The following is a 47,280-nucleotide window of genomic DNA, read 5'->3' as shown; positions in this document are numbered from 1 at the left end:
GAGAACCCCATCGTGGCACTTTGATGCCGTTACCCGCAACGGGCGCTTGATTCGGGACGGGGAAGTCCCTTTCATTCGTAAATGCCGCGGCGTGGAATGCCGCCCCACGCCACGAACGCATGATGGTGAGCGTCGAACAGCATCTCGTGAGTCTGCAGCAGGTAGGCTCTCAGGAAGAACGCTCGGCTGTGGCTGAGCTTGAGTTGCGCGACCTGCAGCTTGGTACGCTCGCCATTGATGACGGCCCAGTCCTCGCTCCAGTCGAACTGGAACGCTTCGCCTGCAGCAAACCGCAGGGGAACGAACGTCCCGCGCCCGGTCGTCTTCGCCTGCTCGTGCTGCTCCTGTCGCCAGCGCCGGGCAAATGCCGCGACCCGGTCATAGGAGCCGGTGAATCCCAGTGCACAGAGGTCCGCGTGGATCTGCTTGAGGGTTCTGCGCTGTTTGCGGGGTCGCGTCGCCTCGGTCTTCAACCAGCCAGCAAGCTTCGCAGCGAACCCGTCGAGTTTGCTGGGGCTGTGACGTTCGGGATAGGCGGGCAGGACCGTGCCGGCCCGTATGTAACGCCTGACCGTGTTTCTGGACACGCCCAGCCGTTTGGCAATCTCGCGCAACGAGACATGATCGCGAAAGTGCCAGCGTCGGATGATGCTCAATATAGCCACGTCGATCACTCCGTTCCCCTGCCCGTTGCCGAGCAGGTCAGTGTTCTACGTGGGTCAATATTCGATGCAAATTACTGCGCAGGGTGGGTCAGGATTCCGTGCAAATCAACAGGCTCACGTTAAAAACCGGTTTGCAGTGGCAACGGGTCGAAGTGCTACAACATAGCGACGTGACCGGTCCTGCGAAGGACGGCCGCATGCATGCTCTATGCATTCAGGCCATGTGCGATGTCGCGGGAGACGCTAGCGTCCGGCTTGCGCGCGGCACAGATCGCGCATCTCGGGTAGTTGCGCCATATATAACTGGAATAACTGGAGACGTCGGGCCCGCTCCGCATCATGTGGCGCAAGCACGAGCGCCCTGGCCTGACCGTCAGGCCAGGTATGGAGCGGGCACTGCTCGACGCAACTTGCCGCCAACGGCTAATCTTTTTGCTGGTCCTGCGGCGTGACCGTTGCCTCCCAAGACCGTCCGTCGGAGCCCTGTCATGCGTGTACTCGACGCATCCGGAGTCGTCCGTCTGGCTGCCGAAAGCGCCCTCGAAGAGTAACGACGACACTGCAAGCGTCGACGCATGACGGACGGCCAGATGCAGTAGCCGGCGGACTCAACGCGGCTCAGGACCGCCTCGCACTGCGCACCGAACCAGCTTCCGATGTCGCCATCCTTGATCAACTGCGCTTTCGGCCGATGTAGCCTGGGAGGCTCCGGGCAGCCCCGCTTTGTGCAACGCGGATAGACTCGAGCAACGCCAGAGAAAAAGCTCCCGGCGCTTCGCCCGCGATTGCTACACGTGTCCTGAGAAGGTCGGACCTGACAAAGCTGCCATGAGCGCTGTCCGGCTTCCGATAGGCACCTGCCCTGCGCGCGAAGGCAGCAAGGCTGTGACGTCGCAACGCCTGCCATTTTCATCAAACGGATGCAGCCAGCCCTTTGCTTCCATTTTTCCCCAGAACTTCGAATGCCCCAGACGTCTCCGGTCCGCGACAATCGTCACTGGTGCGTCAAGGTGTCCGAGATCATGAGCCAGGCGCGTGCCCAGTGATGATGATCGACGATATACGCATCATTAACGGAGCCCATGACAACGTGGATCGCGTGTGCGCTCATGAAACGCTCCCGTCCTGAGCCCGTGTGGCGTGCAGTAATCAACGCTTTTGCCTTGACATAGTCGAGTCCGACAGTGATCTGCGGCGGCCTCAGAATTGACAACGCGAGGTAGTTTATCTCTCACCCCGATCACAGCAACTGGTTGGTCAGCTACTTCGTTGACGGCTACCGATTTTCGGTCAGCAGCACGTTGCCGATTTCGGATACAGGCACCTCACGCTCATCGATCAACTGCTTGGCCCAGACGAGTGCCTGGCATATAGCTGCCTCCCTGGTCAGTTGCACCTGGCCCTGTCGCTCGCGGCTCAGCCTGATACGTCTTCCGCGCAGAGTTACCGTAACGCAGGGCACCCACTGGCCACTCTCACTTGTCAGCGCCGTTGATGAAATGACGTATCCGCGATATTCGGCCTGCCGCGACGTCAGTTCTGTGCTTTCGAAGTCTTCCATGATGCCTCCGTAGCCGGTCCTATGTACGGGTCGGTACATTCGGAAAGCGAGCAAGCTGCGTACCGCGCGGCATGTGGTGTCCGCAGGCCTCCGCTTGCGTTTAAAGCACCCTCGCGCACCGGTTCCTGTCGGGGCGAGCAACGGTGGGTCCCCGTCCGGGCGCATCTCGCAGCCGGTGGCACTGCATGGCGCGCACTCAAGCGATGGCGCGTACGATTCACCGGTCGAAGTCACGTGGAAGTCGATATCCCCTGAGGAATACGCTGGCGGGTACTGCCATATTGCGTGCGCTCGTTGAAATAGACGACCGCCAGTCAGGAGGCGTCTTAAGACGCCGATCGCGGCACAAACCGAGAACGTCTTGGGCAGTGAGCCGTCCCTCCCGCAGGCGCAACCGGGACCCGCTTCATATCCGGGCGGTAGCCATGACCTCTCCAAGTCAGGGCAGCCGTCACATCGCAAGGGCATGCTGACGCGCCTGACAGGTGGCTCGAGAAAGGGATTTAGCAGCCGATGAGTGCGGGCGGAGATTGTCCGCTAGCGGCAGTGAAAAAGGCATGATGCGCGGCGGCCGTTATGCGAGCAGGACGCCAACGCGCCCGGCATGTATGCAGTCGTGTGGCTAACCAAGGTACTCGTCTTCTTTGCCGCCGATTAGCTTGTGCTGACGACGAGGTACTAGGCGCTTGCCCGCTCACCTCGCCGAGGTGGCGAAAACCAGTCCGGCGCATGGGAGCGTCCCTTCGCGGGCACGCGTCATGCACGGTCCGTCAGACCTTGCACTGCTGCGGGAAAACCGTTGTGGAAAATCGCCCTTTGAGTCTCACGGATTGGCACCACTTCCTGTTCGGAAACACATTATCGCTGTTCCTGCTCGAAGTACTTCTGCGCTCCGGCGTGACGTACGTATTGCTCGTCGTCGCGATGCGCCTGCTTGGGCGCCGGGTGCCGGCCCGGTTAAGGTCGAAGTAGTGGGCATGGTCTGCCGCAGCCTCGGCGAGCTTTTCGTCGATTGCAATGAGGGACAAACCGGCCTCTTCGCGCCGGGCATTCACGTAATCGAGCGCTGTGGGTTTACCAACCCGGATGGTGTTCGAGGGGCCGAGCGCCTACCGCAACCGCACGACGGGTCCTTGATAGGGCGGCTCCGGTTTTCGACCCCGGCCACTTTGGTTGCGCGCCCCGCGAGCGTGGTGATCGCAATCTGTATGCGGCGATTATTGTTCTCCGCGTCTGATTCTGCCGATATTTCACGTACAAACCGCATTTATCGGCGGCGCATCGCGAAAGTTGAGACCACCGCTCTAAAGTTAGCCGGTCGCGTGCCGTAATCGATAAAAGTGAGCCTGTCCTGTTGGATTGGATGGGCAGAAAAAAATGAGCGTCCACGCAGGCGCATAGAAAAACGAATCTCCGAGGGGTATTCATTGAGAGCACGGGGCAAGGCGAGACCAATATGGCTCGCCACGATCACCATTTTTGCCGTTACAGGGTGCGCAAATCCTGGCGGCGTTCAGCAAGCCGACGCGACCAGAAGCGCTTCGACGGAACAGGGCGGCGACCTTAATATCTTCGAGAGCACGTTCGCCAATCCCGATCCCTGCGCAAACAGCAATCGCAACATCGGCATTGCCGTGGGCGTGGGCGTGGGTGCCATTCTTGGCGCAGTGATCGGTAACAAGAACAAGGTTGCAGCGGCCGCAATCGGCGGGGCCGCTGGCGCCTTGGCTGGCGGGCTGATTGGCCATGCCGTCGACAGTCGACGTTGTGCGCTGTCTAAAATCGCCGCCAGGCACGATCTGACATACACGTCGGCTCCACTCGAAATCAGGGCGGCGGATACAGGAAAAACCGAGCAGGTCGGAAGCGCGTTCACAGTTGTCGACACGGCGCGCCATACCCAGTTCGAAACAGGCTCAGCGGAGCTTACGCCAGACGCACAGATCTACTTCGGCGAGATTGCTGAACAGTACCGGACATCGGCTCGCGTCGCCGGGGCCTCCACGGATGCGGAGAAAGCGGCCGCGGCACAGACAAAAATCCTGCTGATTGGCCATACCGACGATACGGGCAACTCTGAACTGAATGCCGATCTGTCGGAGCGCCGCGCCCGCACAGTGGCACGGCTGTTCGCGGAACACGGCATCGCACCGCAAAACGTCTTCTATCAGGGAGCCGGCGAGACCCTGCCGATCGCCGACAACCGGACCGAAGACGGACGCGCGAAGAATCGTCGGGTTGAAATCGTCGATCTCACAAATATGAGGCCCGACATCCTGCAAAGCTATGTGGGCAGCCGGGTTCCGAGATATCAATACTATCGGGACACGACACCGCAACCGGACGCCCAGTCGATGCGAACGGCGAGCGCAAAGCCAGTCCAGAAACAGGCAAAAGCGCGTGTGGCGGATTCGCCGCGCGTGAATAGCCATGTTCCGGCAATGGCGTCTGCAAGCCCGGCTCCAACGGCGGCTTCTGCCGCAGCACGCACGCCGCCGACGATCGCGGCCCGTGGTATGTCCGACAGCATCGATTTCGGCTGGCGTGAAGCTTCGGCTGCGGGCATTGGTCTTCAGTTTGCGGCCGCTGCTGCGCCGTCGTCGTCATTCTCGTTCCTGTCCTCGGCGGTCGCAGACGAGGCGCCGGTCTCGAAGAGTTGCGTGAATGACCGTCCGCGCATTTCGCACGCGATGAAGTCGGTCGCAGATGACCGCGCCGTACCTGTGCGCGATCATGTGCAGAACCTCTATGGAAGCAGCTGGGGCGGGACGCTCAATGGACAGTATCTCGCACTGAAGGACGTCTCCGTCCTTCGGAATGGCTCAACAGCAGGTACGAAGCCAACCCTGCTCGTGTGGAAAGACTACGAACAGAACGGCGGGCTGAGCGGTCCTGCGCAGGTGCGACTGTCTCCGGACGTCAACGCCTATGCCGTGAAGGGCGGTGTGCTGTACCGGGTGTTCGTCAACAATGCCGGCTTATTCGACTGCGCCGACATCATTTTCGCAAATGGCAAGGCGACCGCCGGCGAACTCGTACGCCACAAGAGCAATCAGTATTTCACCGTTGATTACGTGCCCGTCATCGCACGAACATAAGAACAGGAAAGACGATCATGATGGACTTCATTCAGGGTAATCTGGGCACCGTCATCTGGTGGGTGGTAGCCGCGCTCCTCGCCATCGGCGCTTTTTCGTATCGTTCGACGCTCGAGTTCTGGCTGAATCACTGGAAATACACCTTCCCGGTGCTCGGCAAGACTGCGCGTCTCTCGCGTCACGGCATCCACGGTCAGGGCGGATGGACCGACTCGGAACGCACGCTCTGCGGTGACTACAACAAGTTCATTTCTTATCTCTCGAAGGCAGAGTTCAGCAAGCGAAACGAGTATCTCGCCAAGGCTGACGACAGCGGCCGTTCGCCCACGCCGCTGTGGCTGATGGTGCTGCTGACGGTACTCGTCATTGCGGAAGGCCTCGGCTTTTCGTATCTTCTCGGCAGCTGGATGGCACGCGACGGCAGCGCGAACACGCATACGTTGCTGATGGTGGCGATCGTGCTAGTGATTTGCGTGATCATGGTGTTCCTGACGCACGTGGCCGGGCATCAACTGTATCGCTCGAATCTCGTTGCGCGCTGCCGCAAGCAATGGCGGCAGGACAAGACGCAGGAGCGCTTCTCAAGCCGCAAGGTCAAGCTCGACGAAGATCAGTCGGTGGATGACGGGGAGCCTGACTATACGCAGGTAGCGAATCGCGTGGGTACGAGCCACAGCTATTTCATGGTTGGCCTGGCGGTCGTCGTCATTCTTGCGATCGCTGTGACGTCGACGTGCATGCGATGGAGCAATCTGAATGCAGAACAAACGCGGGAAGCGATGGGCGTGAACCAGAGCGCGGGCGCAGGCAATCCGTTTGCAAATGGCAACGCGGTGCCGACTGAACTGGTGTCCAGCCAGAAGGCGGCAGATGAGCGCGCGCGGGCAGAGGAATCGTCGTCCACGCGCAGCGAAGGTGCCGCTGCATTCATTACGCTTGCGATTATCTTCGTTGTGACTCAGATCGTCGGCATTTTTGGCGGGTTTGCATGGGGCTTTGGTGGCCGGGAAAGTCGTGCGGCATGGAAGACTACCAAGGGCTTCACAACGTTCGAGGACTACAACAACTACTTCGCGCCGCTGCGGTCCATCGCGCAGTCGCAACTGGAAAATCTGCAGAAGCGGATGGCCGAAAACGCTGACATTTCGGGCAAGACGTTTTCGAAGACCTTCCGTGACTACGTGCTAGAGCAACGTGCACTGTCCGACCTGGAATCCGATCCGGTTCGCGTGCAGTCGAAGCAGGCATCGGCGGGCGTGGCATCTGAGACGCCTGAGAAGAAGGAAGTTCTGGCAGAGGCTTCGCCAATCGTTGCAAACCCCGCTGCAGCGCCCGCCGTGGCGGAAGAGGTAGCGAACGCCAGCATCGACAGCATCGTGTTGGAGATTGAGGGAACATCCGATGTCGCGCGCAAGAAGGAATTGATCTACGGTCTCGCGGAGCCCATGCGAACGCAGGTGATCAATGAGATCAAGGCACATAAGGAACGGGCCGAGCAGGCGAAAAATGCGCTCGAGTCGCAGCTCGATGATCTCTTCAAGGTTTGAAGGCTGACCATGATCCGACATCCCCGGTATTTATTAGTCGCTGCCGCGTTGAGTTTGGACGCGGGTAGCGTACTGGCGGGAATCAGTAACGACGTGCCGAGCTGTTACGCAGCGAACCACATCAAGCCGGTTGCTGGTGGAGTCGATCGCGAACTCTTCATTGCAGTCGATCAGACGACCGTGTTCGATGAAAAGCTGCAGGCGCAGATTGCAGCGACGGCGTCCGCCGCCATCAAGCCGGGAAGTGCCTATACGTTGCTCGACTTCTCGGCGTTCTCGCAAGGCCGTTATACGGAAGTCGTGACACGCGGGGTGCTCGAATCGCCAATACCAGAGAAACTGCGCGACGACATCAGCGAACGTGCGCTGCGCACCTTCGATGCATGCATGACCGGCCAGTCCGCGTTTGCTCGAAAATCGTTGCTGACTGCAGTCGCGCAGGTCCAATCGGCGGCGACCAACGATCTTGCGAGGTCAGACATACTCGCCGCGTTGAAGGATATCGGTGACAAGGTGCGTGCGTCCTCTGCTTCTGACCGCGTTGTGTTCCTGGCGTCGGATATGCTCGAGAACAGTACGGTTTCGAGCTTCTATGCCCGCAACACGGTCCGGCACATCGATCCTGCAGTGGAAATAAAGAAAGCAAATGCGGCTGGTTTGATCGGCGATTTTGGTGGTGCCAGGGTGTATGTTCTCGGGGCTGGTTTGCTCGCCGGTGACGCAAAGGTAAAGAACGCCTATCGCGATCCGCAGACGCTAACCGCATTGAAGCAGTTCTGGACACTGTATTTCCGGCAGTCGAATGCAAAGCTGCAGGAATTTGGTGCGCCCGCTCTGCTGAGTCCGGTTGCGTACTGAACAAACGGAAAGGGCTCGGTGGACCGCCGATTCGGCAAGTCGTCGTTGGGGATTCAACGGATGCATCGCGGGAAACATGAACAGCAAGTATTCGGTCATTGCCGAGACTGGGGCAAGTTGCGTTCTTGCCTCTGAGGCAGGGCGGCGTCATAGCTATGAGATGCGGACTGTAAGTGAGCAGGCCTGGTCCGAGGGGCTTCTGTTGCTCCTGACGTACAATCGCGTTCGGCGGTACAGGGGCCGCGCCGTTTCTGGCTGGGTCGGCAATGGCGGCTGGCTAACGTACCCTGCGGGTTCGCCGTTCGCGGGTCCGACCATTCAACGCCAGGCAGCGCAGTGAAGAAGGGGAGCGACATGCCCGCTCACATCACGCCCAACCAACTCGTCCAGCTGATCATCCCAGGTATTACGACCGTCTTTTCGCTCGGTTTTGCCTGTGCGTGGGTCTATGACAAGCGGCTGGCCTATTTGCGCCTTCTCGCTGCGTCATTTGGTGCTTTTGCACTCGGCTCAGCAGTGCAGATCTGTCACCTGCCGGATGAATGGAAATCGAATGCGCTCTTATCAGCAACGTTTTATGTGCTCAGCATTCAACTGCTGGCGGAAGGCGTCTTGCGCAGGGCAGGGCTTCATTTCCGGCTCGCGACGCATGCGTTGATGTTCACGCTCGTGCTTGGCGGCATGTATTACTTCTCCTGTGTGGCGTCGAATCTGCTGGTGCGCATCTACATTCTTAATCTCAGCGCCGGGCTGTTGATGCTGTTCACCGCGGCCCGTTTCCGGGAACGCTGCAATGGCCGCACCATCAATCACGTTTTGCTTTGGGTGCTGCTGATCTTCGGTGCCAGCTTTCTCATCAGGACGCCGCTCACGCTCATCCAGCCACTACCTCATAGTACCGTCCCGTTCGCACAGACCATTTTCTGGGTGTTACTGCAGATATCGCTCGCGTTGATGGGCGCCGTGCTGGGGCTGGTTCTGCTGGCCGCGGCGATGTCGGACGTGATCGACCGGCTCGTTATCGAGCGGGATCTGGACTCGCTCACGGAAACCTTGAACCGGCGCGCGTTTGAACGCCTGGCGGGCCGCCGCATCGCGGATAAAAAAAGGTATCCGCTCGCTCTCGTCGCTTTCGATATCGACAACTTCAAATCCATCAACGATCGTTACGGGCATGCGGCTGGCGATGCGGTGCTGCGCCAGTTCGGCGCGATTCTGCGCGCCGCGGTGCGCGAGACAGACATAGTGGGGCGAATCGGCGGCGAGGAGTTCGTGCTCCTGCTGCCGGCCACCGACGGGAAATCCGCGTACCGGATCGCCGAGCGATCTCGCATTGTGCTGGAGTCCTCGCGTTTCGATGAGATCGACGCCATGCTGCGTGTCACAACGAGTGCTGGCATAGCCGCGTCTCGACCCGGCGAGGGCGTCGCAACGTTGCTGGCGCGCGCCGATCATCTGCTTTACGCGGCGAAGCGCGCCGGACGAAACCGCGTGCTCACGGAGTCGTCAGGCACGACGCAGGAGGCCTCGGAGCTCGGTTTTGGGTGAGCCGCCCAAAGGCCGGACGCATTCGGACAGTATTGTCGCGTGGAAATTGACATAGTTTAATTTGTCCCCATTTCACTAGGCGCCCGCTTTAGCAAGACCCGAGCAGGATCGCGCACTTGCGAAAGCGGCGGAGAGGCATAAAATGTAGCACAGTTGTGACACTTCACGAGGTCGATATGTCTACTACTACGCTTCGCCTGCCGGCAGACCTCCGCGATCGGGTATCAAGACTCGCGGAAGAGTCCGGGACAACGGCGCACAGTTTCATGTTGGAAGCGATCGCGGACAGAGTTGCCAATGAAGAATTGCGGCGTGGCTTCCTCAACGACGGCAATGCTCGATTGGCGAACATGCTGGAAACAGGCATCGGAATCGAGTGGACCGACATGCGCGAATACCTTCGGGGGCGGGCTGCGGGACATGGGCCGGTACCGCCGAAGGTCAAGAAATGGCGCGACTGATTCTGGCGCCAGAGATCCGCGAGGATTTCGATCGCATTTTTGACTTTCTCTTCGAGCACACACCGGAGCACGCTGCCAAACGCATTGACGATATCGTGTGCGCGCTCGACATACTGCAGTCGAGTCCGTTGATCGGACGGCCAGCTGAGAACCTAGGCGGCATGCGTGAGCTCGTCATATCGAACGGTGCACACGGTTACCTGGCACTTTATCGGTTCGTGCCCGAGTTGGACACGGCGTTTGTTACCGCCATTCGCAGCCAGCGTGAGCTACGCTATCGGCGTACCGATGACGACGACTCATAGGCGTTGGTTTGCGTGAAGTTGTTCGCGTCCGCCAGCGGGCAGTCGGGAGCCATGGGTCAGCAGGGAACAATTTGTACAAATCGCAGTTGCATAATATTGTTCCCGCAGCCAACGAAGCCGTGACCATGGCCGAAGCGCGGACAGGGCAGGCCATTGGCCGACACGCCAGGAACAAATTTCTGCAACAGACGGAAACAGGTTTAGGGGGATGAACAAGATACGCGCATATTCCTATCATAAGCGTATAGGTTATATAAACCGAAAAGATCATGCCGTTTCAGGGCGGTTCAGCTGGAACCCTGTCTTTCCGCGAAGGCGTTCCGGATCTGCTGGGCGCGCTTGACTTCATCGCTGTGCAGGTAGATCGACGTCGTCGCGATCAACGCATGGCGCAGGTTATCCCGCACCGTGGTCAGTTCGGCGCCGCGAGCCAGGGCGTGGGTTGCATGCGTGTGCCGAGTCCAGTGCGGACTCGCGCGACGCAGCTTTTCCGCGAGCACCGGGTTGTCCGCCTCGATGAGGTGGACGATGCGCTCGAGATGGCCGAGCAAACGGAGGTTGACAGACCATGACGGGCGAGCGGGCGCTTGCCGGCCAGTGAGAGACGTTCGCTAGCAGTTAGTCGACGACGTCCCAACGTCAGCTTCGACGTCGCGACCGGCCATTCGGCCGTTTCCCGACCGGCCACCACAAACAACAGGCGTCTGACTCACTTATAGAATCCGCAGCGGCCCTGGCGCGTTCCGGCCTGAGTTGTGCCCGGCCAGTCACGACACTCCCGCGGGAATGTGCCGCAGGAGGCGAATCCGGCCGATGCATTATTCAATGCTGAGATTGGGGATCGTAGCGGCCGACTCGATCGCCAGGCGTCTGACCGTCTCAATCGCGATCTCCAAAGGAGCTATCTCGGCGAGCAACGCTGATGCGTCGGCGCTGTGTGTCGTCTCCGCCAGAGAAAGTTGCTCCTGCGCAAGAAGCAGCTTTTCCTCCAGGCGTCGAACCGCTGACCACAGCGCATTCTCGGCACCTGAGCGTTGCTCCGCCTCCAGCGACATCGCGGAAAATGCGTGGCCTGTATGACACCGATACCTGAGCGGGTAACCCTCTCCGATGCGCCAGATGACGCCGCCACAGTCCGGGCAGGTCATGCTCGTTCGGCGTCCGAGCCGTTCCAGCTCAGCTGGTGATGAGTGGCCGGTGGCGGCAATTTTCAGCTCAAGCGCGGCGCGCTTTCTCTCGTTCATGTCAAAGCCCCTGGACGAATGTTCTGTCAACGCTTTGAGGATGGCCGGGCCTATGTCCTCGATCGGAGCGACCACGTCCGCGGGAACAGCTTTGAGAGCAGCTTGGGGCATGTCGGGAGCAACGCACGTCGACGGGTCTTGAATGATCGTATAGCCGCCGCAGGCATGGATGGCCTTCAACCCAGCTGCGCCGTCATCCAGTTTTCCGGTGAGTACAACGCCGACTGCGCGGTTCCCATAATTGACCGCTGCCGAACGAAAGAGCGGATCAGCGGCGGGACGCGTGAAGTTTTCCTTCGGCGCGGTCGACAGGACAATGCTGCCGTCAGCAAGGAGCATATGCCTGTCAGGCGGTGCGATATAAACCGTCCCTGCCGTGATGACTGCACCGTGGGAGCCATGGACGACCGGCAGGCTGGTTTCTGCGGCGAGCAGCTCGGGTAGCTGGCTTGGCCACGTGCCAATATGCATGACGATGAACATACTCGCCGGGAAATCGGCCGGCAGTGTGGAGACGATCGCTTGCAGCGCCTGCAGCCCGCCCAGCGACGCCGCCACTACCACGACATGCCCTGCGTTGCGTCTTTGATCCATGTGTTGTCGCCCTCCTTGGCAGATAGCAGCAAACGGCGAGCCTGTTGCTTGCCCGCACACGACTAGGCGCCGCGGGCGGGGAGGGCATTTTGGATATTCTCGGGCGCCGGTCCTGGAAGAACCCAGTGCGTGCTCCCTTGCTGCCACAGATCAGATTAAACTTGTCGATACTTACTCAAGGTTGTCTTGTCAGATGGAAAAATCAGATCGTGCTGCGGGCGACCAGACGGCAGCGCTTCGCAAAGCTTCTGCGCTCGACTTTCCGATCGTCGGCATCGGTGCATCGGCCGGCGGCGTTCAGGCCCTCATCCGATTCTTTGAACACATGCCGCGGGACCCAGGCATGGCGTTCGTGGTTGTTCTTCATCTTTCACCTTCTCACGAAAGCCAGGCCGACAACGTTCTGCGGCGCGTCACACGGCTGCCGGTCCAGCAGGTGACCGAGGCCACACCGATCGAGAAAAACCACGTCTATCTGATTTCTCCGGCGACTGCGCTCTCGATGACCGATGGCTATCTGTCCGTCACACCATCCGGGCGGGGGCGAAGCGGGCCTGTCGCGATCGACCTGTTTTTTCGCAGCCTCGCAGAAGCACACGGCGAGCGTGCGATCAGCGTCGTCCTGTCAGGCACTGGCAGCGACGGCGCAGTCGGCATCGGCCGTATCAAGGAATGCGGTGGGATTACGCTGGCCCAGTCGCCGGAGGACGCCGAGTACGCAGAGATGCCGGCCAACGCCATGGCAACCGGGCAGGTCGACATTGTGCTGCCGGTGGTCGACATCCCGCAGAAGCTGATCGAATTGAGCGGGAACGCCCGTTCGATAACGCTGCCCGACGCCGACGCCGACATGAGCGGGACGGCGGCGCGAAAGGCCGAAGGCGGCACGGTTTCGGCAGAACACGCGCTGCAACACATACTCAAGGCGCTGCGCGTCCGGACTGGTCATGACTTCCAGCACTACAAGCGCGCGACCGTATTGAGGCGGATCGAGCGCCGATTGCAAGTCAACAGCCTGCCGGACCTGCCTGCCTATCAGCGCTTTGTCGAAACCCATCCAGACGAAACAGGCGCGCTGCTTCGCGACATGCTGATCGGCGTGACGAACTTTTTCCGTGACCGTGAGGCGTTCGAGGCGGTCGAGCGCGAAGTGGTTCCGGCCATCATCGGCACGAAGGCGGAGGGTGAGTCCGTTCGCGCATGGGTGGCTGGCTGTTCTACGGGCGAAGAAGCTTACTCGCTCGCCATGCTGTTCAGCGAGGGCAAGACAGAGGGCACCGAGTTACCGAAGCTGCAGATCTTTGCAACGGACCTCGATCAGCAGGCGATAGAAGTCGCGCGCACCGGCAGCTACCCTGAATCCATTCTGACCGACGTTGCGCCCGCGCGCCTGCGGCGTTTCTTTGCGCTGGAGCGCGGCCGATTTGTGATCAACAAGGCGCTGCGGGAAAGCGTTCTGTTCGCGCCTCACAACGTGCTGCGCGATCCGCCGTTTTCTCACCTCGATCTCGTATCGTGCCGCAACCTGTTGATCTATCTCGACCGGAGCGTACAACGGCAGGTGTTCGAAACCTTCCACTTCGCGCTCCAGCCGGGTGGCTTCTTGTTCCTGGGAACCTCCGAGTCGGTTGACATCGCGGACGATCTTTTCAGCACGGTCGACAAGAAAAACCGCATTTATCGGGCAAGAGCATTAGCCACGAAGGTCCCGTCGATCTCGTCGCCGGCTGTGACCGGCAATCAGGCCCCCGCGCCGCGCCCGTTCGCGCCGGCACCTATGCGCGACCCCGCAAGCCTGACTTTTGCGACTCTTCATCAGCAGGCGATCGAACGGTACGCACCGCCCAGCGTGTTGATCGACCGTAACGCGGAGATCCTGCACATGTCCGACGACGTCGGGCGTTTCCTGCGCTATGTCGGTGGTGAGCCCTCGCACAATCTGCTCACACTCATTAACCCGGATCTGGGGCTTGAATTGCGCACTGCGCTTTTTCAGGCACTGCAAAACGGCAGGAGCGTCGATGCCGAGCGGGTGCGGTTCTCGCACGGCGCCACTCATTCCTACGTGAACATGACGGTTCGTCCGTTCAACGACGCGACGAACTCGGCGGTGTACTGTACGGTTTTCTTCGATGAAGTCGAGGAGACGACCCGCCCCGACGAAGCAAAGCAGACAAACGCCGATCAGAATCCGCTCGTCGCACATCTTGAGAGCGAATTACATCGCACCAAGGAACTCCTGCGACTGAGCATTGAGCAATCCAATGCGTCGAACGAGGAATTAAAGGCTTCGAACGAAGAACTTCAGGCCATCAACGAAGAGATGCGTTCCGCGACCGAGGAACTTGAAACGAGCAAGGAAGAGCTGCAGTCGGTCAACGAGGAACTTGTCACCGTCAACGGTACGCTTCAGGCAAAGGTTGAAGAAACCGCGAAGGCCAACGACGACTTGCAAAACCTCATAGCGTCGACGGGCATCGCCACGATTTTCGTCGACAGCGAGATGCGCATCACGCGATATACCGCGCCCGCCGTCGGATTGTTCAACCTGATCGAAACGGACATTGGCCGTTCGCTGTTCGACCTGACGCATCGCCTGATCTATCCGGAGCTGGCCGCCGACGCGAGCGCTACTTTCCAAAGCCTGCAGATCACGCAACGCGAGGTCAGCACGACAAGCGGTGAATGGTACCTGGTTCGGCTGCTGCCATACCGGACCGGCGAAGACCGCATCGACGGCGCGGTGCTGACGCTGATCGATATCACCGAGCGGCGCGTTGCCCAGCAGGAGGTTCGTCAGGGAGAGGAGCGCCTCAAGCTTGCCGCACTCGCTACCGACGACTATGCGATCATCGTCCAGGATCTGGACGGCAGGATCGTGACCTGGAACAGGGGCGCGCAGCGCGTGTTCGGTTATGACGAACGGGAAGTACTGGGCAAGCCCATCGATCTAATCTTCACGCCGGAGGATCGCGCTCAAAATGTCGCAGTTCGGGAACGCGAGACCGCAAAGACGATCGGTCGGGCGGAAGACGAACGATGGCATCAACGCAAAGATGGCCGAAGGATCTACTGCAGTGGGGTGATGACCACAGTCACCAGCGAGGGCTTCACCGGATTGGCCAAGATCGTCCGCGACATGACCGACAGGAAGAGCGTGGAGAGTCAGCAGCAGATGCAACTCGAGCTGGAGCGGGCGACGCGTGCGCAGGCCGAATCCGTCAATCGCCAGAAGGACGAGTTCTTCGCCGTACTCTCGCACGAACTCAAGAATCCGCTGAACCTCATCCATGTGAAGGCGGAACTGCTCAGTCGTGCGCCCGATGCAAGGAATATCCCTCTGGTCCAGGATGCGGCTCAGGCCATCCAGCGCTCTGTAATCAGTCAGGCAAAGATTATCGACGATCTTCTTGACCTCTCCCGCGTGCGCACCGGGAAACTCGCCCTGAATTTCGCCGATGTGGACCTGGCGGCCGTAGTTCGCTCTGTAACGGAAGCCTGCACCACGGATGCGGAAAATGGCGGCATCGCGTTGAGTACCTCCCGGACCGACACTGCACTGGTCATTCAGGCTGATTCCGTACGTGTCGAACAGATGCTATGGAATCTCGTTCGCAACGCGCTCAAGTTCACACCTCGTGGGGGCAGTGTCAGGGTTGCTCTGTCCGAAGATAATCGTTTCGCCTGCATTGAAGTGAAAGACACGGGCAAAGGCATTGCGCCAGAGTTCCTGTCCAAGGTCTTCGACATGTTCAGTCAGGCAGAGGGAAGCGTCAAGCGCGATAGCAGCGGACTCGGGATTGGGCTGTCGCTTACAAAGCAACTGGCGGAAATGCATGGCGGAAGGATCGAAGCGGAATCTGCCGGGATCGGTCGGGGAGCGTGTTTTCGTTTGCGGTTACCAAAGCGTTCGCCTCTTGCGATGCGCTCGAACTCGCCTGCTGTTGCCGACGCCGGCATCCTTAAGGGACTCAGGGTGCTGCTGGTCGACGATTCGATCGAAGGCCTTGAGGCGCTTGGCGCGCTGCTCGAAATCGAAGGCGCGCAGGTCACCGTCGAGTCCAGCGCGCAAAAGGCACTGGCCCTGGCCGTGGACCGCCAATTCGATCTGATCCTCTCGGACATCGCCATGCCAGGCATGAGCGGGTATGACCTGATCGAGGCGCTGCGCAAGCAATCGAATATGGCCAAGGTTCCTGCCATCGCGTTGACAGGCTTCGGACGTGAGCAGGATGCTGCGCGAGCGCTGCGCGCCGGGTTCGATGCGCATCTCGGCAAACCGGTAACCTTGAATGCGTTACTGCATGTTATCGGCGCGATCATGTAACTGCTATGGCAGGTGGGTACCTCGACAGAGTGCTGTTTGAACTGTATCTATCTCAGATACCGTTTAACTGGCGTGCCCGCCGAATGACCGTTCGGCCGAACTGAAGGGACATCCGGGCCGCCGGGCGGGGAACCGCAGTAACGGGTCGGATTGTGTCAGCCCGCTCTTAGAATTTACCGCGGGAAAGCGGCCAGTGGAATTCCGCTTCCCGGAAGCGGCCAGTCGACAGTGCGTACTCCCGACCGATCTCGGCCGTTCTCAATCATTGGCATGCGGCGTCCGCAACCGCGATAAGAGCTGACGTTCACGCCATGCTGCTGGGTAGCCGCGCGCCGACCAAGTAAAAGCAGACGTCGCAGGGATATGAAATGTCTCGCCAGCGGCCTGCCGCGATGGGCGCGTCATAGCCCAGTGGCCCGCCGCCATTAGCTAAATGCAAGAATATTGCTAAATTGGTCGCGCAGTCGCGAACAATCGTGCTTGTCGAAGACGATGACGGCTTGCGAAGCGCGCTACAGCGCCTGCTGAAGCTCGCCGTGTTCAACCCGCTTGTTTATAACAGCGCCGAAGCACTGAAGGCTGCAAACGTCATCGATCAAGCGTGGTGTCTAGTTCTGGATGTTCAGTTGCCTGGCGTTTCCGGGCCGACAATGTATGAGCAACTTCCGGAACCACGTCCTCCGGTCGTCTTTATCACTTCGCACGACAACCTGATCACCCGGCGAGCGGTCGAGATTGCTGGCGGAGAACTTCTCGTTAAAGCCTTTGCGGGAACCCGCCTACTCGACGTTACAGCTATGGCATGTAAGAACTAGCGCGTTGGAAGCCACTACCGGCGCAGCGGTTAAATCACGAGTGCCTTGCCATCTTCATTTGTCGAAAATTCAAGGCTTCGCTGACGACAGCGAACGGCCGCTTGTGAGGGGCGGATTCAACCGGTGGATGCAATAGTTTGCTGGAATCGCTCGGCTGGCGTCTCGTAGTCCAGTGTCTTTCGCGGGCGCTCATTCAATCGTCGTGCCACAGCGTTAAGTTTCGCCTGTGAATACACTGACAGGTCGGTGCCCTTCGGGAAATACTGTCTTAACAGTCCATTCGTATTTTCGTTCGAGCCACGCTGCCATGGATGCTGGGGGTCGCAGAAGTAGACAGCGATGTCAGTGGCGACGGTGAAGCGTTTGTGCCCAGCCATCTCCGTTTTCCGATCCCATGTCAGCGATTTGTAGAGTTCCTGCGGCAATTTGCTGGCATGTTTGATGAGCGCATTGATGACCGTTTCGCTGTCCTTGCTGGCTATCTTCACCAGCATAACGTAACGTGTCTGGCGCTCGACGAGCGTCGAAAATCTGGCTGCTCCCGCTCCCGCACAGAAGATCGCCTTCCCAGTGTCCCGGTACCGCGCGGTCTTCAACTGTGGCTGGACGTTCGCTGATTGACACCGTGTCGCGAATCCTGCCGTGGTCGTCCGTCTTCTGCGTGGGATGGCGCGAACGGCGCATGGCCCGGGTGCGCCGCAAATGTTCCAGCAGCTCCTTCTTCAAGGCGCCACGGGCCTGGATGAAGAGACTGCGATAGATGGTCTCGTGGGACACGTGGTAGTCCTCGTTGTCTGGGTACGCACGCTTGAGCCATCCGGCAATCTGCTGCGGTGACCACTGCAACTGGAGCTTGCCTGCCACAATGTGCGCCAGTGTTCGGTGCTCAACCAGTTTACAGGCTTTGGGACGCTGTGCCCGATCCCAGGCAAGCTGGTCGGCGTGGCTTGCCCGGTAGCCATCTGGTCCGCTGTTACGCTTGATTTCCCGGCATATCGTGGAGGGAGCCCGATCCAGTCGCAGGGCGATCGACTGGATCGAGTCGTCAGCCGCAAGCGCCCGCGATATCTCTTCGCGCTCAGCCAGCGTCAACGCCAATCTCGATCGATGCCTCTGCGGTGGTTGGATCCCGCCTGTCTCAGCCAGAATCCCTTGTACTGACGAGTGGTTCCGGTCAAAAAGCTGGGCGATACGCTGAAGAGATTCTCCTTTCCGCCAACGTTCCCACATCAGCGCTTTCTGCTTCTCGCTGTAATAAATCCGGCGTCGCTGTTTCATCTGCAACACTCCCACTGCTTGCGCAGTCTTCAGTGTGTTGCATTCACCGGTTGAACCCGCCAGGCCATCGCCGTCGTTTCGCATCCGGACATGAAGTCAGTCCGCACAAAAAGGCCCGCAAAAGCGGGCCCTGAAAGCCGCGAGTCACGGTTGCAAAGACGGAGTGATCCGTGAGCGGTCGACGCGCGTCAGCCACGCATTCGCGTCAACTGTCAGTATAGGTCGCGTTTCCCGCACGTGCGGAAAACTCCGTCCCCGATCGCGAGACAGGTAAACGCATTACCGTCGCCTTCGCGCGCCGGGAAGCCGCCGAGCAGGGCGGCCAAGTGTGCAATGCGACACCGAAGTGTCCCCTGCTAGTAGCTCCTGAAGTCCGATCGCGAAGCTGCAAGCGCCCGGAGCACAGGTTCGAGATCGACCGGCCGAACAGCGCAAGGGGGCGTGGCGGAAAAAACTTGTAGCGGCGACCATTCGGCGGTTGGGAGACCCGACAGGTCTCGCTTAAGTCCTCGCATTGCGAACACGAACAACGTCATGATGTGCGGAGCGGCAATGTACGATCGACGCCGAGGTATTCACTCGGACAAAGAAGGCGGCTGTCGATCACTATCTGAATCATGATTGCTGTGCTGCCGAAACCTTGAGCAGTTCTGGATATCCGGGGCGTGGAACGCTTGTAGCGTGGGTTGCAGAACTCCGCCCAGGAACCGTGAAGCGCATTGTGGCAAAGCTTGGAGAAACAGGCCGACCTCATTTCGCTGCATTGTCCTTTCACACCGACGACACACCACGTCACCATTTCGTGAACGCTCGCACGCGCGAAGCGGGGCGTAATACTTATCAACTCGATCCGAGTGGGCTTGCACGACATCAAGGCTGCGATCCACGCGGCGGGCTTGGAACAGAACTGTACGAACGGAAGGGCAACCTCTTCCTTCGCGCCCTCTCAAGGGAGATCATCACGATGACCTTTTTCAGCGCCTGGTGTCGTTCGTCAACGAAATTGTGACCGGGCATCAGGCGTAACTGCCGCACGGGGCACTGACGACGACGTGCGAGACGACGCTGGGAAGCGTCTCGGTGTTCAAACAATCGAACTTCACACAACGAGGCGAAGATCCAGTTTCCGGGTACCGGCAGTTTCGAATACCAGTTTTCACAGCCGGCATGGCGAGCGTAGGACCAAGGTCCTATTGGCCGGATGCATCGGCTGGCTAAGCTTGCAGAAAGCGAGCGGAAGAAGCGATGAGCTGCTAGCGACTCGCACGTTGTATTTGCGTCGGAGTCATAATCATTGAAACGGCTTCGCGATGACCACTGCGTTGCGTCCTAGCGTGACTAACCTCCGCGGCTTTCGAACATTGCCGCGCGGCGTTTCGGCTGGCAGACGCGTAGCCAATCCGCAGTCGAAACGAGCCAGCCATTCGCATCGGGAAGGGCGACATGTGAGCCTGCAACGTTATCAAACGGAGTGATCCCGTGGAATTTGTCGTCTTACTTGCAATCTTTTTGACATCGAGCGGGTTTCTTATAGCGGCTCCGCGTACGTCGGGACCGCCTGCCGCCATGGCGGTGCTAACGCCGCCTGTCGTCGGCTCTATCGAGGGTAGCCGGGTCGCCTTGCCACCGCCCTCTGACTTGGCCGCGGCGGTGACTCTACCCGGCACCGGTGGTCCGGAGCCGGCCAGTGCGCGGTGACTCAAGGATTCAGGGGAATGCCTGCAGCCTCGCTACACTGCGAGGCCCCAGCTGGTGGCGCACGCGGAGATGCAAAGCTGGGCTAATGAGATTGCTACGATAAACCTGTAGGAAACTTTGTTGAGGAAACACCTGGCGAAAGCAGGTAGTTTGCTGAATTGATTGCCGGCCCACACGGCATCGGACCAAGGTCCTATACCTGTCGGCATGCGCCAGGCCTATCCTTAACCACAGGTACGTTTGTTATGGGGTTGCCTGGACAACGTCGAAGGACATATTGCCGCTGCCGTCCTTTCGGCCGGTTCGCCGTTACCTTCGATATTGAGCCCGCTTGGTCACATCTCTCAAAGCCGACACGGTTTCCGCCGCCACTTACGGTTCGACGCGCTGTCGGTTGGCAGAGCGAAATCAACCCGAGGTTAACAATGAAACTGTTATCGCTTCTTGTCGTGACTGTCGCTGTGTCAGCCTGTGCAAGTCAACCTATACCGCCGGGCGCCCAATCGGTGGGAGAAAGCCAACGGTCAGTCGCTGCAGTTGCGCAATGCATCGCTAAGAAATGGGCCGACCGGTCGCAACAGCAAGTCATATCGCAGGTGATTGTGGCGAACGACCAGGCGATGGACGTCTATGTGCCAGGTCAGCAGCCTCCGAGCGGTGCAGCCGCCGTGGTGCGGCCATCGTGGACGGGTAATAGCAAAACATCCGTCGGCTTCCGTACAGGTAGCGGGGGAGGCAGCAATGCCATTGGAGATATAGGAGGCTGCCTTTAGGCGGCGCGTCACTCCGATGCCGGGTGGGTATGCATCGCAATCTCAGGTGTGTCAGGCGCAAGTCTGGCGTACTTCAATGAGGGACCTCTCATGAACCGTCGCACCTTCGTTTCGGTCAGTGCGATCGCACTGGCCAGCCCGCTCGCTGCTTGCAGCACGACCTCCACTCCGACGGAAGCTGCCAACAAGCGTTATGAAATCGACGACGGCGTCGATGGAGCCCTCAAGAAGCTATATAGTTCGACGCCGGGCGCTCAAGCGCAGGCCGGCAAGGCCAAGGGCATTCTTGTCTTTCCGTCAGTGCTCGCGGCAGGCCTGGTGGTCGGTGGCGAGTATGGCGAAGGCGCGCTTCGCCAGGGTGGAACGTCCGTCGGCTATTACAAGACCAGTACCGCCTCGTTTGGCTTGCAGATCGGAGCCCAGTCCAAGGCGGTGATCCTGATGTTCATGACCCAGGGCGCGCTCGACACATTCCGGACCAGCGACAAGGGCTGGACAGCCGGCGTGGATGGTTCGGTAGCGGTGGCGAAGACCGGCGCTAACGGTGTACTCGACACCGCGACGACCAATTCTCCGATCGTCGGTTTTGTGCTGACAAACTCCGGCCTGATGGCCAACCTCAGCTTCGAAGGCACGAAGGTCAGCAAGCTGGGCATCTGAAACTGGCAGGGTAGAGCGTGAGTAACGAGGCGTCCCTTCCAGAACCCGCGCACTCACTAAGATGACCAGGAGCTGTAATGCGCTTGCCCAAACAAGCACTTATACGAATTCGGTAACGGGAACGCCGCCCCGGGTCGCGGCAAACGGGTGACGCGATGATGGACCGCATCGTGAATCGACTGCTGACTACAGTTGTCAGCGCCTTCATGCTGTGCGGTTGCGCTATTACGCTGCCGGGCGCCGAACAACTCAGCTATCAAAGCCGCGCCGTCACGCGTACCGAGGGCGGGCTCCATGTTTCCGCTTCGGTGCTTTCGGCCGAAGAGAGCGAGAGCGTTTATGGCGTGCCGCTCGCGAAAAAGGGCATTCAGCCGGTGTGGATCGAGGTGCGAAACGACGACACGTCCAGCTATTTTTTGATGTCGCCGGGCCTCGATCCCAACTTTTTCCCCGCATCGGAAGCGGCCGAAGCGTTCGCCAGCGGCGAATCGTTGGTGACAGGCGATGAAATCGAGCGCCGCTTTCGCGGACTGGCCTTCCGCAATCCGGTGCTGCCGGCCCACACCGCGTACGGTTATATCCTAACCAATCTCTCCGAGGGCGCCAAGCTCATTCAGCTTGATCTTGTCGCGAGCGGTCGGGCACAGACCTTCTCATTCCTGATCGTGGTGCCCGGCTTCTACGCCGATTACCACGTTAGCGCGGTGTTCCGCCGGGAAATCTATCCGCCCGGGAAGATCGTCGACTACACCGGCGATAGCGCATTGCGCGCCGCGCTCGAATCGCTTCCCTGCTGCGCGACCAGCGAAGACGGCGCGACGAACGGCGATCCGCTCAATCTCGTCATCGTGGGCGGTCTTGACGACGCATTTCCCGCGCTCGTTAGACGTGGCTGGAGTCCCACCGAACAGAAATGGTCCGGCTCGATCATGAAGACCGTCACGTCCGCGTTTTCCGGCGAGCGCTACGTCAATGCACCTGTGAGCGATCTCTATCTGTTCGGGCGGGCGCAGGACCTGGCATTGCAGAAAGCCCGCGACACCATCCACCAGCGCAATCACTTGCGGCTCTGGCTTTCCCCGATGCGCTACCGTGGCAAGCCCGTGTGGGTCGGTCAGATCAGCCGGGATATCGGCGTGCGTCTGACATTTCACTCGCCCACGCTGACCACGCATAAGATCGACCCCGACGTGGACGAGGCGCGTACCGCGCTGACCGAGGACATGGCCTATTCGCAGAACTTGCAGAAGATCGGCTTCGTGAAAGGGGTCGGCGCCGCCCGGCAAACCGCACCTGGCCAGAATCTGACCACTGACCCTTACTACACCGACGGCTATCGCCAGGTCCTCGTGTTTGACCGGCAGCCCACCTCGCTCTCGGGCATCGAATTTTTTCCATGGGAGTCTATTGCAAAGTTCAATGCCGTGCCTGAAGGGGCAGATCAATGAACGAATTGCCGCCGCTTCAGTACGCGTTGAAGCGCGTTGCCGCCAGCGTGTTCCTCCTGCTCACCTTCCTCGGCTGCGCGACTTGGACCGCGCCCGTCAGCACCGACGATGCGCCACTCCGTCAGCGGGCGGTGAGTGATACCCAGCACGGCGTTCGCGTAAGCGTGGCGGTGCTAGGCGCCGACGACAGCAGGCGCGTGATTGGCGCCGACATCGGCAGGAACAACATTCAGCCGCTCTGGATCGAAGTCGAGAATCATACGCCGCAAGCGTTATGGTTGCTGCATTCCGGAACCGACCCGGACTACTTTTCGCCACTGGAAGTCGCATGGTCCATGCACACGCTCCTCGGAGGTGCGACGAACGCAGACATCGACAGCCATCTGAACAAGCTCGGATTCAGAAACCCCGTCCCGTCTGGGGAAACGCGCAGCGGCTTTCTTTTCGCCAACCCTGACCGGCAGATCAAGCTCGTCAACATCGATCTTTTCGCAAGTAGAACACTGATTCCTTTCTCACTGTTTCTACCTGTACCGGACGACGCCGCCGACCCGCGTTTCGCGCTCACTCCATTCCAGTATCAGCAGGCGGCTTTCACCGACTATCACGACCTCGCGTCGTTGCGGGACGCGCTCGAACGGATGCCGCGCTGCGCGACGAGCGAGCACGGCGAGACGGCAGCCGATCCTCTGAACGTGATCGTAATCGGCAAACTCGGAGACATCGGCGCCGCTATGGTGCGCCGTGGCTATCGTCGGGAGATGCGGAAAAGCGACTATTCGCAGTGGCTCTTCGGACGCACGCCCGACGTCGTCCTGCGCAAGCAGGCGCAAGCCGGTGCGTTGTCGACTTCATTGCGCGCATGGCTCGCGCCCGTTCGCTTCAATGGCGACCCTGTGTATGTAGCGCAAGCCGGACGTCCTCTCGGGGGCCGCTTCGCGCATCACGGTATGGCGGATGACACGCTTCATGATGACGTCGACGAGGCGAGGAACTTCCTCGTCCAGGACATGATGTATTCGGGCGGTCTGGACAAGCTCGGTTTTGTGTATGGCGTCGGTCAATCGCCACAGGCACACCCGCGGACAACGTTGAACGGCGCGCCGTATTACACCGACGGACTACGCGCCGTGATGTTCTTTGCCACCCGCCCGCTTAGTTTTGCGAACGTGGAAATGCTCAAGTGGGTACCATACCTGGAGGAGCGCGAGTCCTCCACGAACCGGGAGGGTGGCGATGCTGGCAAGTAAGGCGGTCTGCCAGAAACGAAGCGGCGCCGTGCTCCAGCGCGTTGCGCACCGGCGTGCATGGATCAACCGCCGCATCCACGGCGCGGCGTTCGCGGCCATCCTTGTGCTGGCGGCATGCTCAACGAAGCCGCTGATTCCCTACTCGGCAGATACGCCGCCGCTCGCTCTCGTCGAGGTATCGCAGGCCGGCGTTCAGGACAAGCGGGCGCGCTTTCGCGAGATCTACTGTGCGGTGCTCGAAGCGCGCGGTCCAGCGCTGCCTGACTACCGTCCTTGCGAAGACGCTCTCACACGGGTGGGGGCCGAACCTGCCGGCACCGGTGCGCCTGTCGATCTTGCACAATCGGGACGCCACCTCATCGCGGCAGTGGTTCCCGGCATCGGATATGACTGCTTCAAGCCGTGGCTGAATCACCCGAACACCGTCGCTCAACACCTTCGGCGATACGGTTACGACGCGATCATGCTCGACGTGGACGGGCTGTCGGGATCGGCGAACAACGCACGCCAGATCCGCGACGCCGTGATGGCGATGCAGGAGCCCATGGGCGCAGCACGACTGGTGCTGATCGGCTACTCGAAGGGCGCAGCCGATATTCTCGAGGCCGTCGTCGCGTATCCGGAGATCCGCAGCCGCGTGGCGGCCGTCGTCAGTGCGGCGGGAGCGGTTGGAGGATCGCCGCTTGCCAACGACGCGGAGCAATATGAGGCGGACATGCTGCGGCACTTTCCGGGTGCGGCTTGCCACTCGGGAGACGGTGGCGCTGTGGAAAGCCTGCGACCGACGACACGCAGGGCGTGGATGGCGAAAAATCCGCTTCCGCGTGACCTGAAGTACTACTCGCTTGTGACCTTTCCGCAGCCGGAGCGCATCTCGAGTATCCTCAAATCCAGCTATGAGAAACTCTCACGAATCGACGCACGAAACGACAGCCAGGTGATCTTCTACGATCAGGTTGTGCCCGACAGCGTTTTAATGGGTTACGTCAATGCAGATCACTGGGCACTGGCCGTGCCTGTCGCTCGAACACACACGACGATCGCATCGTTGTTCGTCACGCAAAATGCCTACCCCCGCGAGGCACTGACAGAGGCGATTCTGCGTTTCGTGGAAGAAGATATTGCAAGCCCCGAAATGTAAGGGCAGTACGCTTTATGCAATACCGCCATCAACGTACTTGTTGTGATGCGACAGTTTTTCAGGGGCGCGGTATCCGGCGCAATCGCTGACGATCTGAACGGCCTGGCCCGCCGCGGCACCCGATATCGCGCAGGTAATAGCGATGCGCGGCCCGCGTGCAAGCGCGGAACGATGTCGCGCATGAGCAGGCCGTCTCGGCGAAGCCGACACGACGCAAGCTTTCCACTTTCACCACGTCAAGATTTAGTTTGCTTTTCGACGGTCTTGAGCGCATGGTGAAGAGGTCTGGATGTACCTGACCGTTCTTTTCGCATCCGGACAGGTGTCGGTTCATGACGGTCAGTATCGCTTAAGGAGCGCGCCATCATGACCATCCCGACTATCGAATATAAAGAATACGAGCTACGTGCGTACTCTCACCAGATATTCCCCCTGCATCGTGATCCGTATGCCAAAGGACCCAGGCAGTTCTCATCGTTCGTACGGACAGACACCATTCCGTCCAACGAAGTCAAGGCCCGGCGCTATGCAACGTTGTTCGATGCGGTGAGTCCCGCCACCGTGGGCACCGCCATCGACCACGCGATGCAATACGGCAAAGACATCGTCGATGGCAAGATTAAGGTGACCGAACTATGACATTCCGAATGCGAATCAGTCCGCAAATAAAGGGGGGCAGGTCATGCAATATCCGCTTTATGTGCACCGTGATGGATTTGCCGGCTTTCACGCCAGTTTTCCCGATCTTCCCCGAGCAGTTGCGCGCGGCCATTCGTTCGATGAACTCAAACGCAACGCGCAAGAGGTTGTCGAACTGATGTATGACCGCAGCGAGCAACTCATACCCGCTCCCACCTGCAGTACATCGGAATTGCAATCGCTCGACATGGACGATGGGCAAGGGCTCTGGATCTTCATCGAGATCAATCTGACGCGGGTTACCTCGAAAGCCGTGAGCGTTCAATTCAGTCTGCCTGAGAGTCTGATGCAGAGAGTAGATGCTGCAACAAAAGAGCGACACTCGACGCGCTCTACGTTCTTTACCATGGCTGCTATACACGAACTCGGAACCGGGGGCGAAGGGCAATCCTCCTAGACGCTGGTTTCTTCCCCTGGCTGTCGCGGACGGCTTACATGCCACGAGCGCGTCGGCATTCAAAACCCGACCTTACGATGTGTCGCGTCGTCCCGCCTATCGGGGGCGACGCCAACCGCTTATTGTTCAACCAGTTTTGCATAGCAGGAGTGCATCATGATTGATGACCAGGTAAATGCCGAAGAACTGGCAGAAAGCAGGAAGCAGAGAGAAGCTGCGGCGAATGCGACGGATGATGGCATGCCGGCGGCCCCCGAAAATGAAAAGCGGGTCGTCGACGGGACTCCGTACAGACGGCCGCGGCAATGGGTGAGGCACGCAAGAAAATTGCTGGGTGCTGGAAGCGGCTTTATGCGACCCTGAACGTCGGTAACTCGTTAGGCAGCTAGTGTTCCGCCCTCAGCGGCGGATGTGGAAGAATCGGCGCGAAGCGTCAGTTTTTTTCCGGTGGTGCGTGAGGCCGCGCGCGTAAAGCTACCAATGGCTTGTGTGACAAGTTTGGGTCGCCCCACAGCCTGAACGATAGTGCGCAGACATGCCAGCCCGGCCGATACAGAGCTGATCGGTGACACCGAATCACCTTTTCAAGGATCCTGATGTCGCGCTACCAATTCGAAGGAGACCTTACGCATCTCGAGCGGATCGTTCCGTTACTATTGCACGGAAGTCCCTTCGCGCTAGCGTACTGGCGGCGTCGCGTTTCATCGCTGTCGCCGCAGCATGGTCTGGTTCCCGACGGAACCAGGCGCGTAACCCGACTGCTTGAGATATTCGATGAAGTCGAGCGCGCATTGATATCGGGCAAGGCCACCGCCCGACGGTCAGCGCGACGAACCGCAACGCGTTGACGTCCCCCCGCTCACGGCGTCTTCAAATCCGGCAACAGGAGCTCGACTTCCCGCTTCATCACAGTGCAGCACTCGCAGAGATGCCTGAGGTAGCGGGAGGCTGCCGTGACGCCTCTCAAAACCGCGTAGACGCGTTGCGTCGAATGGTGCAAGAGTGGCGGGATGGGCTGCTCCCGATGGCGGTCGAAGTGAATTTCCGCCCGCATCGCATCGACGAGGCTCTATCACTCTTTCCCCCCACCGTTGAATTGCGGCGAACTCTCCGAGCGGGGAAAGCAGTGCGCCGCGTCGGCCTCCGTCCCTTCTATCGCCATTTCGCCGCCGGCCTGGTCCTGCGCCTTCTGCTTCTGCCTGTGCCGCGCTGCCACGGCTTCATCGTGCGACCTGCCTGCGTAATTCATGATCATTTCGCCGCTCCTCCAAACAGTAGTCTTTGCAACGTGCCATTTGCCCAGCGCGTGTCAATTCTGGAGCGACAACCCTAATTGCTTCCGTAATCTGTCCAATACATGGTTCTCGCCCATCCAACGGATCTCGCGCTTGCGCAGAAGGCTGCACCTGTACCGCTGCAGCGACACGCCGAACATCAGCGCCAGCCCGATCGCTATTCCCCACATTGCGTACGTCATATCGTCCTTTGCATCTTTTCTCGCTTACATCAGGCGAAGACCGCACGATAGACAAAGAGCACGCGCGGCCCCGGGTTTCGAAATAATCATGTTGAACCACTCAGTGCTCATGCGCAGCCACTCCGTGGTCCGATGCGCGTCTAGCCGACGGATAACCGCTCGTCCTTGCGTTCTCGCCTGTCCCGGGCCGCGGTAAATATCGCGACCCGCAGCAGTACCACGATCCCCGCTACAAGACCGATCATGGACTGGTTCATGGCACCCTCTTTGGAGGTACACACATGCTTATATTTTTAGGTGACCAGAGAAATCGCAGGAGCCATTTTCATGCAACGCTCCCGGTTTCGTGCGACCGAGCAGCTTCATTGTGCGAGACAGGCTTTCCGACCGTTCGCCGTCAGGCGAACATCGCTGGCCTCTCTGGTGGCGGCCGCTGGCGCGACATTCGCTACCTTGCCCTTGAACGCAGCACAGGCGGTGGTGGCACCCCTGATCGCCGCCAGAAGCCAACCGGCGTCGCCCCCTTTAAAGGTGTATAGGTGCTCCACGAAGCCGGGAACTGACAGATCAGGAAGCATTGTGCCGACAGAGCTGTAGCTCATGAGATCGAATAACGATTCTGTGGCCCGGCGACATACTGCCTCTTTGCGATTTCCAGAACCTTTTCACGGAACTCGTCGTAGGCGCCAAGCACCGAGCGCTCGTCGGATCCAAGACCTGGCTTCAGATTTCTGAGCATCGCGTGGCCAACCATGAAGGTGATTTCACGCGAACTGTCGTTCCCCCAGAAACACACGCAGCGCCGGGAGGCATCGTAGCTACGGCTGGGGTTGGGAAAGTTAAGCACCGCGATCAGCTTTTCTCGTACACGCCCGAGTAGCGCCACTTAGTGGCGTTGGAGTCAATCTTGGCGTAACTGGCGCGCCTCTTTTCCGCTCTCGCAGCGTCAGCAGCGTCGAGTAAGTGGGCACGTGCCCTGCGTTCTGCGGCGTCCGGACTCTCGCTGCGAATTGCACCCGACGTACGCTTAATTTGCGATTGCATGATGGCTTCCTGAAGCTGTAGGCCACGAATGAGCACCCAGTCTCCCCACTGTATACCCTTTAGCTCGCAATGACGTCTTTATCTACCTGGACTAGCTGACGCTGAGTTTTGGGTGCATGAAGCGATGACTTGATGCATGCTTACGGAGCGGTTGGATGATTCCGCTCAACAGTTAGCGCATCGCTCACAACGAGCATGCGTACCGGTTGCCCAAGCGATTCCTGGGCTGACCTATCGGTGGGAAAAACGGGACAGCACGTGCGGTACGTCCAAACTCAGTACGCATCTGTTAGTCCATCACTTACTGTTCGGCGAACTGACGCCGAATTGCAAATACGGAAAGCAGAAATTCTTTTCTGCCCCAACTTGGTTGACGCGACATGATAGGCCTTAGACTGACGGCCCCGCAGCCTCCGGCGGCGCCGTGAATAATTTCACTGACCGTTCCACTGCGCCGGGTTCGACAGTGCCGCCCCGAATTGTCGCCATTGGTGCGTCGGCAGGTGCGCTTCACGCGCTGAGCGCATTTTTCAAGGCGGCTTGCGCAATTCCGGGCGACGTCACGTTTGTGATCGTCGTCCATCTGGCACCAGGCTTCGAGAGCCACCTGCCGGAGTTGCTGGCCACCGACACACCTTTGCCGGTGACGGCCATCGAGGACGGCGTTACCCTGCGTGCAGGGCATGTTTATGTGATCCCGCCGAAGGTGTCTGCCTTCATCGAGCAGGGCGCATTTCGGCTGCGGCCAGCGGTTGATCGCCCGGCGATCCCCATGCCGATCGATCAGTTCTTCGTCTCGCTGGCCGCCGACCAGCACGAGCGCGCCATCGGGATTGTGCTCACGGGGGCGAACGCGGACGGCTCTGCTGGCGTGAGGGCGATCAAAGCCGGAGGCGGCATGGTAATGGCCCAAGCGCCTGCAACGGCCGAACACGGTGCAATGCCCGCCCATGCGATCGCAACGGGGCTGGTGGATTACGTGCTTCCGGTCGAAAACTTGGCCGCCGCGCTGTTCGATTACATCGCACGATCCACGGACGGGATACCAGAGGCCAGCGTTGATACGGTGCGGCCGGTCGATCTCGAGCCGGTGCTCCGGGCACTTGCAGCTTCGGGATCGGACTTCAGGGGCTACAAGCAGGGGACACTTCGGCGTCGCATTGCACGCCGTATGGCAGTCAACCGGATTGATAGCCTGGACGAGTACTGCGACATCCTGAAAGGCTCAGTCGAGGAGGCGCAGGCACTTAGCCTTGACATGATGATCGGCGTCACCGAGTTCTTTCGTGATCCTGACGCATGGAGAGCCCTAACCGAACGCGTTTTGTTGACTCTCGTCGAGGAGCCGGACAGCGAGCAGCCCATTCGGGTATGGGTGCCCGGATGCGCGACGGGCGAAGAGGCCTATTCGGTGGCGATGCTGCTGACGGAGGAGATTGAGAAGCGCGGGGCGGCGCGACCATTCATGATCTTTGCCTCAGACGTCAATCGCTTGGCGCTGCGTCGGGCGCGGCAGGGCGTGTATCCAGCCAGTGCTGGCTCAGCGGTTGGCGAAGCGCGGCTTGCGCGATTCTTCCAGGCGCACAATGATGGATACCAGATCAGGCAGGAACTTCGCGAAACCATACTGTTCACGCCGCAAAATCTGATCGCTGATCCCCCTTTCTCACGTGTCGATCTGATCAGTTGCCGGAACCTGCTGATCTATCTGGAGCCTGACGCCCAGCAGCGGGTGTTTGAATTATTTCACTTCGCGCTTAATCCGAAGCGCTTCCTTTTTCTTGGCCGCTCGGAGAGTACCGATCCAGACTCTACGCAGTTCGAGCAGGTTTCGCGAGCCTGGCGCATCTATCAGCGCACCCCGGTTCTAACCCGGGCACCCGCTGGCTACCGGTTTTCCACAAAAGCTACACGCGAGGAGTCGCCGCCCGCGAGCCGCGTCGGCACCCGTAACAAAGGCTACGCCGAGCTCGTGAACGCCACGCTACTCGAAGTGCATCATGCCGCATCGGTACTGATCAATTCTGCGCACCAGGTACTCTACCTGAGCGGCGCGACGGATGAATATTTGACGCAACCGGCAGGTGAGCCAACCAGCAACATTCTCGATATGGCGCGCGAAGGGCTGCGCCTTAAACTGCGCATCGCATTGCGCCGGGCAACCCAGCATCAGCCCGGCTCGCCGGTCAGCGAGGTCGTTGCGGACTGGGCAGCGGGCGCTGTGAAAATCACGGTGACGCAGCCGTTCAACACGACGCATGCCGGCAAAGCATTGCTTGTTCTTTTTGCCCGGCTGCCGACAGTTGAGCGGCCTGTGGCCCAGGTTCCTTCCGGTGCGGACTCCGACCTCTGGCACCTCGAGAACGAGCTTCGTACAACGCAGATGGAACTCGGTAGCACGATTGCGGAGCTGGAAGAGAGCAATAGCGAATTGCGGGTGTCAAACGAAGAAATCCTCTCGATGAATGAAGAATTGCGTTCCGCGAACGAAGAACTCGAAACGTCGAAAGAGGAGCTGCAGGCCGTCAATGAGCAGCTCAATAACGCCAATTCCCAGCTTGAGCAAAAGGTCCGTCAGACCGAGGCGCTCAACGCAGACCTCACAAATCTGTTTGCTTGCATCGAGATCGCGACGCTGCTTCTCGACAGCGACGGTCTTGTCAGGCGGTTTACGCCTAGCGCGGCGAGGCTTCTAGGTCTTGCGCCGTCTGACATCGGACGCAGGATAGTGGAGATTGTTGGGAACCTGCTCGGCGAAAATTTGCCAGCAGAGGTCGACCGGATACTTGCAGGCGTGCAACAGCAGTCAGAGAATGAAATCGAAACCGCGACCGCCGAATGGTATGTGCGCCGCGTTACGCCCTATATTGCGATTCGCGGAACGACAACCGCAGGCGTCGTGGTGACGTGGACCAATATCACCCACGTCAAAGTGCCTGACGAACGCGCCCGACGGCTGGCCGCGGTGGTTCAGGATTCGAACGACGCGGTGACGGTATTCGACCGCAAAGGCCGCTTTCTTGCCTGGAACAGGGCCGCAAGCGGAATGTATGGCTACAGCGAAGCGGAAGCCTTACGCATGACGGTCTCCGATCTGGTACCAGCTGGCGCGAGGCAGGATCACCTCGACTTTATCCGGCATGCCGAACACGATGAGGCGGCGCATTCCTATGAGACGCAACGCGTTACGAAAGATGGACGGGTCCTCGATATCTGGTTGACGCTGTCTGTCCTGTCTGACGACAGGGGCAAGGCCTTTGCGGTCGCATCGACTGAGCGCGACCTCGTCAATCGCAGTGTGAGCAATGCCCATCTTCGCGAGCACGCCGAACAGGTTGCGGTCGCTGAGCGGCGAAAGAACGAGTTTCTGGCCACGCTCGGCCATGAGTTGCGCAATCCCCTTGTGGAGCTGGTCTCCGCCGGCAATCTGCTCGTCTCGGAGACGGTCGCACCTTCCCAGAAGGAGTGGGCCGCCGCGGTCGTAAAGCGGCAGAGTCGCGCGATGATGCGTCTTGTGAACGACATGCTCGATATTTCGCGGATAACAAACGGAACCCTCGAGTTGGAGCGGCAGAGGGTTCCAATCGAAACGATTATCCGCCATGTCGTCGAACTTTCCGCGCCCGTCGTCGATGAACACGGTCATACGTTTTCCGTATCCTTGCCGGCACAATCCCTCTGGCTGGATGCGGACCCGGCGCGCCTGTCGCAGGTTATCGAACATATGGTAACAAACGCCGCGAAGTCCACGGCCCCGGGCGGGGCCATACACCTGGTAGCAACCAGGATGGCCCAGCGGCTCCTGCTCAGCGTCACTGCCCATGGGACAGGTATTCGATCTTCAACGCACCCGAATCTTTTTGACATGCTGGTCCAGACAACTGCGGCCGACCGTCCGTGCGAAAGTGGCCTGGCTGTCGGGTTGTCCGTCGTTCAGAGACTGGTCGAACTCCACGGTGGCTCAATCCGAGCCACCAACGACGGCAGTGAACTGATTGTGGATCTGCCACTCGGCCCCGGACCCAGCGTCGGGCAGCAAGGTGAGTGACGGGTCGGTGAACTTCCGCAGCGGGCGAACGGCAGTTCCTGGCCGTTCCCTGAAATCCGGCCGTCACCTGGTTCCACGGCGGGGAGGGCTCACAGCTTCGCTCAGTTCGACGTCTTCGGCGTTAGCGGTTCGAGCCCGGTCCCCTCAATGGCGGGGGCCGCGTCCGACGATGACAGAAAACGGATCAGGGCCGCTGCGCCAGCTGGATTTTTGGCATTGGCAGAGATGCCTCCGGAAAACGCGGTGTACCTTTGGACCTCCGCGGGCAAATTGCCGACCACCGTCACCCCGTCCACCGGTAACAGTTCGACGATCTGCTGAAATCCGATCTCCGCCTCGCCGTTCGCGACGACATTGGCGACCCGCTCCGACGGGATCATGCGGCTCTTGCTCGCCACCTGCTCCTGGATACCGAGACGCCGGAATAGTTCGCTGCCGATATAGACGCCATTGGCGTCGTCCGGATAGACGATCGACTTCGCGGCGAGCAGCGCGCGCCGCAGTGCGTCAACCGAGCTGATATCCGGCTTCGGCGCCCCCTCGCGAGCCGCGATGCCAATTGCCGAGCGTGCGAAGTCCACCTTGCTGCCAGACACGACCTTGCCAGCGTTGACCTGATCGTCGAGTGCATAGCCGACCACGATCAGCACGTCTGCCCATTCGCCGCGCGCGAGTCGCACAGGGATGGCATTCGCGGCCGTGCCCACCGCAGGCGCCCAGACAGTGACCAGCGTCTCGCCGGCCGCCTGCTCGAATTGTGGACCCAGTGCGCGATAGGCTGACGCAAACGCGCCCGAAATCAACACCTTAACTTCATCTGCCGAGGGCGCGACGCTGCCGAACAATGCGCCCGTGACGCAGAGTACGAGTACATGAATCTATGGTCGCCCCCGTTTTTGCAACGCTGATTTTTGACGTAGTAGTTGGCTTGCTCGAATCTATACGGCGTCGTTGTGGGGAATCTTCCCCGCGCCACGATGAGAGTCGCGCCCGATAATCCTAAAAACTACCGCGGCTTTAAAAAGCCGGTTCATGTATCAGGTTCTTTATCAGGCCGTTATGCCGTTCACGTCATCAAATTTCAGCGATCGCAAAACCAGTTGGGTGAATTCGGTGAAGCACGAAGTGTAGTGACCAGATCAGGCTGACATAGTTGTCGAGCCGGGTTCAAACACCGTGTGATGGGCTGCCAGTGCCCAGGCTGTGCGGGCAAACTTGTTGGCCAGCGCGCATGCGACAACGCTGGAATGTCGTCGCGTGAGCATCGATTTTACCCACTCTGCCAGCCGACCGGTCTGCCGGTCGAGGCGTTGCATATAGGCCCTTGCGCATTGAACTAGCAGACGTCGAATAGTTTTGTTTCCACGCTTGCTTATACCAAGCAGGTTGGCCCGACCACCGGTGCTGTACTGACGAGGGACGAGTCCGATTGATGCGGCAAAGTCCCGACTGCCACCGTATTGCTTGCCGTCGCCCATCTCGGCGGACAGCAGGCTGGCAGTGATGGGGCCAACTCCCGGGATTGTCATCAGGCGGGTGCCGAGGTCGTCCTCGGCAAGCTGGCGCCCCATTTCTTTGTCCAACTCGGCGATTTGCTCGCTAAGGTACTTGAAGTGGGCATGTAAGCGTTCAATGATGCTTACCATTCTTGGTGGCAACGAATGCTCTGACAGAACGACAGGCAAACGTGCAATGACAGCTTTGCCCACTGGCAGGCTGACACCAAACTCAAGTAGGAAACCGTGGATTTGATTTACCGTTTTTACCCGATCTTGAACGAAAGACTCACGAACGCGGTGTAACGCGGAAAGCGTCTGTTGTGCTTCAGTCTTCGGCGTGACGAATCGCATGGCGGGCCGCGCTGCTGCTTCGCAGATAGCCTCGGCGTCAACGAAGTCGTTCTTGTTACTCTTCACAAATGGTTTGACGAACTGCGGTGAAATGAGTTTAACCGTGTGCCCTAGCGCCCCGAGCGTGCGTGCCATATGATGCGATCCCGCACACGCTTCCATCACCACAGTGCAAGCTTTGGCTGTCGCGAAGAATTCGAGTAATTGCTTGCGCGTTACTTTTTTCCGAAGCGTCTGTGTGCCAGTGCGGCTCTGGCCGTGCAGATGAAAGGAATGCTTCCCTAGGTCGATTCCGACCAGCGTCGTATCGTGCATGATGGCCTCTTCGGTAGAAAGACCCCATAAGCGTAACCGTTCAGGGTGGGGGCGACCATCTCATTACTACCTCCAGGTAGTCCAAGTTTTCGTCCGCACCTCCAGTGGGTCAGTTTTATGCGCGTATCAACATCTCATGGGGCTGCGGAATAAAATCCGGGCCTTGACCAGGCGTAACCGGGGTGACTCGATCGCGGACACCATTGCCTCGATCAATCCACTCCTGCGTGGCTGGTTCGGCTATTTCCAGCATGCCCATCGATACACCTTCTCGTCCGTCGATGGCTTTGTTCGTCGCTGTCTGCGAGCGATCCTGCGCCGACAGCTTCATCGGCCGAGTCAGGGTCGCTGTCTTCGCGATCACATGCGCTGGCCAAATGCCTTCTTCGCTAATCTTGGGCTGTTCACGATGTCCGAAGCCCTTGGACTGGCGCGCCAATCCCGAAGTCGAAACAACTGACTGGAGAGCCCGTCGCGGGAAAACTGCACACCGCGTTCGGAGGGAGGGGACGGCGATCGCCGTTTCCTACCCCTATCCGTTGGCCGGTTGCCGAAGATCGCTCGTGACGCGCACGCATCGCCGGCGACGTCGGCTCTAACTTTCGGACGTGACTCCTATCCAGAGAAGAGAAGGAAGAAGAGGAGGAAAGGAGGAGAAGGGCGATTCTACGCCCGACGGCCGCGTCACTTGATAGAAGAGAAGCGGTCGTCGGTCGGCCGCTGCGTCCTGGCACGCGGCTCGTCCAGCGTACCTACGCACCAGTAGCCGACCCGATCCCCTCAGCGGCTGCCCGTCGCAGTGGCCGCCCGCTCGATCACCCCGACGACGTCTGCCGGATGCGACAGATACGCGACATGGCTCGACGGAACCTCCACGACCGTGCTCTTCGCGCGGCTCGCCATCCAACGTTCGAGATCGGGATTGACGGTTCGGTCCTGAGTCGCCACGACGGCCCAGCTCGGCTTCGTTTTCCATGCCGGCTGGCTCACCGGCGCGGTGAACGACTCATGCGCCGGCATGACCTGCGAACTCGCCATGAATGCGGCCTCCGCGGCGGGTACATCAGCAGCGAAGTCGGCTCTGAAGTGCTCTGCGTCGAAGTAGAGGTGGCCATCGTCGGTTGCCTTGATGGCTTTTGTCGCGGCCGGCATTTTGGTCGTCAGGTCCTTGAGGCTTTCGCCAGCGTCCGGTTCGAACGCGGCGATGTAGACGAGGGCCGCCACGCGCGCATTGTTGCCCGCCTCGGTAATCACCGCTCCACCATAACTATGGCCGACGAGGATTGTCGGGCCGTCCTGCGCATCGACGATACGCGTAGTCGCGGCGACGTCTTCCTTGAACGACGTCTCCGGCTCCTGAACCACCGAGACTTTATAGCCGTCCCGCGTGAGGATCTTCGACACGGCTTGCCAGCCCGAGCCGTCGGCGAAATAGCCGTGAACCAGGACGATGTTCTTGACAGGTGCGGCTTCAGCGAACTGCGTGGCGAATGCGCTGGCGCCAATGGCCAAGGCTGCGGCAAAACGGCGAATGTTGTTGATGGTTTTCATTTTCGACTCCAAAAGCTAACGATGATTGGACAATTGGTTGCAATGGTTCAGCTTGCAGGCTGCCGCTGATGACCCGTTGGACTACGGGTCATGCGAAAGCCGGCAGGAATGTCTTGGATGCCTTAACGATACGCGAGGTGATCGGGCGAACCGGGGAACGTCGGATCAATCGACGGTCTTGGCCCACACCGCCTGAGCGTTGGTGAACTCGCGCAGACCGAAGTGCGACAGTTCACGGCCGTATCCGCTCTTCTTGACCCCGCCCACCGGAATGCGCGGATTTGAAGCGGAGAAGCCGTTGATAAAGACGCCGCCCGTTTCGAGCCGGCGCGCGATTCGCTGCGCACGGGCGACGTCGCTCGTCCACAGGCTGCCGCCGAGACCGTAGTCGCTCGTGTTGGCAAGTTCGATAGCGTGCTCGGGGTCGTCGGCAACGGTGATTGCGGCGACCGGGCCAAAGGTTTCTTCGTCGAAAGCAGCCATGCCGGGGGCGACATCCGCGAGCACGGTCGGCTCGTAGTAATTCCCGGCGCCTTCCACCTTGCTACCGCCGAGCAGCAGCGCCGCGCCTGCTTCGATGGTGCGTTGCACTTGGCCGTGCAGCTCGTCGCGCAAGTCGGCGCGCGCCATCGGCCCGATGGTGCTTGCCGGATCGTGCGGATCGCCCGCCACGACCTGACGCGCGGCGGCCACGAACTTGCGCGTGAACTCTTGCGCAACGGGCCGCTCGACAATGAACCGCTTGGCCGCGAGACAGACCTGGCCGGCGTTTTGAAAGCGAGCCTCGATGGCCGCTTTCACGGCCAGTTCGACGTTCGCATCGGCCAATACGATGAAGGCGTCGGCGCCGCCGAGTTCCAGCAGCGTCTTCTTCAACGCGCGGCCCGCCGTGGATGCGACGGCGGACCCGGCCCGCATGCTGCCGGTTAGCGTAACGGCGGCAACGCGCGGATCTTCGATCACGTGGGCCACGGTCTCATTATCGGAATTGAGGTTGGCGAAGAGTCCGACTGGAAAGCCGGCGGCTTCATAAGCGTCCTGCAACGCGTACGCCGAGCCCATCACATTGGCTGCATGCTTGAGGATGAAGCCGTTGCCCGAGAGCATGATCGGACCCGATGCCCGAATCACCTGCCACAATGGGAAATTCCATGGCATCACGGCAAGAATGGAGCCAATCGGCAGATAAGAGACATGCACCTGATCGTCGCCTTCGACGGGCGCCGGTTCGTCGGCGAGGAAAGCGGGACCATGCTCTGCGATCCAGTCTATCGCGCTGGCGCACTTGGCAATTTCGGCTCGCGAGGCGGCGAGCGTCTTGCCCATCTCCTGAGTAATCAGCGCGGCCAACGCTTCCGAGCGCTCGCGCAACGTCGCCGACAAGCGGCGGTAAGTTGCCACGCGCACAGCCATGGGCGTCGCGCGCCACAGCCGGTAGGCCGCGGCATTGTCCTCCAGCATGCGCTCGACTTCGCCGGCGGTCTGAAATGGATAGTGTGCGATGAACTCGCCGGTTGCGGGATTGCGCGACGTTGCGCCGATGGCGGTGGGGAGGTTCAGGTTCGACATGTTTGCCTGGATTGAGTGAAGTGACGAGCAGCGGGAAAGTTGCTGCAGTGGTGCCACTCTATGCAAACCGGGGCAGGTCAAGAAGGCGTCTTGTGATCCTATGAGTCGGACTCACTGGCAGAGTGCCGGGGAATGTAAGTCACGAGCGACAGGTCCGGTCTGCCGGTGGGCGTCAACGCAACGTAAGTGAATTCGATGTGGCCGCCAGCTGGATGACGAAGCCGTTTGTCGCCTTCATCAAAACCTTTGACCTCGGTGTCCTGCCACCAGTCGCTGAACTCGGGGCTCAGTTCCGTGAGCTCGTCGATGAGGCTATCGAACTGCGTCTTGTCCGGCGCCTGCGCGCGTGCGGCGCGAAATGCGGAGATCATGCCGCGCGTCATCTGCTCCCAGTCGAGAATCAGCGTGCGATAGGGCTTGTAAAGAAACAGCAGGCGCAAGGTATTGCGCTCGTGCGGCTCCAGCGATCCATAGTCGACGAACAGGTCGGCAATGGCATCGTTCCACGCGAGAATGTCGAGCCGCGTGTTGCGGACATACGCCGGAACGTTGATCGAGCGAACCAGTCGTTCGAGGCCTTCGGTGACGCCGCTGCCGGTTGCTACCTGCGAAAGCTCGCGCGATGAAAGCGCGAACAGATGTGCCGACTCCACGGTGTCGAGCTTGAGCACGCGCGAGATTCGGCGCAGCGCATCAGCGGACGGTTGAATGTCGCGGCCCTGTTCCAGCCAGGTGTACCAGCTGACGCTGACGCCCGCGAGGACGGCGACCTCTTCGCGGCGCAGGCCGGGCGTACGGCGGGGGCCGTCGGGCAGGCCGAATTCGGCAGGTTGCAGGCGGCCGCGGCGGCTTGAAAGAAACGCGCCAAGTTCGCGTCGCTGCTCGGCAGAGGGTCTTCTGGACATAGTGTCTCGGTTAACGGCGAATGGGCAGCGGGAGGACGTGCCGGGCATCGTCGCGAGGCAGCTTACGACCAGCCAACTGACAGCCCGAGCATGCCTGGCTCGACCGGGAATGCGAACACTATCACGGCAAAATGTCCAGGTTGTGCCACGACGACTAGCGGCGCTTCATACGAACGCGTCGTAACCGCTCTCGTATGAAGCGCCGCATTTGCGTGATGGCCACGCACAATGTCTTGCGCGTGGTCCTGTCGCTGGAAAGTGTGAGTCAGCGTTCGCTCAGAAATCCTGGCTCGTGCGACGAAGCACGATCTCGTTGATGTCGACGTCGTCGGGCCGCTCGATCGCATAGGCGATGGCCCGCGCGCACGCTTTGGCGGCGCCGCCCTCGGCTACGATTACCGCGACGACCTCGTCGAGCTTATCTTTGCGACGCGCCGCACGGCCACTTTTGCACCGCTGGCCACGAGGCGTCGAGCCACTGCGGCGCCAATGCCCGTGCTGCCACCCGTGACCAGGACGACCTTCCCTTCGATTCCCTTGCTCATGCGATCACCTCGTCTGCTTGAACGGATAACGATTCCGTGTATGCCGGATAGTCCGTGAGTCCTTCGTCCCCGCCGCCATACAGCGTGGCGGGATTCACGGCATTGAGTGGCCAGCCGTTGGCGATGCGCTCAGGCAGATCTGGATTCGCGATGTACGGGCGGCCGAATGCAATCAGGTCCGCAAGGTTCGCTTCGATCAGGCGCGCGCCGCGCTCGGCCGTGTAGCGACCCGCATAGATGATGCGGCCGCTGAACACCCGGCGGACTTCCTCGCGAAACGCCGCTGGCAGATCCGGTGCGTTATCCCAGTCGGCCTCCGCTATTGACACATAGGCCGCACCGGCAGCTTCCAGCACCTTGATTGCCTCGATATACGTGTGATGAGGATCGTCTTCGACGAGGCCGATGTACACGCGATCCTGATCGGTGCTCGTGAACAACGGCGTGAAGCGCACGCCTAGCCGTTCAGGCCCGACCACCGCGGCGACCGCCCCGACGATCTCGCGCAGAAAGCGCAAGCGGTTGTGCAGCGAGCCGCCGTACTCGTCCTCACGCTTGTTTGAGTGTGCGGAGATGAACTGATTCACGAGGTAGCCATTGGCCGCGTGAATCTCGACGCCATCGAAGCCCGCGCGCAGCGCGTTCTGCGCTGCCTTTGCGTAGAGGCCGACCAACTCGCGGATCTCAGCGACGCTTAGCTCGCGTGGCACCGATGGTTCGACCAGCGTGCCGGTGCCAGAGCCCGTCTCGATGAACGCCTTCACCTTCTGTGCCGCGATCGACGAGGGCGCAACCGGCGCTGCGCCGCGCGGCTGCAACGCGGTATGCGAGACGCGGCCCACATGCCACAGCTGCGCGAAGATCACGCCGCCTTCACCGTGTATTGCGTCGGTCACGCGAGCCCAGCCTTCGACCTGTTCGTCGCTGTAGATGCCGGGTGTCCACGCGTAGCCCTGACCGCGCGGTTCTATCTGTGCTCCCTCGCTGATCATGAAGCCCGCGCCGGCGCGCTGGCGGTAATAGAGCGCGCTCAATGCGGTCGGTATGTCGCCGGGCTGGGCGGCTCTCTGGCGCGTCAGCGGCGGCAGCACGATACGGTTGCGCAAGATGTGCTGTCCGAGCTGGAGCGGAATGAAGAGTGAAGGGTATTTCATGTCTTTTTCGCTCGCGAATGAACCCAGGTCGCGCTTTGCGACGGGCTGGGCAGAGCCGGCTGCGCGCGATCCTGCGCGATCAGCAAACTGGCTCTCTGGTGAAAACGCCGCGCGCTTGCTCAAAAGCAACGGGCGTCGGCAGACAGGCGGCTTTTATTGCGCGGCGAGCGACGGGTGCTTCATCAGAATGGCAGCAGCGGAGGACGACGAAGCTGGGTTTTGTCCGGTAATGAGCAGCCCGTCGGTGACTACATACGGAGCCCAGTCGACGGTCTTCGAATAAATGCCGCCGTTGGCCTTGAGTTCGTCTTCAACGAGGAACGGCACGATCCCGGTGAGGCCCACCGCGCCTTCTTCCGAATTCGTGAAGCCGGTGACTTGTTTGCCCTCGACGAGCGGCTTGCCATCCGCCGTGGTGACGTGGCGCAGTACGCCCGGTGCATGACACACGAGTGCAACGGGTTTGCCGGCGGCGATGAACGACTGAATCAGCGCGATCGAATGCGGGTCTTCGGCCAGGTCCCACAACGGGCCATGGCCGCCGGGATAGAACACCGTGTCGAAGTCCGCCTGGGAGACGCTGTCGAGGCGCATGGTTGCCGCGAGTTGCGCTTTGGCCGCCGCGTCGTTTTCAAAGCGGTGTGTCTGGTCGGTCTGATTGGCCGGCTCGTTGCTTTTCGGATCGAGCGGCGGCTGGCCCCCCTGCGGCGAGGCCAGCACGATCTCGGCGCCCGCGTCCTTGAACGTGTAGTAAGGCGCAGCGAGTTCTTCCAGCCAGAAGCCGGTCTTGCGGCCTGTGTTGCCCAATTGATCGTGCGAGGTCAAAACCATCAGTACTTTCATGTCGTTCTCCAATGCGTGATAGGTGAGTTGTGAATTGCCAGCAACGCTGTCATGACGACACGGCTATGTAGTCAGTGCTTCGCCTCTGCAATCGGTTAGGGCGCAGCAAGGTCCGTTCATTTCGCCGTGACATCGTTCGCGGCGTTGAATCAACGGCCGGAATACGGAGACCGGACGCCGTTGATCGCCGGTGCGCCACTGGCGGAGGAACCGCTACTTACACCGCCGAAGCCGCGCGCGGACTTTTCCTCCGCAGCCACACGTGCAGTGGCGGCCTCGATTTGAGCCGGATAAAACGCTTGATCGCCTTGGCCAGCAAGGTATCCAGCCTTCTGGAGTTGCACCAGTTCATGGCGAACCTGCGCACGGGTGACCTGATCATGCGACTGAGCGAACGATGCTGCGGGGATGGCAAGGGCGGCGGCGACTGCAACAGCATTGATGAGCGATTTCATGACTTCTTCCAAAGGTTGTCGTTGAGTAAAGTGGCGAAGTAACTGTGCTTGCAGCAGCGGGACAGAAGGAAAGCTGCTGCAGTGGTGTCACTTTAAGCAAACGAAACCGAGGGAAGAAGGCGTCTTGTGATCCTATGAGTGAGGGTCACAGGCAGAAGCATCGTGGAGTTAGAACGCAAGCCACGAGCAGCAGGATCGGCTCGCCGCAAGCGTTCCTTTCAAGTGCTCGTGTAGTTGTAGCTGACGACCGCGTGGTCCACGCTATCCCAGTCGTGCGTCCGTGCCAATCGTGCGAATGTTGATCGATTGGGCGGTCCGCCTATCGTCGCCGTGTCTGTAATGATAGGTCGATACCTTTCACCACCGACCGAAGGAGCCACTCGGGATGTCCGTTATTGAACCCATCGTTCAACGTGTGTTACTCGCCAACGACGACTGCATCGACGCGCCTGGCCTCGCCGCGCTCGAAGCCGTCGCCGCAGACATTGCGCACGAAGTCTGGATCGTCGCACCCGTACACGACCAGAGCGGAACGTCGCATTCCATAAGCCTGCATTCGCCGCTGCGCATTTCGCGTCAGGGGCAGTGGCGCTTCGACGTGCAATGCAAGCCCGGCGATTGCGTCGTAATCGCGGCGCGTCATCTGATGAAGGCCGCGCCACCCACGCTCGTTTTGTCGGGCATCAATTGTTGATGTTCGTTAATTCTGGGAGCGGACGAAAAGTGGGGGAGTGTTCGTTCAACGTCGAACCGCCTCGGGAGATCTGAAGTGCGGATACCGGTCTCGAAAGCAGCTTTCCAATCTTCCATCAAGCAGCTTGACGCGGGTCTGTAGCAGATAGTGAGCTCTCCCTTCATGGACCAGCGCATTTGATGCCGCTTTGAGAGACGACGATTGATCAAATGATTCATGATGGACTCTGCTGACGCCGACGACACCCGGCGTCCTTCCATTCTGGCGCGCTGATAGTCGACAAGATCCTTTCTGTTATGCTCAAGGAATGTGCGCAGACGGACGGGACGGTTGCGCGATACGCTGTACCGGAAGCATGCTGATAGAAGAAAGTCAGTTCTTCCGCAGCGATTGCCAAAGAGGTGGCCAGTGTGCGGAGCATCTCGATTGCCGTGTCGGCCCAACCGCGCCAAAGTGCGTCGCGCACCCTGGCGAGAGGCGCTCTGATCGCCGCATGATCTCAGGTCGCCCGGATAAATAGGGCGTTGTCAACTTGCCGAGCGTGAGACGGCACGACGACGGGCGTGACGACTATCAGAAAGAGGTCGACGGATTTTGGGCGTGTTCGGCAAATTCACGCCATGCCACGAACTGAACTGCGAGTTGCTTGCGATAGAGTGAAGCGCGCAACAGATGCCGCTTGAGCGCGAAATGTTGCCGTATCGGCCCGAAGCACGAGAGAAATTTCTGTGTGCGTTTGAGGTCACGAAAGCCGCGCATGCGACGCTCGCGTTCGCGCGTCGGCTGGTGGCTATTCTCCGCGCGGTTGTTCAGTCGGGCCGCCGCTTTGACGAACACGTGCTTCACGTTCGCAAGTTTCGGGATCTCAGCTTTTGCTGCCGGATTGCTGCGTAACTGATCGGTGACGATCTTGCGCGACACCGGGTTCGATCGCATCACACGCTTGAAGAAACGTTTGGCCGCATCTTTATCGCCCCGCTTTTGCAGCAAGATGTCGAGTTCGGCGTCATGCTCGTCGACCGCACGCCACAGCAGGAACGGTTCGCCCCGCAGCGTGACGAACATCTCGTCAAGATGCCATGTGCTACCCGGCTTGCGGCGCGCCGCTTTCACCCGGTGAGCAAAGGCCTCGCCGAATTTGTCGCACCAGCATCGGACGGTCTCGTAGGTCACAACCACGCCGCGCTCGAAATGCAGGTCCTCGATGTCGCGCAGGCTCAACTGAAAGCGGAAGGCAGTATGACTTTGCGTGAGGCAGGGGCTGGCCCGCCGTGGGGAAACTGAACGCGGGTTAGCATTGCTGTCAGAGCCGCACGGGCGTGGACTGGGCCATGCCCCGGCGATTTCCTCCACGGAGGCCAGCATGCGAAACGATAGCACGGTGTACGTTGGACTGGATCTTCACAAGGACTCGATCACGGGCGCCTACGCGATCGACGCGGGCGAGGTCGAACTGCTGGACAAGACCGGTACGACCGGGGCCGACATCGATCGCCTGTGCACACGCCTGCAATCCAAGGCGCCGCACGTGCGCGTCGTGTACGAGGCAGGTCCATGTGGTTACGGGCTGTACCGTCAGCTCGTCCAGAAGGGCTTCGACTGCATGGTCTGCGCACCTTCACTGATCCCGCGCAAGCCGGGCGAGCGCGTAAAGACCGACCGGCGTGATGCCATCAAGCTGGCGCGCTCGCTGCGCGCCGACGACCTGTCGGCCGTGTACGTGCCCGGCATTGAAGACGAGGCATTCCGGGATCTCGCCCGCGCGTGGGCGGCCGCCCGCGAGGATCTGCGACGTGCACGGCATCGATTGAAGTCGTTCCTGCTCGCACATGGCGTCCGTTATACCGGTAGCGCAAACTGGGGCGAGGCGCACCGTCGCTGGCTGGGCCGCTGTTCGTTTCCCAGCGCCTGGCAGCACCTTGCCTTTGACGAACACCGGCGCACGATCGAGGACCGGCTTGCGCAGTGCGCCCGTCTCGAAACAGCCCTACGCGAAGCGGTGATCTCCTGGCGCTTCTATCCGGTAGTGCTGGCCCTGCAGGCCATGCGGGGCGTCCAGTTCGTTACCGCCGTCGGGATGATTTCAGAAGTGGGCGACCTGTCCCGCTTCGAACACCCGCGTCAGCTGATGGCCTGGCTCGGCGTAACGCCATCCGAGCATTCATCTGGAGGCAAACGCCGCCAGGGCAGCATTACCAAAACCGGCAACAGCTACGCCCGAAGACTGCTGGTCGAAGCGGCGTGGAGCTACCGCCATCCTGCCCGCGTCAGTCCGGAAATCCAGGTCCGTCTCGAAGGTCTGCCCAAGGCCATCATCGACCGCGCATGGGACGCCCAGGTGCGGCTGTGCCGACGATTCCGCCGGCTGACCGCGCGAGGCAAGCCCATCAACATCACGGTCGTGGCTATTGCCCGCGAACTGGCGGCGTTCATCTGGGACATCAGTCGACTGGCCATGGCGCTTGCAATACCTCGCATCAAACCGCCCGCGGCCTGTGTGTGATTTCCCGAACAACGGAAGGAGTTTCCTGAAGGCGGCGCAGCCCGGCATCCGAGCAACCCGCGATGGTATTACGCAACGGGCATCACCAACTTGCGGCGGAAGTTAGCGGCAGGCTCATGAGGCGGACCTCTGTAATGCGGTATCCAACCCGCGGATGTCAGTGTGATCCACCGTCGAGACTTACTGCTGCGCCGCCCTCAGGAAATTCATGCGTCGATGCAACCTAGAAACCAATTTCGCGTTTGACACGCAAAGTCATATCAATACCAGCGCACAGCGCAAGTGATGACCTCGGCTGGAAATCGGTGACCGTGATAAAGCGATTTCGATTTCTTCATCGCGCCATCTTACATGACCGACCTGACAACCTGACAACGCCCCTGAACCATCTCGACGCCATACCCTTGGACTCCGGCATAGCCTCTTTATCTTTGCAGGTAGCACTGCGAACGCAAGCCAGCGCGCGATTCGGCAAACTCGATCCCACGCCGATGCTTTCGAAAAGTCATGTTGCTTGCGTTGGCATGCCCCCGGGTAGGCTAGAAATCGCATTGGGTCATCGCGAAAATTCGCACTCGCCGGCGCGCGACTGAACACAGCGGGCCGGCGTGCCCGCCAAGCGAAGTCCGCCGGGACTCCATGTCACGGTCGGGTCAGCGAGTCTCTTAGCCTTAAGCTGACGCAGTGTTGCGAGATGGCTCACGACCCAAGCGCCGCACAGCGATAGGGTTGCGCTCGATGTGATAACCCACTCGCGGCCCGAAGCGTTAGCTTGCTGAAGTCGTCGCAGCATTCTCGACGCATTTTTAGGGCTTCATCGCCAGCTTCGGTAGTGACGATGGCAAACCGTTCCCCTGCGCAAATCCCACGCCAAATCTTGGGGATGATCGACATGAAGCAGCTCGGAAGACGGCAGGCAATCCGAGCTGCTTGCATCTGCACTGTCCGCTGGAGCTGTCCTCAATCATGCAATCTTCGCGTTCCGGTTGCGAACGTAAGGCAGCAAGATGTTCCGCAGCACTCAATTTCCCACATAGCCGCGGACATTATGACAGACTCCATAATCGTCAGCTGGCATAGTGCCTTTCACTCTCCGCTGTGATTTCCAGTTGAGACGCTTTTCCCGCGGCGCCGGGTTCAGGAGTCAAAATTGTCGCCGCATCACTGCTCGTGCTTCCTAACGGTGGCTTGATTACTTCCCTTTCCTCACCACCATCCACCGCGGCGACTTAAACCGGACAATGCTCACATAGAGCCACACGTAGGTCGCCGCGAACACCACCACGAAGCAGAACAGATGCAGCGTATGCCGCCAGAACAACGTGGCGGGCACGACCGCGATCAGACATAGCAGCCACAAATAAGGCGACGTCAGCGAATTGCGCCGCGTCAGTTCGCGTGCGGTACGCGCGCCGACCGCCCAACGCATCAGCCGCTTATAGACCAGCATGTGCAGATGCACGCCATCCGGAATGCCGGGCGACATGCCGCGAATGAACTTCTTTCGATAAATCGAGAAACACGTCTCGAAGATCGGGTACATGAAGAGCAGTACCGGATACCACGCGGACACGTCGCGGTTGCGCATGACCAGCATGATCGACAGTTCGGCAAGCATGAAGCCGATGAAATAGGCGCCGCCGTCGCCGAGAAAAATCAGCCCCGCCGGGAAGTTCCAGATAAAGAAGCCGAGCACCGCGCCCATCATCATGAACGACGCCGACAGCACGATCGGATCGTGCACCTGGAAAGCGACATAAGCGAGCGACGCAAACATCATGAACGCCACCATCGACGCAAGGCCGTTGAAGCCGTCGATGATATTGATCGCGTTCGCAAGCGCCGCCACCGCGAGCACTGTGACCGCGCACGAGATCACCGCATACGAGAGCAGGAAGTCGAGCGGCGGCACGCTGATGCGCGTGACCGCAATGTCCAGCAGAAAATACGCAAGCGCCGC

General features: G+C 60.0%; 38 protein-coding genes and 6 pseudogenes (1 of these 44 running past the window's edge). 21 read left to right on the top strand and 23 right to left on the bottom strand.

From position 1 onward, the window contains the following. Window positions 1-74: 74 nt before the first annotated feature. From istA to SB753_RS23830, 5 genes and pseudogenes are all read right to left on the bottom strand, one after another. A pseudogene (gene istA / locus SB753_RS23850) lies at window positions 75-674 on the bottom strand (IS21 family transposase); the annotation flags it as partial. A 779-nt stretch (window positions 675-1,453) separates the two neighbouring features. Further along, the gene (locus tag SB753_RS23845) at window positions 1,454-1,663 is read right to left on the bottom strand and encodes a ParB-like protein (RefSeq protein WP_408414605.1); all 210 of its coding nucleotides are present in this window, start codon (window positions 1,661-1,663) and stop codon (window positions 1,454-1,456) included. After that, window positions 1,660-1,878, bottom strand: a complete 219-nt coding sequence (locus SB753_RS23840; protein ID WP_408414602.1) for a ParB-like protein — start codon at window positions 1,876-1,878, stop codon at window positions 1,660-1,662. Before SB753_RS23840 ends, SB753_RS23845 begins: the two co-directional genes overlap by 4 nt. 63 nt (window positions 1,879-1,941) lie before the next feature. Continuing rightward, window positions 1,942-2,226 (bottom strand): DUF6566 family protein, encoded by a 285-nt coding sequence (locus SB753_RS23835; RefSeq protein ID WP_410802123.1) that lies wholly within the window; start codon window positions 2,224-2,226, stop codon window positions 1,942-1,944. A gap of 770 nt (window positions 2,227-2,996) precedes the next feature. Beyond that, window positions 2,997-3,281, bottom strand: coding sequence for a CAP domain-containing protein (locus SB753_RS23830; protein WP_408486030.1), 285 nt, complete (start codon window positions 3,279-3,281; stop codon window positions 2,997-2,999). Between the two features lie 372 nt (window positions 3,282-3,653). Between SB753_RS23830 and SB753_RS23825 the strand changes: the two genes are divergently transcribed. The 6 genes from SB753_RS23825 to SB753_RS23800 all read left to right on the top strand — a co-directional run bounded on the left by SB753_RS23825 (window position 3,654) and on the right by SB753_RS23800 (window position 10,043). Beyond that, window positions 3,654-5,324 carry an OmpA family protein gene (locus SB753_RS23825; RefSeq protein ID WP_408486032.1) on the top strand — a complete coding sequence of 557 codons (1,671 nt, stop codon included), beginning with the start codon at window positions 3,654-3,656 and terminating at the stop codon, window positions 5,322-5,324. Between the two features lie 17 nt (window positions 5,325-5,341). After that, on the top strand, window positions 5,342-6,871 hold the full coding sequence (locus SB753_RS23820; protein WP_408486034.1) for a hypothetical protein: 1,530 nt from the start codon (window positions 5,342-5,344) through the stop codon (window positions 6,869-6,871). A gap of 93 nt (window positions 6,872-6,964) precedes the next feature. Continuing rightward, window positions 6,965-7,729 carry a hypothetical protein gene (locus tag SB753_RS23815; protein ID WP_408486036.1) on the top strand — a complete coding sequence of 255 codons (765 nt, stop codon included), beginning with the start codon at window positions 6,965-6,967 and terminating at the stop codon, window positions 7,727-7,729. Window positions 7,730-8,083: 354 nt separating this feature from the next. Continuing rightward, window positions 8,084-9,277, top strand: a complete 1,194-nt coding sequence (locus SB753_RS23810) for a GGDEF domain-containing protein (RefSeq protein WP_410802120.1) — start codon at window positions 8,084-8,086, stop codon at window positions 9,275-9,277. A gap of 266 nt (window positions 9,278-9,543) precedes the next feature. Next, the gene (locus SB753_RS23805) at window positions 9,544-9,738 is read left to right on the top strand and encodes a hypothetical protein (RefSeq protein WP_408414582.1); all 195 of its coding nucleotides are present in this window, start codon (window positions 9,544-9,546) and stop codon (window positions 9,736-9,738) included. Then, window positions 9,726-10,043, top strand: a complete 318-nt coding sequence (locus tag SB753_RS23800; RefSeq protein WP_408486040.1) for a type II toxin-antitoxin system RelE/ParE family toxin — start codon at window positions 9,726-9,728, stop codon at window positions 10,041-10,043. The genes SB753_RS23805 and SB753_RS23800 overlap by 13 nt, the downstream gene beginning before the upstream one ends. Before the next feature lie 287 nt (window positions 10,044-10,330). Here the strand turns inward: SB753_RS23800 and SB753_RS23795 are convergent. Together SB753_RS23795 and SB753_RS23790 are read right to left on the bottom strand one after the other, a co-directional pair. After that, a pseudogene (locus SB753_RS23795) lies at window positions 10,331-10,561 on the bottom strand (tyrosine-type recombinase/integrase); the annotation flags it as partial. 300 nt (window positions 10,562-10,861) lie between these two features. Then, window positions 10,862-11,881, bottom strand: a complete 1,020-nt coding sequence (locus tag SB753_RS23790; protein ID WP_408414577.1) for a chemotaxis protein CheB — start codon at window positions 11,879-11,881, stop codon at window positions 10,862-10,864. A gap of 193 nt (window positions 11,882-12,074) precedes the next feature. Between SB753_RS23790 and SB753_RS23785 the strand changes: the two genes are divergently transcribed. Together SB753_RS23785 and SB753_RS23780 are read left to right on the top strand one after the other, a co-directional pair. Next, complete coding sequence (locus SB753_RS23785; protein ID WP_410802118.1) at window positions 12,075-16,208, top strand: CheR family methyltransferase; 4,134 nt, start codon at window positions 12,075-12,077, stop codon at window positions 16,206-16,208. Window positions 16,209-16,684: 476 nt separating this feature from the next. After that, window positions 16,685-17,023 carry a response regulator gene (locus SB753_RS23780; protein ID WP_408486045.1) on the top strand — a complete coding sequence of 113 codons (339 nt, stop codon included), beginning with the start codon at window positions 16,685-16,687 and terminating at the stop codon, window positions 17,021-17,023. Between the two features lie 116 nt (window positions 17,024-17,139). On the opposite strand, the pseudogene SB753_RS23775 reads toward SB753_RS23780, so the two are convergent. Beyond that, a pseudogene (locus SB753_RS23775) lies at window positions 17,140-18,301 on the bottom strand (IS30 family transposase). Between the two features lie 709 nt (window positions 18,302-19,010). Here SB753_RS23775 and SB753_RS23770 point away from each other — a divergent pair. From SB753_RS23770 to SB753_RS23730, 9 genes are all read left to right on the top strand, one after another. Continuing rightward, window positions 19,011-19,310 (top strand): hypothetical protein, encoded by a 300-nt coding sequence (locus tag SB753_RS23770; protein WP_408490981.1) that lies wholly within the window; start codon window positions 19,011-19,013, stop codon window positions 19,308-19,310. Window positions 19,311-20,424: 1,114 nt separating this feature from the next. After that, entirely contained in the window at window positions 20,425-20,772 is a 348-nt protein-coding gene (locus SB753_RS23765) for a hypothetical protein (protein ID WP_408414565.1), read from the top strand. A gap of 90 nt (window positions 20,773-20,862) precedes the next feature. After that, window positions 20,863-21,432 (top strand): YSC84-related protein, encoded by a 570-nt coding sequence (locus SB753_RS23760; RefSeq protein ID WP_408414562.1) that lies wholly within the window; start codon window positions 20,863-20,865, stop codon window positions 21,430-21,432. A gap of 158 nt (window positions 21,433-21,590) precedes the next feature. Beyond that, on the top strand, window positions 21,591-22,880 hold the full coding sequence (locus tag SB753_RS23755; RefSeq protein WP_410802133.1) for an LssY C-terminal domain-containing protein: 1,290 nt from the start codon (window positions 21,591-21,593) through the stop codon (window positions 22,878-22,880). Then, complete coding sequence (locus SB753_RS23750) at window positions 22,877-24,130, top strand: LssY C-terminal domain-containing protein (RefSeq protein ID WP_408490983.1); 1,254 nt, start codon at window positions 22,877-22,879, stop codon at window positions 24,128-24,130. The genes SB753_RS23755 and SB753_RS23750 overlap by 4 nt, the downstream gene beginning before the upstream one ends. Then, window positions 24,117-25,271 (top strand): hypothetical protein, encoded by a 1,155-nt coding sequence (locus tag SB753_RS23745; protein WP_410802115.1) that lies wholly within the window; start codon window positions 24,117-24,119, stop codon window positions 25,269-25,271. Before SB753_RS23750 ends, SB753_RS23745 begins: the two co-directional genes overlap by 14 nt. Window positions 25,272-25,637: 366 nt before the next feature. Continuing rightward, on the top strand, window positions 25,638-25,910 hold the full coding sequence (locus tag SB753_RS23740) for a hypothetical protein (RefSeq protein WP_410802113.1): 273 nt from the start codon (window positions 25,638-25,640) through the stop codon (window positions 25,908-25,910). Window positions 25,911-25,953: 43 nt separating this feature from the next. After that, the gene (locus SB753_RS23735; protein WP_408414550.1) at window positions 25,954-26,367 is read left to right on the top strand and encodes a type II toxin-antitoxin system HicB family antitoxin; all 414 of its coding nucleotides are present in this window, start codon (window positions 25,954-25,956) and stop codon (window positions 26,365-26,367) included. A 156-nt stretch (window positions 26,368-26,523) separates the two neighbouring features. Further along, window positions 26,524-26,730 (top strand): hypothetical protein, encoded by a 207-nt coding sequence (locus SB753_RS23730; protein ID WP_408490989.1) that lies wholly within the window; start codon window positions 26,524-26,526, stop codon window positions 26,728-26,730. Between the two features lie 709 nt (window positions 26,731-27,439). Here SB753_RS23730 and SB753_RS23725 read toward each other — a convergent pair. Together SB753_RS23725 and SB753_RS23720 are read right to left on the bottom strand one after the other, a co-directional pair. Continuing rightward, on the bottom strand, window positions 27,440-27,622 hold the full coding sequence (locus SB753_RS23725) for a hypothetical protein (RefSeq protein WP_410802111.1): 183 nt from the start codon (window positions 27,620-27,622) through the stop codon (window positions 27,440-27,442). Between the two features lie 820 nt (window positions 27,623-28,442). Next, entirely contained in the window at window positions 28,443-28,730 is a 288-nt protein-coding gene (locus tag SB753_RS23720; RefSeq protein ID WP_408414541.1) for a DUF1488 domain-containing protein, read from the bottom strand. 582 nt (window positions 28,731-29,312) lie between these two features. Here SB753_RS23720 and SB753_RS23715 point away from each other — a divergent pair. Continuing rightward, window positions 29,313-32,936, top strand: coding sequence for a CheR family methyltransferase (locus SB753_RS23715; RefSeq protein ID WP_410802109.1), 3,624 nt, complete (start codon window positions 29,313-29,315; stop codon window positions 32,934-32,936). Between the two features lie 101 nt (window positions 32,937-33,037). Here SB753_RS23715 and SB753_RS23710 read toward each other — a convergent pair whose 3' ends face one another. Both SB753_RS23710 and SB753_RS23705 read right to left on the bottom strand, forming a co-directional pair. After that, window positions 33,038-33,742: a substrate-binding domain-containing protein gene (locus SB753_RS23710; RefSeq protein WP_410802107.1), complete on the bottom strand. Its 705-nt coding sequence runs from the start codon at window positions 33,740-33,742 to the stop codon at window positions 33,038-33,040. 333 nt (window positions 33,743-34,075) lie between these two features. After that, a complete protein-coding gene (locus SB753_RS23705) occupies window positions 34,076-35,101 on the bottom strand; it encodes an IS110 family transposase (protein ID WP_408284871.1) in 1,026 nt (341 codons plus the stop codon). Here SB753_RS23705 and SB753_RS23700 point away from each other — a divergent pair. Next, window positions 35,100-35,561 (top strand): group II intron maturase-specific domain-containing protein, encoded by a 462-nt coding sequence (locus SB753_RS23700; protein WP_410802105.1) that lies wholly within the window; start codon window positions 35,100-35,102, stop codon window positions 35,559-35,561. The genes SB753_RS23705 and SB753_RS23700 overlap by 2 nt on opposite strands. Before the next feature lie 320 nt (window positions 35,562-35,881). Here the strand turns inward: SB753_RS23700 and SB753_RS23695 are convergent, their stop codons facing one another. The 7 genes from SB753_RS23695 to SB753_RS23665 form a co-directional block, all read right to left on the bottom strand. Next, a complete protein-coding gene (locus tag SB753_RS23695; RefSeq protein WP_408414529.1) occupies window positions 35,882-36,652 on the bottom strand; it encodes an alpha/beta hydrolase in 771 nt (256 codons plus the stop codon). Window positions 36,653-36,817: 165 nt separating this feature from the next. After that, entirely contained in the window at window positions 36,818-38,221 is a 1,404-nt protein-coding gene (locus SB753_RS23690; protein ID WP_408414526.1) for an NAD-dependent succinate-semialdehyde dehydrogenase, read from the bottom strand. A 98-nt stretch (window positions 38,222-38,319) separates the two neighbouring features. Next, complete coding sequence (locus SB753_RS23685; protein ID WP_175166351.1) at window positions 38,320-39,126, bottom strand: helix-turn-helix transcriptional regulator; 807 nt, start codon at window positions 39,124-39,126, stop codon at window positions 38,320-38,322. 395 nt (window positions 39,127-39,521) lie between these two features. Then, window positions 39,522-39,671 carry an SDR family NAD(P)-dependent oxidoreductase gene (locus tag SB753_RS23680; RefSeq protein ID WP_408414523.1) on the bottom strand — a complete coding sequence of 50 codons (150 nt, stop codon included), beginning with the start codon at window positions 39,669-39,671 and terminating at the stop codon, window positions 39,522-39,524. Then, window positions 39,668-40,825 carry an alkene reductase gene (locus SB753_RS23675; protein ID WP_408414520.1) on the bottom strand — a complete coding sequence of 386 codons (1,158 nt, stop codon included), beginning with the start codon at window positions 40,823-40,825 and terminating at the stop codon, window positions 39,668-39,670. Before SB753_RS23675 ends, SB753_RS23680 begins: the two co-directional genes overlap by 4 nt. Before the next feature lie 153 nt (window positions 40,826-40,978). Beyond that, window positions 40,979-41,668 (bottom strand): type 1 glutamine amidotransferase domain-containing protein, encoded by a 690-nt coding sequence (locus tag SB753_RS23670; RefSeq protein ID WP_408414517.1) that lies wholly within the window; start codon window positions 41,666-41,668, stop codon window positions 40,979-40,981. Window positions 41,669-41,817: 149 nt separating this feature from the next. Further along, on the bottom strand, window positions 41,818-42,123 hold the full coding sequence (locus SB753_RS23665; RefSeq protein WP_408414514.1) for a DUF4148 domain-containing protein: 306 nt from the start codon (window positions 42,121-42,123) through the stop codon (window positions 41,818-41,820). Between the two features lie 385 nt (window positions 42,124-42,508). Between SB753_RS23665 and SB753_RS23660 the strand changes: the two are divergent. Then, window positions 42,509-42,811, top strand: a pseudogene (locus SB753_RS23660) (5'/3'-nucleotidase SurE); the annotation flags it as partial. A 51-nt stretch (window positions 42,812-42,862) separates the two neighbouring features. On the opposite strand, the pseudogene SB753_RS23655 reads toward SB753_RS23660, so the two are convergent. Together SB753_RS23655 and SB753_RS23650 are read right to left on the bottom strand one after the other, a co-directional pair. After that, a pseudogene (locus tag SB753_RS23655) lies at window positions 42,863-43,321 on the bottom strand (ISKra4 family transposase); the annotation flags it as partial. A 69-nt stretch (window positions 43,322-43,390) separates the two neighbouring features. Then, on the bottom strand, window positions 43,391-44,182 hold the full coding sequence (locus tag SB753_RS23650; protein ID WP_408414511.1) for an IS6 family transposase: 792 nt from the start codon (window positions 44,180-44,182) through the stop codon (window positions 43,391-43,393). On the opposite strand from SB753_RS23650, the gene SB753_RS23645 reads away from it, so the two are divergent. Then, window positions 44,181-45,320, top strand: a complete 1,140-nt coding sequence (locus tag SB753_RS23645; RefSeq protein ID WP_408414508.1) for an IS110 family transposase — start codon at window positions 44,181-44,183, stop codon at window positions 45,318-45,320. The two genes, SB753_RS23650 and SB753_RS23645, sit on opposite strands and share 2 nt — an antisense overlap. Window positions 45,321-45,583: 263 nt before the next feature. Here SB753_RS23645 and SB753_RS23640 read toward each other — a convergent pair. Beyond that, a pseudogene (locus tag SB753_RS23640) lies at window positions 45,584-45,658 on the bottom strand (IS6 family transposase); the annotation flags it as partial. A gap of 854 nt (window positions 45,659-46,512) precedes the next feature. Continuing rightward, window positions 46,513-47,280: the 3' portion of an MraY family glycosyltransferase gene (locus SB753_RS23635; RefSeq protein WP_020069860.1), read on the bottom strand. It continues 330 nt past the right edge of the window; only the last 768 of its 1,098 coding nucleotides appear in the window; its start codon lies off the right edge, out of view; the stop codon is at window positions 46,513-46,515.

The sequence above is a fragment of the Paraburkholderia sp. SIMBA_053 genome (assembly GCF_046534895.1).
Taxonomy (GTDB): domain Bacteria; phylum Pseudomonadota; class Gammaproteobacteria; order Burkholderiales; family Burkholderiaceae; genus Paraburkholderia; species Paraburkholderia caledonica.
This window is presented reverse-complemented; position numbering and strand designations above follow the sequence as displayed.

Excerpts from the sequence above, each read along its gene's own strand:
- SB753_RS23790 (WP_408414577.1), bottom strand. The coding sequence starts at position 11,881 with ATGGATCAAAGACGCAACGCAGGGCATGTCGTGGTAGTGGCGGCGTCG.
- SB753_RS23755 (WP_410802133.1), top strand. The coding sequence starts at position 21,591 with ATGGACCGCATCGTGAATCGACTGCTGACTACAGTTGTCAGCGCCTTC.
- SB753_RS23650 (WP_408414511.1), bottom strand. The coding sequence starts at position 44,182 with ATGCTGGCCTCCGTGGAGGAAATCGCCGGGGCATGGCCCAGTCCACGC.
- SB753_RS23685 (WP_175166351.1), bottom strand. The coding sequence starts at position 39,126 with ATGTCCAGAAGACCCTCTGCCGAGCAGCGACGCGAACTTGGCGCGTTT.
- SB753_RS23820 (WP_408486034.1), top strand. The coding sequence starts at position 5,342 with ATGATGGACTTCATTCAGGGTAATCTGGGCACCGTCATCTGGTGGGTG.
- SB753_RS23765 (WP_408414565.1), top strand. The coding sequence starts at position 20,425 with ATGAAACTGTTATCGCTTCTTGTCGTGACTGTCGCTGTGTCAGCCTGT.
- SB753_RS23645 (WP_408414508.1), top strand. The coding sequence starts at position 44,181 with ATGCGAAACGATAGCACGGTGTACGTTGGACTGGATCTTCACAAGGAC.
- SB753_RS23675 (WP_408414520.1), bottom strand. The coding sequence starts at position 40,825 with ATGAAATACCCTTCACTCTTCATTCCGCTCCAGCTCGGACAGCACATC.
- SB753_RS23835 (WP_410802123.1), bottom strand. The coding sequence starts at position 2,226 with ATGGAAGACTTCGAAAGCACAGAACTGACGTCGCGGCAGGCCGAATAT.
- SB753_RS23690 (WP_408414526.1), bottom strand. The coding sequence starts at position 38,221 with ATGTCGAACCTGAACCTCCCCACCGCCATCGGCGCAACGTCGCGCAAT.
- SB753_RS23695 (WP_408414529.1), bottom strand. The coding sequence starts at position 36,652 with ATGAAAACCATCAACAACATTCGCCGTTTTGCCGCAGCCTTGGCCATT.
- SB753_RS23665 (WP_408414514.1), bottom strand. The coding sequence starts at position 42,123 with ATGAAATCGCTCATCAATGCTGTTGCAGTCGCCGCCGCCCTTGCCATC.
- SB753_RS23760 (WP_408414562.1), top strand. The coding sequence starts at position 20,863 with ATGAACCGTCGCACCTTCGTTTCGGTCAGTGCGATCGCACTGGCCAGC.
- SB753_RS23740 (WP_410802113.1), top strand. The coding sequence starts at position 25,638 with ATGACCATCCCGACTATCGAATATAAAGAATACGAGCTACGTGCGTAC.
- SB753_RS23735 (WP_408414550.1), top strand. The coding sequence starts at position 25,954 with ATGCAATATCCGCTTTATGTGCACCGTGATGGATTTGCCGGCTTTCAC.
- SB753_RS23800 (WP_408486040.1), top strand. The coding sequence starts at position 9,726 with ATGGCGCGACTGATTCTGGCGCCAGAGATCCGCGAGGATTTCGATCGC.
- SB753_RS23785 (WP_410802118.1), top strand. The coding sequence starts at position 12,075 with ATGGAAAAATCAGATCGTGCTGCGGGCGACCAGACGGCAGCGCTTCGC.
- SB753_RS23730 (WP_408490989.1), top strand. The coding sequence starts at position 26,524 with ATGATTGATGACCAGGTAAATGCCGAAGAACTGGCAGAAAGCAGGAAG.
- SB753_RS23750 (WP_408490983.1), top strand. The coding sequence starts at position 22,877 with ATGAACGAATTGCCGCCGCTTCAGTACGCGTTGAAGCGCGTTGCCGCC.
- SB753_RS23805 (WP_408414582.1), top strand. The coding sequence starts at position 9,544 with ATGTTGGAAGCGATCGCGGACAGAGTTGCCAATGAAGAATTGCGGCGT.
- SB753_RS23745 (WP_410802115.1), top strand. The coding sequence starts at position 24,117 with ATGCTGGCAAGTAAGGCGGTCTGCCAGAAACGAAGCGGCGCCGTGCTC.
- SB753_RS23810 (WP_410802120.1), top strand. The coding sequence starts at position 8,084 with ATGCCCGCTCACATCACGCCCAACCAACTCGTCCAGCTGATCATCCCA.
- SB753_RS23700 (WP_410802105.1), top strand. The coding sequence starts at position 35,100 with ATGATGGCCTCTTCGGTAGAAAGACCCCATAAGCGTAACCGTTCAGGG.
- SB753_RS23680 (WP_408414523.1), bottom strand. The coding sequence starts at position 39,671 with ATGAGCAAGGGAATCGAAGGGAAGGTCGTCCTGGTCACGGGTGGCAGC.
- SB753_RS23705 (WP_408284871.1), bottom strand. The coding sequence starts at position 35,101 with ATGCACGATACGACGCTGGTCGGAATCGACCTAGGGAAGCATTCCTTT.
- SB753_RS23670 (WP_408414517.1), bottom strand. The coding sequence starts at position 41,668 with ATGAAAGTACTGATGGTTTTGACCTCGCACGATCAATTGGGCAACACA.
- SB753_RS23725 (WP_410802111.1), bottom strand. The coding sequence starts at position 27,622 with ATGATCATGAATTACGCAGGCAGGTCGCACGATGAAGCCGTGGCAGCG.